The 57,583-nt window shown below is 68.7% G+C and carries 46 protein-coding genes and 2 pseudogenes; 16 read left to right on the top strand and 32 right to left on the bottom strand.

The features are described from left to right. Window positions 1-313: 313 nt before the first annotated feature. The 3 genes from AB0H86_RS42080 to thyX all read right to left on the bottom strand — a co-directional run bounded on the left by AB0H86_RS42080 (window position 314) and on the right by thyX (window position 4,004). A complete protein-coding gene (locus tag AB0H86_RS42080) occupies window positions 314-1,999 on the bottom strand; it encodes a ribonuclease J (protein ID WP_362451288.1) in 1,686 nt (561 codons plus the stop codon). A gap of 153 nt (window positions 2,000-2,152) precedes the next feature. Beyond that, a complete protein-coding gene (gene dapA / locus AB0H86_RS42075; RefSeq protein ID WP_362451285.1) occupies window positions 2,153-3,052 on the bottom strand; it encodes a 4-hydroxy-tetrahydrodipicolinate synthase in 900 nt (299 codons plus the stop codon). Between the two features lie 211 nt (window positions 3,053-3,263). Continuing rightward, window positions 3,264-4,004, bottom strand: coding sequence for an FAD-dependent thymidylate synthase (gene thyX, locus AB0H86_RS42070; RefSeq protein WP_362451283.1), 741 nt, complete (start codon window positions 4,002-4,004; stop codon window positions 3,264-3,266). Window positions 4,005-4,195: 191 nt separating this feature from the next. Between thyX and AB0H86_RS42065 the strand changes: the two genes are divergently transcribed. Continuing rightward, entirely contained in the window at window positions 4,196-4,435 is a 240-nt protein-coding gene (locus AB0H86_RS42065; RefSeq protein ID WP_362451280.1) for a hypothetical protein, read from the top strand. A gap of 101 nt (window positions 4,436-4,536) precedes the next feature. Next, window positions 4,537-5,091: a hypothetical protein gene (locus tag AB0H86_RS42060; protein ID WP_362451279.1), complete on the top strand. Its 555-nt coding sequence runs from the start codon at window positions 4,537-4,539 to the stop codon at window positions 5,089-5,091. 65 nt (window positions 5,092-5,156) lie between these two features. Here the strand turns inward: AB0H86_RS42060 and AB0H86_RS42055 are convergent, their stop codons facing one another. The 5 genes from AB0H86_RS42055 to rpsO form a co-directional block, all read right to left on the bottom strand. Continuing rightward, entirely contained in the window at window positions 5,157-5,609 is a 453-nt protein-coding gene (locus AB0H86_RS42055; RefSeq protein WP_362451276.1) for a hypothetical protein, read from the bottom strand. 13 nt (window positions 5,610-5,622) lie between these two features. Beyond that, window positions 5,623-6,375, bottom strand: a complete 753-nt coding sequence (gene dapB, locus AB0H86_RS42050; RefSeq protein ID WP_362451274.1) for a 4-hydroxy-tetrahydrodipicolinate reductase — start codon at window positions 6,373-6,375, stop codon at window positions 5,623-5,625. A 56-nt stretch (window positions 6,376-6,431) separates the two neighbouring features. Continuing rightward, complete coding sequence (locus AB0H86_RS42045) at window positions 6,432-7,811, bottom strand: pitrilysin family protein (protein WP_362451272.1); 1,380 nt, start codon at window positions 7,809-7,811, stop codon at window positions 6,432-6,434. Beyond that, the gene (locus AB0H86_RS42040) at window positions 7,808-10,045 is read right to left on the bottom strand and encodes a polyribonucleotide nucleotidyltransferase (RefSeq protein ID WP_362451270.1); all 2,238 of its coding nucleotides are present in this window, start codon (window positions 10,043-10,045) and stop codon (window positions 7,808-7,810) included. The genes AB0H86_RS42045 and AB0H86_RS42040 overlap by 4 nt, the downstream gene beginning before the upstream one ends. 379 nt (window positions 10,046-10,424) lie before the next feature. Beyond that, window positions 10,425-10,712 carry a 30S ribosomal protein S15 gene (gene rpsO / locus AB0H86_RS42035; RefSeq protein WP_003993372.1) on the bottom strand — a complete coding sequence of 96 codons (288 nt, stop codon included), beginning with the start codon at window positions 10,710-10,712 and terminating at the stop codon, window positions 10,425-10,427. Between the two features lie 268 nt (window positions 10,713-10,980). On the opposite strand from rpsO, the gene AB0H86_RS42030 reads away from it, so the two are divergent. Continuing rightward, a complete protein-coding gene (locus tag AB0H86_RS42030; protein ID WP_362451268.1) occupies window positions 10,981-11,271 on the top strand; it encodes a DUF397 domain-containing protein in 291 nt (96 codons plus the stop codon). Window positions 11,272-11,359: 88 nt separating this feature from the next. Here AB0H86_RS42030 and eccD read toward each other — a convergent pair whose 3' ends face one another. Further along, window positions 11,360-12,868: a type VII secretion integral membrane protein EccD gene (gene eccD, locus AB0H86_RS42025; protein WP_362451295.1), complete on the bottom strand. Its 1,509-nt coding sequence runs from the start codon at window positions 12,866-12,868 to the stop codon at window positions 11,360-11,362. 336 nt (window positions 12,869-13,204) lie between these two features. On the opposite strand from eccD, the gene eccCa reads away from it, so the two are divergent. Then, window positions 13,205-17,179, top strand: a complete 3,975-nt coding sequence (eccCa, locus tag AB0H86_RS42020) for a type VII secretion protein EccCa (RefSeq protein WP_362451266.1) — start codon at window positions 13,205-13,207, stop codon at window positions 17,177-17,179. A gap of 83 nt (window positions 17,180-17,262) precedes the next feature. Beyond that, window positions 17,263-18,282, top strand: a complete 1,020-nt coding sequence (locus AB0H86_RS42015) for a hypothetical protein (RefSeq protein ID WP_362451264.1) — start codon at window positions 17,263-17,265, stop codon at window positions 18,280-18,282. 39 nt (window positions 18,283-18,321) lie between these two features. On the opposite strand, the gene AB0H86_RS42010 is transcribed toward AB0H86_RS42015, so the two are convergent. The 8 genes and pseudogenes from AB0H86_RS42010 to AB0H86_RS41975 form a co-directional block, all read right to left on the bottom strand. Next, window positions 18,322-19,920, bottom strand: coding sequence for a PQQ-binding-like beta-propeller repeat protein (locus tag AB0H86_RS42010; RefSeq protein ID WP_362451261.1), 1,599 nt, complete (start codon window positions 19,918-19,920; stop codon window positions 18,322-18,324). 107 nt (window positions 19,921-20,027) lie between these two features. Continuing rightward, window positions 20,028-20,573 (bottom strand): annotated as a pseudogene (locus tag AB0H86_RS42005) (serine/threonine-protein kinase); the annotation flags it as partial. A gap of 14 nt (window positions 20,574-20,587) precedes the next feature. Further along, entirely contained in the window at window positions 20,588-21,409 is an 822-nt protein-coding gene (locus AB0H86_RS42000) for a serine/threonine protein kinase (RefSeq protein ID WP_362451259.1), read from the bottom strand. Window positions 21,410-21,651: 242 nt separating this feature from the next. After that, on the bottom strand, window positions 21,652-21,951 hold the full coding sequence (locus tag AB0H86_RS41995; RefSeq protein WP_362451256.1) for a WXG100 family type VII secretion target: 300 nt from the start codon (window positions 21,949-21,951) through the stop codon (window positions 21,652-21,654). Window positions 21,952-22,025: 74 nt separating this feature from the next. Beyond that, window positions 22,026-22,376, bottom strand: a complete 351-nt coding sequence (locus tag AB0H86_RS41990; RefSeq protein WP_362451253.1) for a WXG100 family type VII secretion target — start codon at window positions 22,374-22,376, stop codon at window positions 22,026-22,028. Between the two features lie 127 nt (window positions 22,377-22,503). Further along, on the bottom strand, window positions 22,504-23,745 hold the full coding sequence (locus tag AB0H86_RS41985) for a S8 family serine peptidase (protein WP_362451251.1): 1,242 nt from the start codon (window positions 23,743-23,745) through the stop codon (window positions 22,504-22,506). Window positions 23,746-23,835: 90 nt separating this feature from the next. Further along, entirely contained in the window at window positions 23,836-25,605 is a 1,770-nt protein-coding gene (locus tag AB0H86_RS41980) for a hypothetical protein (RefSeq protein WP_362451248.1), read from the bottom strand. A 2-nt stretch (window positions 25,606-25,607) separates the two neighbouring features. Next, window positions 25,608-26,057 carry a hypothetical protein gene (locus AB0H86_RS41975; RefSeq protein ID WP_362451246.1) on the bottom strand — a complete coding sequence of 150 codons (450 nt, stop codon included), beginning with the start codon at window positions 26,055-26,057 and terminating at the stop codon, window positions 25,608-25,610. Between the two features lie 471 nt (window positions 26,058-26,528). Between AB0H86_RS41975 and AB0H86_RS41970 the strand changes: the two genes are divergently transcribed. From AB0H86_RS41970 to AB0H86_RS41955, 4 genes are all read left to right on the top strand, one after another. Further along, entirely contained in the window at window positions 26,529-27,005 is a 477-nt protein-coding gene (locus tag AB0H86_RS41970; RefSeq protein ID WP_362451244.1) for a hypothetical protein, read from the top strand. 35 nt (window positions 27,006-27,040) lie between these two features. Continuing rightward, window positions 27,041-29,254: a DUF6571 family protein gene (locus AB0H86_RS41965; protein WP_362451242.1), complete on the top strand. Its 2,214-nt coding sequence runs from the start codon at window positions 27,041-27,043 to the stop codon at window positions 29,252-29,254. A gap of 59 nt (window positions 29,255-29,313) precedes the next feature. Beyond that, window positions 29,314-30,006 (top strand): hypothetical protein, encoded by a 693-nt coding sequence (locus AB0H86_RS41960; protein WP_362451239.1) that lies wholly within the window; start codon window positions 29,314-29,316, stop codon window positions 30,004-30,006. A gap of 415 nt (window positions 30,007-30,421) precedes the next feature. Next, entirely contained in the window at window positions 30,422-30,553 is a 132-nt protein-coding gene (locus AB0H86_RS41955) for a hypothetical protein (RefSeq protein ID WP_362451237.1), read from the top strand. Between the two features lie 479 nt (window positions 30,554-31,032). On the opposite strand, the gene AB0H86_RS41950 is transcribed toward AB0H86_RS41955, so the two are convergent. From AB0H86_RS41950 to AB0H86_RS41935, 4 genes are all read right to left on the bottom strand, one after another. Continuing rightward, window positions 31,033-31,545, bottom strand: coding sequence for a hypothetical protein (locus AB0H86_RS41950; protein WP_362451235.1), 513 nt, complete (start codon window positions 31,543-31,545; stop codon window positions 31,033-31,035). 63 nt (window positions 31,546-31,608) lie between these two features. Then, the gene (locus AB0H86_RS41945; RefSeq protein WP_362451233.1) at window positions 31,609-32,106 is read right to left on the bottom strand and encodes a hypothetical protein; all 498 of its coding nucleotides are present in this window, start codon (window positions 32,104-32,106) and stop codon (window positions 31,609-31,611) included. A gap of 44 nt (window positions 32,107-32,150) precedes the next feature. Continuing rightward, a complete protein-coding gene (locus AB0H86_RS41940) occupies window positions 32,151-33,485 on the bottom strand; it encodes a hypothetical protein (protein WP_362451231.1) in 1,335 nt (444 codons plus the stop codon). Window positions 33,486-33,497: 12 nt separating this feature from the next. Next, window positions 33,498-33,968, bottom strand: coding sequence for a hypothetical protein (locus AB0H86_RS41935; RefSeq protein WP_362451228.1), 471 nt, complete (start codon window positions 33,966-33,968; stop codon window positions 33,498-33,500). A gap of 274 nt (window positions 33,969-34,242) precedes the next feature. Between AB0H86_RS41935 and AB0H86_RS41930 the strand changes: the two are divergent. Then, window positions 34,243-35,237: pseudogene (locus AB0H86_RS41930) on the top strand (transposase); the annotation flags it as partial. Here AB0H86_RS41930 and AB0H86_RS41925 read toward each other — a convergent pair. Beyond that, window positions 35,230-35,700 carry a hypothetical protein gene (locus AB0H86_RS41925; protein ID WP_362451226.1) on the bottom strand — a complete coding sequence of 157 codons (471 nt, stop codon included), beginning with the start codon at window positions 35,698-35,700 and terminating at the stop codon, window positions 35,230-35,232. The pseudogene AB0H86_RS41930 and the gene AB0H86_RS41925 sit on opposite strands and share 8 nt — an antisense overlap. 654 nt (window positions 35,701-36,354) lie before the next feature. Between AB0H86_RS41925 and AB0H86_RS41920 the strand changes: the two genes are divergently transcribed. Together AB0H86_RS41920 and AB0H86_RS41915 are read left to right on the top strand one after the other, a co-directional pair. Beyond that, window positions 36,355-36,708 carry a DUF4333 domain-containing protein gene (locus AB0H86_RS41920; protein WP_362451223.1) on the top strand — a complete coding sequence of 118 codons (354 nt, stop codon included), beginning with the start codon at window positions 36,355-36,357 and terminating at the stop codon, window positions 36,706-36,708. Window positions 36,709-37,464: 756 nt separating this feature from the next. Then, the gene (locus tag AB0H86_RS41915; RefSeq protein ID WP_362451221.1) at window positions 37,465-38,181 is read left to right on the top strand and encodes a hypothetical protein; all 717 of its coding nucleotides are present in this window, start codon (window positions 37,465-37,467) and stop codon (window positions 38,179-38,181) included. A gap of 135 nt (window positions 38,182-38,316) precedes the next feature. On the opposite strand, the gene AB0H86_RS41910 is transcribed toward AB0H86_RS41915, so the two are convergent. Genes AB0H86_RS41910 through AB0H86_RS41900 form a run of 3 tightly spaced genes read right to left on the bottom strand, consistent with a single transcriptional unit; the run spans window position 38,317 to window position 40,486 of the window. Then, entirely contained in the window at window positions 38,317-38,832 is a 516-nt protein-coding gene (locus AB0H86_RS41910) for a hypothetical protein (protein ID WP_362451219.1), read from the bottom strand. 35 nt (window positions 38,833-38,867) lie between these two features. Beyond that, a complete protein-coding gene (locus tag AB0H86_RS41905; protein ID WP_362451217.1) occupies window positions 38,868-40,157 on the bottom strand; it encodes a putative T7SS-secreted protein in 1,290 nt (429 codons plus the stop codon). 26 nt (window positions 40,158-40,183) lie between these two features. Further along, the gene (locus tag AB0H86_RS41900; RefSeq protein WP_362451215.1) at window positions 40,184-40,486 is read right to left on the bottom strand and encodes a hypothetical protein; all 303 of its coding nucleotides are present in this window, start codon (window positions 40,484-40,486) and stop codon (window positions 40,184-40,186) included. A gap of 341 nt (window positions 40,487-40,827) precedes the next feature. On the opposite strand from AB0H86_RS41900, the gene AB0H86_RS41895 reads away from it, so the two are divergent. Further along, complete coding sequence (locus tag AB0H86_RS41895; protein ID WP_362451212.1) at window positions 40,828-41,181, top strand: DUF4333 domain-containing protein; 354 nt, start codon at window positions 40,828-40,830, stop codon at window positions 41,179-41,181. Window positions 41,182-41,327: 146 nt separating this feature from the next. Here AB0H86_RS41895 and AB0H86_RS41890 read toward each other — a convergent pair whose 3' ends face one another. From AB0H86_RS41890 to eccB, 3 genes are all read right to left on the bottom strand, one after another. Beyond that, complete coding sequence (locus AB0H86_RS41890; RefSeq protein WP_362451210.1) at window positions 41,328-41,945, bottom strand: hypothetical protein; 618 nt, start codon at window positions 41,943-41,945, stop codon at window positions 41,328-41,330. A 202-nt stretch (window positions 41,946-42,147) separates the two neighbouring features. Further along, on the bottom strand, window positions 42,148-43,329 hold the full coding sequence (mycP, locus tag AB0H86_RS41885) for a type VII secretion-associated serine protease mycosin (RefSeq protein ID WP_362451294.1): 1,182 nt from the start codon (window positions 43,327-43,329) through the stop codon (window positions 42,148-42,150). Between the two features lie 100 nt (window positions 43,330-43,429). After that, window positions 43,430-44,956, bottom strand: a complete 1,527-nt coding sequence (gene eccB / locus AB0H86_RS41880; protein ID WP_362451208.1) for a type VII secretion protein EccB — start codon at window positions 44,954-44,956, stop codon at window positions 43,430-43,432. 204 nt (window positions 44,957-45,160) lie between these two features. On the opposite strand from eccB, the gene eccE reads away from it, so the two are divergent. From eccE to AB0H86_RS41865, 3 genes are all read left to right on the top strand, one after another. After that, window positions 45,161-46,552 (top strand): type VII secretion protein EccE, encoded by a 1,392-nt coding sequence (eccE, locus tag AB0H86_RS41875; RefSeq protein WP_362451206.1) that lies wholly within the window; start codon window positions 45,161-45,163, stop codon window positions 46,550-46,552. Window positions 46,553-46,557: 5 nt separating this feature from the next. Further along, window positions 46,558-47,313 (top strand): hypothetical protein, encoded by a 756-nt coding sequence (locus AB0H86_RS41870; RefSeq protein ID WP_362451292.1) that lies wholly within the window; start codon window positions 46,558-46,560, stop codon window positions 47,311-47,313. A gap of 532 nt (window positions 47,314-47,845) precedes the next feature. Then, the gene (locus AB0H86_RS41865; protein WP_362451204.1) at window positions 47,846-50,869 is read left to right on the top strand and encodes an SCO5717 family growth-regulating ATPase; all 3,024 of its coding nucleotides are present in this window, start codon (window positions 47,846-47,848) and stop codon (window positions 50,867-50,869) included. An 86-nt stretch (window positions 50,870-50,955) separates the two neighbouring features. Here the strand turns inward: AB0H86_RS41865 and AB0H86_RS41860 are convergent, their stop codons facing one another. The 4 genes from AB0H86_RS41860 to rbfA all read right to left on the bottom strand — a co-directional run bounded on the left by AB0H86_RS41860 (window position 50,956) and on the right by rbfA (window position 57,364). Further along, entirely contained in the window at window positions 50,956-51,909 is a 954-nt protein-coding gene (locus AB0H86_RS41860) for a bifunctional riboflavin kinase/FAD synthetase (RefSeq protein ID WP_362451202.1), read from the bottom strand. A 184-nt stretch (window positions 51,910-52,093) separates the two neighbouring features. Beyond that, on the bottom strand, window positions 52,094-55,579 hold the full coding sequence (locus AB0H86_RS41855) for a serine protease (protein ID WP_362451290.1): 3,486 nt from the start codon (window positions 55,577-55,579) through the stop codon (window positions 52,094-52,096). Between the two features lie 436 nt (window positions 55,580-56,015). Further along, a complete protein-coding gene (gene truB / locus AB0H86_RS41850; RefSeq protein WP_362451200.1) occupies window positions 56,016-56,921 on the bottom strand; it encodes a tRNA pseudouridine(55) synthase TruB in 906 nt (301 codons plus the stop codon). Next, window positions 56,918-57,364: a 30S ribosome-binding factor RbfA gene (gene rbfA / locus AB0H86_RS41845; protein WP_362451198.1), complete on the bottom strand. Its 447-nt coding sequence runs from the start codon at window positions 57,362-57,364 to the stop codon at window positions 56,918-56,920. The genes truB and rbfA overlap by 4 nt, the downstream gene beginning before the upstream one ends. Window positions 57,365-57,583 lie beyond the last annotated feature (219 nt).

Below are 57,583 nucleotides of genomic sequence, written 5' to 3'. Positions count from 1 at the left end.
CCCGAGAGACTCTCTCGCGGCTTTCCTCCGGGCGCTTCCCTTCGGTCTTGCGTTTCCGACTCTATCAGATCTTTTTCTCGATCCGATTTCCTCGGTGCTTTCGAGGTTCCCGCTTCCGCGTTTCCCTTTCCGGCGGTTCCGACTTTATCAGAAGTTCTGAGTCGGAATTCCCACCCACTCGGGGGCTGGTTCCGGCACATGAAGCTGCCGGGTTCCCCCTCGGGCGGAGCCGTAAACCTACTGGAGCGGGGTGCCCCGATGCAAATCGAGGCGCCCCGCTCCGGGTTCACACGGACGGTTGTCCGACGGGCCGTCAGACCTCCACCACGACCGGGAGGATCATCGGCCTGCGGCGATACGTGTCCGAGACCCACTTGCCGAGGGTCCGCCGCACCAACTGCTGGAGCTGATGGGGCTCGACCACGCCGTCCTGGGCCGAACGCTCGAGGACCTCCGTGATCCTCGGGATCACGTCGGCGAAGGCGGAGTCGTCGATACCCGAGCCGCGCGCCTGGACATGCGGGCCACCCGTGATCTTCCCGGTCGACGAGTCGATGACCATGAAGACCGAGATGATGCCCTCGTCGCCGAGGATCTTGCGGTCCTTCAAGGCCGGCTCGCCCACGTCACCGACGGAGAGGCCGTCGACGTAGACATAGCCCGCCTGGACCTTGCCGGAGATCTTCGCCTTGCCTTCGACGAGGTCGACGACCACGCCGTCCTCGGCGATGACGATCCGGTCGTGCGGGACACCGGTCAGGGCACCCAGCTCGGCGTTGGCGCGCAGGTGGCGCCATTCGCCGTGGACCGGCATCAGGTTCTTCGGTCGGCAGATGTTGTAGAAGTACAGCAGCTCGCCGGCCGACGCGTGGCCCGAGACATGGACCTTGGCGTTGCCCTTGTGGACGACGTGCGCGCCCCAGCGGGTCAGGCCGTTGATCACGCGGTAGACCGCGTTCTCGTTGCCGGGGATGAGCGACGACGCCAGGATCACGGTGTCGCCGGGGACGATGCGGATCTGGTGGTCGCGGTTGGCCATGCGGGACAGGGCCGCCATCGGCTCGCCCTGGGAGCCCGTGCAGACCAGGACCACCTCGTGGTCGGGCAGGTCGTCGAGCGTCTTGACGTCCACCACCAGGCCCGGCGGGACCTTCAGGTAACCCAGGTCGCGGGCGATACCCATGTTGCGGACCATCGAGCGGCCCACGAAGGCGACCCGACGGCCGTACTCGTGCGCGGTGTCCAGGATCTGCTGGATGCGGTGGATGTGGCTGGCGAAGCTGGCCACGATGATCCGCTTGCGGGCGTTCGCGAAGACCGTGCGCAGGACGTTGGAGATGTCCCGCTCGGGCGCCACAAAACCGGGGACCTCGGCGTTCGTGGAGTCGGAGAGAAGGAGGTCGATGCCTTCCTTGCTCAGACGTGCGAACGCGTGCAGATCCGTGAGACGGCCGTCCAGCGGGAGCTGGTCCATCTTGAAGTCGCCCGTGTGGACCACCATGCCCGCCGGCGTGCGGATGGCTACGGCGAGGGCGTCCGGGATCGAGTGGTTGACGGCGATGAACTCGCAGTCGAAGGGGCCGATGCGCTCACGGTGTCCCTCCGTCACCTCGAGGGTGTACGGGCGGATCCGGTGCTCCTGGAGCTTGGCCTCGATGAAAGCCAGGGTCAGCTTGGAGCCGATCAGCGGGATGTCCGGCTTCTCCCGGAGGAGATAGGGGACGGCACCGATGTGGTCCTCGTGGCCATGCGTGAGGACGATGCCCTCGATGTCGTCGAGGCGGTCCCGGATGGACGAGAAGTCCGGCAGGATCAGGTCGATTCCGGGCTGCTCCTCCTCGGGGAAGAGCACTCCGCAGTCGACGATCAAAAGGCGGCCTCCGTACTCGAAGACCGTCATGTTTCGGCCGATCTCACCGAGACCGCCGAGCGGGGTGACGCGCAGGCCGCTCGCGGGGAGCGGCGGGGGCGGGCCGAGTTCAGGATGCGGATGACTCAAAAGACTCTCCTCACCACACACGCCACGTACCGGTGGGCACGTGGCGCGCATGACGTTCGTGCAGAAGCAGTTGTCGTTGTGGACGCAGGCACCGGTGGCCTGCTTATTCAGTTGTGAAGTCTGGTTGCGCGCGCGGGCGCGCGAAGTCTGGTGCTAGAGCTGTACCCCGCCGGCGGCAAGATCGATCTTGAGCTGCTCGATCTCTTCGGGCGCGAGCTCGACCATGGGGGCGCGCAGCGGACCGGCGGGCAGGCCCTGGAGGGCGAGCGCGGCCTTCGTCGTCATGACGCCCTGGGTGCGGAACATGCCCGTGTAGACCGGGAGCAGCTTCTGGTGGATCTCGGTCGCCTTCTGGACGTCACCGGCCATGTACGCATCGACCAGGGCGCGCAGCTCCGGGGTGACCACGTGGCCCACGACGGAGACGAAACCGACCGCGCCCACGGAGAGCAGCGGCAGGTTCAGCATGTCGTCGCCGGAGTACCAGGCGAGGCCCGATCGCGCGATGGCCCAGCTGGCCCGGCCGAGGTCGCCCTTGGCGTCCTTGTTGGCGACGATCCGCGGGTGCTCGGCGAGGCGGACCAGTGTCTCGGTGTTGATCGGGACACCGCTGCGGCCCGGGATGTCGTACAGCATGACCGGCAGCTCGGCGGCGTCGGTGATGGCTGTGAAGTGGCGGTACAGGCCCTCCTGAGGGGGCTTGTTGTAGTACGGCGTGACGAGCAGGAGGCCGTGTGCGCCCACCTGCTCCGCCGAACGGGCCAGCTCGATGCTGTGGCGGGTGTCGTTGGTACCGACGCCGGCGACGACGTGGGCGCGGTCGCCGACGGCCTCCAGGACGGCCCGTACGAGGTCCGATTTCTCCGCATTGCTGGTGGTGGGTGACTCACCGGTGGTGCCGTTGATGATCAGGCCGTCGTTGCCTGCGTCCACCAGGTGGGTGGCGAGCCGCTGTGCGCCGTCGAGGTCGAGTGCGCCGTCCGCCGTGAAGGGCGTGACCATGGCGGTGAGGACCCGCCCGAAGGGGGTCTGCGGAGTGGAGGTCGGAGCCATGGGGAACACGCTACTCGTTGCTCAAGGTGGGGTCTGCCCTCGGGGGAGGCGACAAGTGGTGACAAATGCGGAGCCCGGCACTGCCTGCTCGGGGGTTCAAGCAGTGCCGGGTCCGTTTGATCAGGCTAGATGAACTTCTCTAAATGCCGCAATCCGGACACTTCGCGCGACTGGCCCGCACATCTGTGCCCTGCAAAGGGAATGCGGGTGGTTACGGAGCCACACGGCCGTTCGCATTGAAGGCGGCGTACGTGAGCGGCATCAGCTTGGCCCACTCCGCTTCCATCTTCTCGCCGACCATCTCGATCTCCCGCTGCGGGAAGGACGGGACCCTGGCCAGCTCGTGCTGGGTGCGCAAGCCGAGGAAGTGCATCAGCGAGCGGGCGTTACAGGTGGCGTACATCGAGGAGAACAGGCCGACAGGGAGGACCGCGCGGGCGACCTCGCGGGCGACACCGGCGGCGAGCATCTCCTGGTAGGCCTCGTACGCCTGGCGGTAGGAGTCCTCCATGGTGCGGGTGACCAGCTCCTGCTGGGCCTCGCTGCCCTCGACGAAGACGTACTTGCCCGGGCGGCCCTGCTGGACGAGCTTGCGGGACTCTCCGGGCACGTAGAAGACGGGCTGGAGCTCCCGGTAGCGGCCGGATTCCTCGTTGTACGACCACCCCACGCGGTGCCGCATGAACTCGCGGAAGACGAAGATCGGGGCACTGATGAAGAAGGTCATCGAGTTGTGCTCGAAGGGGCTGCCGTGACGGTCCCGCATCAGGTAGTTGATCAGGCCCCTGGAGCGCTCCGGGTCCTTGCCCAGCTCGTCCAGGGACTGCTCGCCGATGGTCGAGACTCGGGCGGCGAAGAGCACGTCGGAGTCGGACGCGGTGTGCTTGACCAGCTCGACGGTGACGTCGCTCCGGAAGCTGGGCTTGGGGTCGTCGGCGGGGGTGTCGGTCACGGCTCGGCGGGTCCTTCCATCACTTCTCTCGGGCGGCGCCCACTCTACGTCCCGGCACTGACATCGGGGCATTCGGTGCCGGTACGCGACAACTTCTGTGAATTCGGTGCATGCGGGCACCATTTGTGGCACCCGGACGTCTGTATGGACAGCAGTCATTCACTCGACCCCCGAAGGGAGCAGCGACTCCGATGTTCCGTCGGCGCGAACCCGTACCGTTCGCCTTCCTCGCTGAAGCCGACAGGTTCCGCAGCAATGTCACTCCCCCGCCCCGTGCGCGGGCTTCCCTCAACCAAATAGCCGGGCGCTGGCTCATGGGCCTCACGATCGTCGCCGGACTCGCGGGCTCCCTGGTCCTCGGGATACCCGCGCTGTCACAGGACCAGTCGCCCACGCAGACGCAGCAGTCACAGGCGTCCGAGGGGCACTGAGCCGGGGCTGACTCCATCCGGCCCCCAGATGTGGTGGGCGGGGACATAGGTCGATAACCTCACCGGGCACAGCCCATGTATGGATTGAGTGAGGACCAGTCGTGCCCCTGCCCTTCCTGACGGCCGACCGCGCGTTCGAGGCGGCGGAGGACGTCGCACTGCCCTTCGATGACCGCGACCGCTGGCGGCGCCCCTACCGGCCCGGCCCGTGGCGTGTGGGCGTGGCCGCGATCTCGTTGCTGCTCGCCTCGTATGTGCTGTTCGCGGCGGTCATCATCGCCCTGACCGGCTCGTTGTCCGAGGCGGCGGTGGTCTTCGGCGTCGCGGTGCTCGTCATCGCCGGTGCGCTGCGGCTGCTGCGGATGGGTGTGTGGGTGAGCGCCCGGGGACTGCGGCGGGTGGGCTTCCTCCTCACCCGCACGGTGCCCTGGGGGCAGGTCGTCGCCGTGCGGACGGTGCAGCAGCCGGTGCGCTGGCTCGGGCTGCCCCGCACTGTGCAGGGGCAGGCTCTGACCCTCGTACAGCGGGATCGTGGCGCGGCGGACCTGCCGGTGTTGCTGACCACGCACAACGCGGACTTCCTGGCGCGCCACGGCGCCTTCGACCGGGCGGCGGACTCGGTGGAGGCCTGGGCGGACGAGTACCGGCGGAGCTGACCGCCCCAGACGATCCGAAGGGCCGGTCCGCGTACACCGCGGACCGGCCCTTCGACGTACGCGGGTCAGACCTGGACCGGCCTGCCCTCGTGCAGGGCGATCGCCCGTTGCATCGCCTTGCGGGCGCGCGGGGTGTCGCGGGCGTCGTGGTAGGCGATGGCCAGGCGGAACCAGCTGCGCCAGTCGTCGGGGGCCGCCTCCGTCTCGGCCTTGCGCCGGGCGAAGACCTCGTCGGCCGAGTCACGGTCGATGCGGCCGCCGGGGGTGCGTTTCAGCTCGTCGACGGGCAGGCCGCCCTCGGTGTCGAGTTCGGCGGCGAGCTGGTTGGCCTTGCGGACGAACTGGGTGTTCTTCCAGAGGAACCACAGACCGATGACCGGCAGGATCAGCACCGCGACCCCGAAGGTCACGGTGAGGAGCGTGCCGGACTGGATGAGCATGACGCCACGGCTGCCGACCAGGACGAAGTAGAAGACCAGGGCGGCGGCCGTGACGGCGTAGGAGAGCTTCGCGCGCATGACTGTCAGGGGCTCAGTTCAGGTCCAGGAAGTTTTCCAGGCCGAAGGTGAGGCCCGGGCTGGTCACCACACGGCGGGCGCCCAGCAGGATGCCCGGCATGAAGCTGCTGTGGTGGAGCGAGTCGTGGCGGACGGTCAGGGTCTCGCCCTCGCCGCCCAGCAGGACCTCCTGGTGGGCCAGCAGGCCCCGCAGGCGGATCGCGTGCACCGGGACGCCGTCGACGTTCGCGCCGCGCGCCCCGTCCAGGGCCGTGACCGTGGCGTCCGGCGCCGCGGCGGAGCCCGCGGTGCGGCGAGCCTCGGCGATGAGCTGAGCGGTGCGCGTGGCGGTACCGGACGGGGCGTCGACCTTGTTCGGGTGGTGGAGCTCGACGACCTCGACGGACTCGAAGTACGGCGCGGCGATCTGCGCGAACTTCATGGTCAGGACCGCCCCGATGGAGAAGTTCGGCGCGATGAGCACGCCCGTCTCCGGGGACTGGGCGAGCCACCCGTTCAGCTTCGCCAGGCGCTCGTCGGTCCAGCCCGTCGTACCGACGACCGCGTGGATGCCGTGCCGTACGCAGAAGTCGAGGTTGTCCATGACGCTGGCCGGCGTGGTCAGTTCGACGGCGACCTGGGCGCCGGTCTCCGTGAGCGTCTCCAGTTTGTCGCCCCGGCCGAGGGCGGCGACCAGCTCCATGTCCTCGGCGGCCTCGACAGCCCGTACCGCCTCGGAACCGATCCGGCCCTTGGCGCCGAGGACCGCCACGCGCAGCTTGCTCATCTTCTTGCTTCCTTACCGGGGTTCCGGAGAATCGGAGGGTCGGAGGGTGGAGGTGATCAGGCGACGGCCTCGTGCAGACGGGACGCCTGCTTGTCCTTCAGCGGGCCGATGACCGACAGCGAGGGCCGCCGTCCCAGGATCTCGTGGGCGACCGAGCGGACGTCGTCCGGGGTGACCGACGCGATTTTGGCCAGCAGGTCGTCGACCGACATCTGCTCGCCCCAGCACAGTTCGCTCTTGCCGATACGGTTCATCAGCGCGCCGGTGTCCTCCAGGCCGAGGACGGTGGAGCCCTGGAGCTGCCCGATGGCGCGGCCTATCTCGTCGTCCGAGAGGCCGTGCTCGGCGACGTGGTCGAGTTCGTCGCGGCAGATCTTCAGCACGTCGTGCACCTGGCTCGGGCGGCAGCCCGCGTACACGCCGAACAGGCCGCAGTCGGCGAAGCCGGAGGTGTACGAGTACACGCTGTAGGCCAGGCCGCGCTTCTCGCGGACCTCTTGGAAGAGACGTGACGACATGCCACCGCCGAGGGCCGTGTTGAGCACGCCCAGCGCCCAGCGGCGCTCGTCCGTGCGGGCCAGGCCCGGCATGCCGAGGACGACATGGGCCTGCTCGGTCTTGCGGTCGATCAGTTCGACGCGTCCCGCGGTGCGCAGGGCGCGGCGGCCGTCGCGGGGCGCGATGGGCGCCGCGTCCGGGTTCTTGAGGGCGCCGGCCTCCTCGAAGGCGGCACGGACCTGTCGTACGACCGTGTTGTGGTCGACGTTCCCGGCGCACGCGACCACGAGGTGGGTCGGGTCGTAGTGCTTCTTGTAGAAGCGGCGGATGCGGTCGGCGGTGAGGGCGTTGACGGTGTCGACCGTGCCGAGGACCGGGCGGCCGAGGGGGTTGTCGCCGAACATGGTGTGCGCGAACAGGTCGTGCACGCAGTCGCCGGGGTCGTCCTCGGTCATGGCGATCTCTTCGAGGATCGCGCCCCGCTCGACGTTGACGTCCTCTTCGACGATCAGGGAGCCGGTCAGCATGTCGCAGACGACGTCGATGGCCAGCGGCAGGTCGGTGTCGAGCACGCGTGCGTAGTAGCACGTGTACTCCTTCGCCGTGAACGCGTTCATCTCGCCGCCGACGGCGTCGATGGCGGAGGAGATGTCCAGGGCGCTGCGCCGGGAGGTGCCCTTGAAGAGCAGGTGCTCCAGGTAGTGGGTGGCGCCGTTCAGGGCCGGCGTCTCGTCACGGGAGCCGACGTGGGCCCAGATGCCGAAGGTCGCCGAGCGGACGGAGGGCAGGGTCTCGGTGACGATGCGCAGGCCGCCCGGGAGGGTGGTCTTGCGGACGGTGCCGATGCCGGCTGTCCCCTTGATCAGGGTTTGCGTACGGGCGACGGCCCGCGCCTCCGAGGAGGTGCGGGCCGTCGCCGTGGAGTTACTCGATGTCACTTGTCGCCCGCAGCGGAGCCGCCGTCGGATGCGGCGTCCTTCTCGTCGTCGCCTTCACCCTCGATGACCGGGATAAGGGACAGCTTGCCGCGGGAGTCGATCTCGGCGATCTCGACCTGGACCTTGGAGCCCACGCCGACCACGTCCTCGACGTTCTCCACGCGCTTGCCGCCGGCCAGCTTGCGGATCTGCGAGATGTGCAGCAGGCCGTCCTTGCCCGGGAGCAGGGACACGAACGCGCCGAAGGTGGTCGTCTTCACGACCGTGCCCAGGTAACGCTCGCCGACCTCCGGCATGGTCGGGTTGGCGATGCTGTTGATCGTGGCGCGGGCGGCCTCGGCCTGCGAGCCCTGCTGGGCACCGATGTAGATGGTGCCGTCGTCCTCGATCGTGATGTCGGCGCCGGTGTCCTCCTGGATCTGGTTGATCATCTTGCCCTTCGGGCCGATGACCTCACCGATCTTGTCCACGGGGATCTTGACCGTGATGATCCGCGGGGCGTTGGGGGACATCTCGTCCGGCGTGTCGATCGCTTCCATCATCACGTCGAGGATGTGGAGACGGGCGTCACGGGCCTGCTTGAGGGCCGCGGCCAGGACGGAGGCCGGGATGCCGTCCAGCTTGGTGTCGAGCTGGAGGGCGGTCACGAACTCCTTGGTGCCGGCGACCTTGAAGTCCATGTCGCCGAAGGCGTCCTCCGCACCGAGGATGTCGGTGAGGGCGACGTAGTGCGTCTCGCCGTTGATCTCCTGGGAGATCAGGCCCATGGCGATACCGGCGACGGGGGCCTTCAGGGGCACACCGGCGTTCAGCAGCGACATGGTGGAGGCGCAGACCGAGCCCATGGACGTCGAGCCGTTGGAGCCGAGGGCCTCGGACACCTGACGGATCGCGTAGGGGAACTCCTCGCGCGTCGGCAGCACCGGCACGATGGCGCGCTCGGCGAGGGCGCCGTGGCCGATCTCGCGGCGCTTCGGGGAGCCGACGCGGCCGGTCTCGCCGACGGAGTACGGCGGGAAGTTGTAGTTGTGCATGTAGCGCTTGCGGGTCACCGGGGAGAGGGTGTCCAGCTGCTGCTCCATCCGGAGCATGTTCAGGGTGGTGACGCCCAGGATCTGGGTCTCGCCACGCTCGAACAGCGCCGAACCGTGCACGCGCGGGATGGCCTCGACCTCGGCGGCGAGCGTACGGATGTCCGTCAGCCCGCGGCCGTCGATGCGGGTCTTCTCCTTGATGACGCGCTCACGGACCAGGGACTTGGTCAGCGAGCGGTACGCGGCGGAGATCTCCTTCTCGCGGCCCTCGAACTCCGGCAGGAGCTTCTCGGCGGCCAGACCCTTGACGCGGTCCAGCTCGGCCTCGCGCTCCTGCTTGCCCGCGATGGTCAGCGCGGAGGCGAGCTCCGGGCGGACGGCGGCGGTCAGCGCCTCCAGGACGTCGTCCTGGTAGTCGAGGAAGACCGGGAACTCGCCGGTCGGCTTGGCGGCCTTCGCGGCGAGGTCGGCCTGGGCCTTGCAGAGCACCTTGATGAAGGGCTTCGCGGCGTCCAGACCGGAGGCGACGACATCCTCGGTCGGCGCCTCGGCGCCGCCCTTGACCAGCTGGATGGTCTTCTCGGTGGCCTCGGCCTCGACCATCATGATCGCGACGTCGCCGTCCTCCAGGGTGCGGCCCGCGACGACCATGTCGAAGACGGCGTCCTCGAGCTCGGTGTGCGTCGGGAACGCGACCCACTGGCCGTTGATCAGCGCGACGCGGACGCCGCCGATCGGGCCGGAGAAGGGCAGACCGGCCAGCTGCGTGGACGCGGAGGCGGCGTTGATCGCCACGACGTCGTACAGGTGGTCGGGGTTGAGTGCCATGATCGTGGCGACGACCTGGATCTCGTTGCGCAGGCCCTTCTTGAAGGACGGGCGCAGCGGGCGGTCGATCAGGCGGCAGGTGAGGATGGCGTCCTCGGAGGGACGGCCCTCACGGCGGAAGAAGCTGCCGGGGATCTTGCCGGCGGCGTACATCCGCTCCTCGACGTCCACCGTGAGGGGGAAGAAGTCGAGCTGGTCCTTGGGGTTCTTGGAGGCGGTGGTGGCCGACAGCACCATGGTGTCGTCGTCCAGGTACGCCACGGCGGAACCGGCGGCCTGCTTGGCCAGGCGGCCCGTCTCGAAGCGGATGGTGCGGGTGCCGAAGGAGCCGTTGTCGATGACGGCCTCGGCGTAGTGGGTCTCGTTCTCCACTAGCGTTTTCTCCGTTACTTGTCGTCTTTTGTCCCACACTGCCCGTGTGGCAGGGGGACGGTTACGGAGAAGCGCTCCGTCTGGTGCGGGCCGGTCTTCGATCGAAGCACCCGGGCTCTCTTCCCCCGGGGGCCACTACCGAGGACCGGCGGCGGCGAGGTGCGCTTCTCCTCGTTCGTGTGATGCCGCCCTACCCCTTCTGGGTGCGCGCCATCACACTGTGTCGTACATATTGCGTCGTGCTACCACACTACAAAGCGCGGGTGACACTCCGCACGTTTCGCACGTGCGGCAGGCTTCGCGTGGGGTGGGGCAAGCCGTGTAAAGCAAAAGGGAGCGGTCCCCATACTTTCGGGAACCGCTCCCCCCTCACGGCGTCTTACTTGGCGCCCGCCGCACCGCGGCGGATGCCGAGGCGGTCGACCAGCGCACGGAAGCGCTGGATGTCCTTCTTGGCGAGGTACTGCAGCAGCCGGCGGCGCTGACCGACCAGGATGAGCAGACCACGACGGGAGTGGTGGTCGTGCTTGTGGGTCTTGAGGTGCTCGGTCAGGTCCGAGATACGGCGCGAGAGCATCGCGACCTGGACCTCGGGGGAGCCGGTGTCGCCCTCCTTCTGGCCGAACTCGGTGATGATCTGCTTCTTCGTAGCGGCGTCGAGCGGCACGCGTACTCCTCGTAGTCTGTGAATGCCCACCGAGTGCCCCCGGTCTGTGTCTCGGGGGAGCTTCCGTTACTCGGGAGGCGGAGGCCCGCTGGGCGCGGCCTCCAGAGCGGAGCTCCGGGGGCGCGTACACAAACGGCCGTCACTCAGGGTACCAGCCACTGATGGGCGCCTTCGCCCAGGTGGTGGAAGCCCGTGGGCGGGGCGATCGGCGCCACTAGGGTGAGCCGTCGAATCGTTGGCAGGTACGTCGGGAAGGGGTCGCTGCGGCATGGCGGAGACGGCAGAGGAGACCAAGGCGCGCAAGGAGCGGGAGAGGGACGAGCTGTACGCCCTCGACATCTCCGGTGTCGAGTGGCAGAGCGCGCCGGGGACCGAGGAGCACGAGGAGCGGGTCGAGATCGCCTATCTGCCCGGCGGGGCGGTGGCGATGCGGTCCTCGCTCGACCCGGACACCGTGCTGCGGTACACGGAGGCGGAGTGGCGGGCGTTCGTACTCGGCGCGCGGGACGGGGAGTTCGACCTGGAGTCGACGCCGAACGACGGGAGCCTGCCGGCGTAGGCGTCAGATCCGGGCCGGGCCCGGTGACAGCGTGAGCCGTGTCCCTGGGAAGGGACACGGCTCTGCTCGTACCAGAGGCTCTCCGGCACTAGCTGGTCATGGCCCGGGCGCGTGCGTACACGTCGAAGACGGCCAGGGCCAGCGGGATCAGCGTGAGCAGGACGAAGCTCTCGGCGATCTCCAGGAAGCGCCCCCAGAAGGGGGTGACACCGCGTCGCGGGGTGATCAGGCCGATCGCGGTGACCAGGGCCGCTGCGGCGGCGATGGCCGCGGCGAGCCAGACGCTGCGGATGTCGAGGGCGGTGGCGTCACCGAGGAAGGCGTCGCGCAGGAAGTCCCGGGGCGGGTTCAGGGCGAGCCCGAGGCCGAGGAAGACGAGGGCGGCGAGGCCCGCGGCCAGGGTGGCGCCGACCTGCGCGGTGTAGCGGAAGAGGTGGGCACGCATCAGCATCGCCACGCCGGTGGCGAGGGCGAGCAACTCCGCCCACACGTTGTCGGAGAAGCCGAGGACGATCGAGGCGCCCACGGAGACCAGCGCGCAGCCGCCGACGAGGCCGACGAGGAGTTCGTGACCGCGGCGGGCCTGGGCCGCGACCCGCTCGACGTCGACGGGCTCCTGCGCCGCGGGCTCACCGGCGTCGTAGCCGCCGCGGGACGGGTTGGGCGGTTCGAAGCCGATGGGCAGCCGTGCGAACCGCATGGACAGGCCCGGCAGGAAGGCGAGCGCGACGACGGAGAGCGGGGCGCAGACGGCGGCCGTCTCGATGGGCCGCAGTTCCGTGAGGATCGCGATGAAGGTGGTGACCAGCCCGATCACGGAGGCAAAGACGAAGGCCACGAACGGGCCGTCGCCACCGGGCGACACCAGGGTGAGCACCACGGAGGCGACCAGGACCCCGGTGCAGGCGAGCAGGAACTGCAGCCGCCCGATGCCCTCGCCCGCGGAGAGCGGCAGCAGCCCGGAACCGGCCACGGCGACGTTCGGCAACGCGCCCAGACCGAGGGCGATCGCGGAGCCCCGGTCGTCGTACACCCGGGCGCGTACGCAGGCGATGGTGATCAGCAGGATTCCGGCGACGGCGGCGACGATGCCCTGGAGGCTGTACATGTCGTGGCGGATCTGGGAGCTCCAGGCCACGAACGCCAGCAGCGCGGGCAGGATCCCGCCGGCGACCAGGCCGGCGACCCGGGTGAGCTCGCCGTTCCACAGGGTGCGGTCGCGGGTGACAGCGGCGGCCACCGCCTCGGAGACGTCGTCGATGACGGCCGGCGGCAGCGACTCCGCGAACGGGCGCAGAGTGAGCAGCTCGCCGTCGAGGATGCGCTGGGCCGAGAAGGACCGCGAGCCGTCGAGGACGGTGCCGTCACGGCGTACGAGGTGGTAGCCGACAGGGGCGCCCTCGGCGGGGCCCTGCTGGGACAGCCGCAGGATCTCCGGGTACAGGTCGGCGACTGGTACGTCGTCCGGCAGTGCCACGTCGATGCGGCTGTCGGGCGCCACGATGGTGACTCGGCAGAAGCCGAGTCCCGTGCCCGCCCCGGAAGGGGCTTGGGTGCCCGGTCCGCCGGTCGCGCCGGCCGGCGCGGAGGCCGTCATGCTCACCTGCTGTTCCCCCTCGTCGGTGGTGGGGCGGCTCGCGGTACCGCCGTGCCCACTTCCGTCCGTAAAGATCCTGTGTAGGTTGCGTCGCGCCACCCGCGTAGCCGGGCAACGATGCCGTCGCGCCCGGGAATTGCGGGGCGGTGCTTGGTTCGAACCGTTGTGGATTGCCCGTTTTTTCCGGAACAATTCGCAACTGCTCACGCGTCTCACCGGCACCCTACCGCCCGCCGGTGTCAGTGGTTGTCAGTAGGATCACGCTGCGCGATCGACGTCCGCCCGACACGGGGCGGCGGACGAAACAACTCGGTCCGGCAAGGGAATTGGTGCGTAGTGAGCCACATCGTCGTCAAGCGCCCGCCGCGGGCACTGCCGAAGGAAGTGCCCACGAACGAGGTGATGCTCGAGGCTCCGCCGGAGCTTCCGCGCGGGCAGCAGGAGGGCGCACTGATGCAGCTCCTGCCCATGCTCGGCATGGGCGGTTCGGTGGTGTTCTTCTTCAATCCGCAGGCCCAGCCCTTCATGAAGATCATGGGCATGGTGATGGTGGCCTCCACGGTCGCCATGGGCATCGCGATGCTGGTCCGCTACCGCCGCGGCAACCAGGGGCAGTTGGCGGACATGCGACGCGACTACCTCCGTTATCTGTCGCAGACCCGGAGCCAGGCCCTGGGCACCGCCCAGGCCCAGCGCGACGCCCAGTACTACCTGAACCCTTCACCGGAGCAACTGTGGGCCCTGGTCGCCGAGGGCAGCCGGGTGTGGGAACGGCGCACCGGTGACGAGGACTTCGGGCAGGTGCGAGTGGGCCTCGGCCCGCAGGCCCTGGCCACTCCCCTGGTTCCTCCGCAGACCGCGCCGGTCGACGAGTTGGAGCCGCTGACCACCGGCGCCATGCAGCGTTTCCTCGCCACCCACAGCACCCTCGAGGACCTGCCGATGGCGGTCTCGCTGCGCGCCTTCTACCACGTGACGATCTCCGGCGAGCCCCGCACCGTACGCGGCACCGCGCGTGCCGTGGCCGCCTGCCTCGCCGCGCTGCACTCCCCCGAGGACATGGTCATCGCGGTCGCCGCCGGGCGGGAGTCGGCGCCCGAGTGGGAATGGGCGAAGTGGCTGCCGCACCTGCAGACCCAGGGTGCCTCGGACGGCGCGGGCAGCATGCGCCTGATCACGGCCGACCCGATGGAGCTGGAGGAGCGGCTCGACACCCTTCTGCAGGGCCGCCCCCGTTTCCACCCCGCCGCTCCACCGGTCTCCGATCAGCCGCACCTGGTGGTCGTGCTCGACGGTGTCTCCCTGCCGCCCACGTCCCTGCTGGCCAGTCCCGAGGGCCTGCAGGGCGTGACCGTCGTGGAGGTGGTGCCCGGTGACCTCAGCTTCGGGCGCGGGGACCTCTCGGTCATCGTGCACCCGAAGGAACTGCGCCTGGAGTCGTCGCACGGCATGGTCTACGAGGGCACGCCGGACCTTCTGTCGTACGAGGCCGCCGAGGCGCTCGCCCGGCAGCTGGCGCCGCTGCGCATGGGCACGGGCGGCGACGACGGCGAACCGCTGCTCGCCAACCTGGAGTTCACGGATCTGCTGAACCTGGGCGACGCGGCCTCGGTGGACCCGCGGCGCACCTGGCGGCCGCGTTCGCAGTCGGAGCGGCTGCGGGTGCCGATCGGTCTCGGTGAGGACGGCCGGCCCGTGATGCTCGACCTCAAGGAGGCGGCGCAGGAAGGCATGGGCCCGCACGGTCTGTGCGTCGGCGCGACCGGTTCCGGAAAGTCGGAGCTGCTGCGCACCCTGGTCCTCGGTCTGGCCGTGACCCACTCCTCCGAGACGCTGAACTTCGTCCTCGCGGACTTCAAGGGTGGTGCGACCTTCGCCGGTATGGCGCAGATGCCGCACGTGGCAGCCGTGATCACCAACCTCGCGGACGACCTGACCCTGGTGGACCGCATGGGCGACTCCATCCGCGGCGAGCTGAACCGCCGTCAGGAGATGCTCCGCGACGCGGGCAACTACGCCAACATCCACGACTACGAGAAGGCCCGCGCGGCGGGCGCCCCTCTGCAGCCGATCCCCTCCCTCGTCCTGGTCATCGACGAGTTCAGCGAACTGCTCACCGCCAAGCCGGACTTCATCGAGATGTTCGTGCAGATCGGCCGGATCGGCCGTTCGCTGGGCGTGCACCTCCTGCTGGCCTCGCAGCGCCTGGAGGAGGGCCGCCTGCGCGGCCTGGAGACCTATCTGTCGTACCGGGTCGGTCTGCGGACGTTCTCCGCGGCCGAGTCCCGCGCCGCGATCGGCGTCCCGGACGCCTACGAGCTGCCGAACGTCCCGGGCTCCGGCCTCCTCAAGTTCGGCACGGAGGAGATGGTGCGCTTCAAGGCGGCGTACGTCTCCGGCGTCTACCGCACGAGTTCGCAGCAGTCCGCCGCGCCCGGCGGACCGCTCCCGGTCGACCGCCGGCCGGTCCTGTTCACCGCGGCCGAGGTCCCGGTGCAGTACTCGGCGATCCCGCGGCAGCGCCAGGAGGAGCCGGACGAGCCGAAGGACGACGCGCTCGCCGACACCGTGCTGGATGTCATCGTGCGGCGCCTGGAGGCCCAGGGCCCGTCCGCCCACCAGGTGTGGCTGCCCCCGCTGGACAGTCCGCCGTCGCTGGACTCGCTGCTGCCCGGACTCGCTCCGGTGCAGGGCCGCGGCATGACCCAGCCCGGCTACGAGGGCGCGGGCCGGCTCGTCATCCCGGTCGGCCTCGTCGACAAGCCGTACGAGCAGCGCCGCGACCCGCTGTGGACCGACTTCGGCGGCGCGGCCGGTCACATGCAGATCCTCGGCGGTCCGCAGTCCGGCAAGTCGACCCTGCTGCGCTCGATCGTCGCCTCGTTCGCGCTCACCCACACCCCGCAGGAAGTGCAGTTCTACGGGCTGGACTTCGGTGGTGGCGGTCTGTCGGCGGTGGCCGGCCTGCCGCACGTGGGCGGTGTGGCCTCGCGCCTGGACCCCGAGAAGGTACGGCGTACGGCGGCCGAGGTGTACGGCATCCTGACCCGCCGCGAGGAGTACTTCCGCTCGGCGAACATCTCCTCGATCGCCGAGTTCCGCACCCGCCGCGCGCGGGGCGACATCTCGCTGACCGACCAGCCCTGGGGCGATGTCTTCCTGGCCATCGACGGCTGGGGCAACTTCCGTCAGGACTATGAGGCGTTGGAGCCGCTGGTCCTGGACATCGCGGCGCGCGGCCTCGGTTACGGCATCCACCTGGTCCTCACCGCCTCGCGCTCCATGGAGGTCCGCGCGAACCTCAAGGACCACCTGATGAACCGCCTGGAGCTGCGGCTCGGCGACGCGATGGACTCCGAGTTCGACCGCAAGGTCGCGGCGAACGTGCCCACGGGCGTGCCGGGACGCGGTCAGACGCCGCAGAAGCAGCACTTCATGGCGGCGGTCCCGCGCATCGACGGCCTGTCCTCCGACACGGACCTGGCGGAGGCGACACAGGCCCTGACGGCCGAGGTCGCCCGCCACTGGCAGGAGCCCGGCGCGCCCGAAGTACGCCTGCTGCCCAGGGAGTTCCCGGCGGCCCAGCTGCCCCCGGGCGACCGGTTCCCGAACCGTGGCGTCTCCTTCGGCCTCGACGAGGACAACCTCGAGCCGGTGTTCGTGGACTTCGACCAGGACCCGTTCTTCCTCGTCTTCGGCGAGAGCGAGTCCGGCAAGTCGAACCTGCTGAAGCTGCTCATCAAGCGCCTCACCGAGCGGTACGACGGCAACAACTGCAAGCTGTTCGTGGTCGACAACCGCCGTTCGCTGCTGGGTGTCACCCCGCCTTCCCACCTGGCGGAGTACATCCCCATGTCGAACAAGATGCAGCACCACATGGACGCTCTGGCCGACCTGATGCAGCGCCGCACGCCCACCGCGGACGTCACGGCGGAGCAGCTGCGCGACCGCAGCTGGTGGCGTGGCCCCACGGTCTACGTGATCGTCGACGACTACGACCTGGTGTCCACGTCGAGCGGCAACCCGCTGGCGGGCCTGACGGATCTGCTCCCGTTCGCCCGTGACGTCGGCGTCCGCTTCATCATCGCCCGCTCCACCGCGGGCGCGGGCCGCGCGGGCTACGAGACCTTCATGCAGCGCATCAAGGAGCTCGGCGCGCAGGGTGTCGTCCTCGCGGGCGACCCGGCAGAGGGCGACCTGCTGGGCAACGTGCGCCCGCGCCCGATGCCCGCGGGACGGGGCGTGTTCGTGTCCCGCAAGCGGGGCAAGCCGCTGGTCCAGGTCGGCCAGATGGGGGACGGTAACGGATGACGGTCGGCTGATGTACGGCTTCTTGGGGCTGTGGCTGCTTTGGCGGTCACGGCCCTTGGTCGTTGAGGCAAGGGGACAGGGCCATGAAGGTCGTACGACGGGTGACACTGTTCGGCGTTCTGCCGCTGGTGCTTGTTCTCGCGGCGGGTTATGGGTGGTACCAGTGGAGCGACACCGGGAAGGGATGGCGGTACGAGGACAAGTTGGCGTCGTACTGCGACGGGTTGATTCCTTATGCGGAGTCTGCCGTGTTCACCGATCTCAATACGGAGGTCGGCCTGTCCCGCGACTTGAAGCACGAGGCCGGTGACGAGAGCTTCGATTCGTGCGCGGTCGCCGATATGAGGGTGACCGTCGGGCTCGTAGCCGATGATTCCGCCAATTCTGTCGGCTTCAACATGCTCGACATGTTGCACACGGACTCGTCGGACTACCTTCCTGTTGCCCTGGGTGGCGGGTGGCAGGGCTATACGGACATGCGTAACACCGCCGTCGTGCTGCCCTGCCAGAACACGTCCGCCTCCCTTGTCGTGTCCATCGCCACGGACGAGTCCCACGAGGATGTGGCCGAAGCCCGCGCCATGGGGGAACTCGCTGCCGCGACGGCCCGGAAGGCGGCGGAACACTGGTCGTGCGAGGGGACGTTCGGGGGGCGGATCCCCAAAGTGTCCCTGCCTGCGGAGCACACGTTCCCGGACAGCGCGGCAGGCACGTGCGAAGGCGTCCCATCGCGTGCGTTGCCATTCGAATGGGTCATGGAGACCACGGGCTCGAGCAGTGCCCCGCTCGAACGGTGTGCGTTGAGCGACACCATGGACTCGGAGGTGCCTTCGTACTACTTGGACGCCTCGTTCGGTCCCTTCGCTCAGCGGCTACGGACGACGTCCGACGATCTGGACGGCATGAACGGGAACGCCGGCATCGAGGACGACATGGCGTGGGGGACCGCCTCGTGTCCCGGCACGGCGGTGAGGGCACTGTTCAGCATCGAGGCGACGCAGAACGCGGCGCCGACGAAGAGCACCCTCCTCTCGTCCCTGCGCCCCTTCGCCGAGCGGTCGGCAGCGCGGCACAGGTGTACGGATGTGGAGTTGCCTGCCTGATCGCCGTCGGTTCCGTTGGCAGGGGATGCCCTGGTCTGTTCAGAACGTTGAGAAGGTGACCACATTGCTGTCCTTCATGACGAAGACGCGATTTCCGTCGGCGGCCATGCGGAGGTAGCTGGCCGCCGGGAGTTTGTACGTCCACTTCTCCTCTCCGTCGAAAGACCGAATCGCACTGACCAGCACGGAAGGTGAACGCGAGTTGGAGTTGGCGTGGAGTGTCCAGACGGCGTTGCCCTGCAGGAGAGCTGGGCTCGCGTCATCCGCGTCGTTGTAGGCGTGCCACAGCTCGCTGCCGTCGCGCGCGTCCAGGCATCTGGTGACGTCGCCTCCATTGGCGTAGACGACGTTCGCATGGGCTTCCGGCGGGCCCCACTCTTCAGGGTCGTAGATATTGGCACTCCAGATCAGCTTCCCGTCGCTGAGCCGACGAGCGTCCAGGTTCTTGGCGTTGATGTACACGGTGTCGCCGTGGACGGCCGGGCGAACCGTGACCTCGGCGTGGTCGAGGCGGGCCCATTCCTTACGGCCGTCGCTGGTGCGCACGACGAGCACGTTGCCGTCCGATGTCGACATGACCAGCTTGCCCTGGCCGATGGCGGCCGGGTTGAGCAGTTTCTTTCGGAAGTCGGCAGGGACAGTCGCCGTCCAACGCACCTTCGCGTCCGCGCGGCGCACGCTGCGCAGCTTGTCGTCCAGCGTCACGAAGTACACCGCGTCCTTGTCCGCGGCGAGCAGCATCGCCGCCTCGGCGGCCGGACAGGTCCACTTGGGCGTGCCGGTGGAGGGGACGAAGGTGCGCAGGACTCCCCGCTTGTCGGCCCCGATGACCAGCCGGTCCGAGAGGGACAGATAGCCGCTCTTCGTTCTGATGTCGGACGCGCTCCAGCGGGTACTGCCGTCCCTGACGTCGTACGCCGCGATGCCTCCGCTTGCGGCACCGAAGACGATGACGTCTCGTACGGGCAGCAACGGGCGCGAGTAGACGTCCACCACGTCGCTCTTGCTCCAGATGATGGTCGGCTGCTTCGCACCGGTCAGGAGGTTCTCTCCCCCCTTGCTGTCCAGACTGGCCATGGGAGTGGGCACCGCGGCGGGAATGTCGAAGGGATCGCTCTTGGCCTGGCCCGAACTGCCGCCCTGGCTGCCGCGCGATCCCAGCCACCAGGCCGCCGTGCCGCCACCTCCTGCGACGACCACGCCTCCCGCGCCGAGTCCGGTGAGCAGGCGCCTTCGGGTGACGGACGGAGCCGTCTCGAGAGTGACGTGGGCGGTCAGCCGGTGTGCCGCGGTCTCCCGTTCCTTGATGGCTTCGGCGAGCGGACCGCGCCGCCACACCCGTTCGGCGCTCTTGGGCGCCGCCATGGCCTGGACGATCTGGGCAGGAACGGGACGCGTGGCCGGGTCCTTGGCGAGGCAGGGTGCGATGAGGGTGTGCATCTCGGGTGCGATGCCGGCGAGTTGGGGTTCGCCGTGTACCACGGCGTACTGCACGGCTGCGATGTGTGTTCCCTCGTACGCCCGTCTGCCGCTGACCGCGTATGCCAGAACTGCGCCCAGTGAGAACACGTCAGCGCACGGGGTGACGCGCTGTCCCAGGACCTGCTCGGGCGCGCCGTAGCCCGGGGTGACGGGCACCTGCCCGGTCGTGGTGAGGGCAAGCCCGTGTTCGGGCGCCCAGTGGCCGCGTACACCAGCACTCCGGCGAGCGCGAACACGTCGCCGACGGCGTCGTGCTCCTGCTCCGGCGACATGAAGGCCGGCGTACCGACAGCCGCACCAGTGCGGGTCAGTCGGTCGTCCCCGATGGCCCGCGCGATGCCGAAGTCGATGATCTTCGGTCCGTAGGCGGTGACGAGAATGTTGGACGGCTTGAGGTCGCGATGCACGACGTCGGACTGGTGCAATTGGCCCAGCGCCGCGCACAGGCCGGCCCCCAGCGCCCGCACGGACGGCTCCGGCAACACTCCCCCGGCCTCGACGGCCTCGTCGAGCGGGGGCCCGAGCACATACTCCGTCGCCAGCCAGGGCGTCTCCGCGAGCGGATCCGCGTCCATCACCCGAGCCCCGAACCGATCCCCGATGACCCTGGCCGCATCCACCTCGAGCCGGAAACGGGTGCGGGCGGCCAGATCGGAGGCAAGGCCTGAGTGCATGGTCTTGAGCGCGACGGTACGTCCGCCCGCTGAACGCGCCACGTAGACGGTGCCCATGCCTCCACTGCCGAGCCGGGCGATGAGCCGGTACGGGCCGAGGGCTACGGGATCCTCATGGGTGAGAGGAGTCGGCATGGGGGCTTTTCTTGTCAGTATCTGTGAGGGGGCAATGCTGCTGGGACCGGTGCCGCCTCCGGCGGGGGCCAGGCCGGATTCGCCTGGGCCTGTATCTCCACCTCCGCGGCGAGCACGGACGCCGACTGATGGACGATGGCGGCAACGATCCGAGCGGGCACCCAGCCGGGACCGAGCATTGTCTCTGCGCGCGTTGCGGGCCCGAACCCGACGGGAGGGCCCTGGCTGCCTTCGTCCGCCAACACATCGATGATCTCGGCGAGTTGGGGGCGGCTGACCGGATCCCGTGCCAGGCACCGGGAGACCAACGACCGCAGCGCCGGAGGCAGTTCTTCCCGCTCCGGCATCGTGTATCCCGTAGCGGCGTAGGCCAGGGTCGCGCCCAGTGCATATACGTCACCCAGTGGCCGAGGTTGCCCGCCGGCGGCCTGTTCGGGCGGAAGGCTGCCGGCGTCGAGCCCGGGGACGCCCTGGCGCGCGACGCCGTCCGGTCCGGCGGCACGCACAGCTCCGAAGCATGTGAGCCTGGGTCCGTCCGCGGCGAGCAGTACGGCGGACGGGCAGAGTCCCGCGTGGGTGAGCTCCTGACCGTGTATCACGGTGAGGGTCTCGGCGAGGGCGACTGCGAGCGCCCGAACCGTTGGCTCGGGCAGAGGGCCGCCGTTCACCGCGAGGGCAGTGGGGAGCGAAAGTGCGGGCAGATAGGCCCGGGTGTACCAGGCTCCCTCACCAGGACCGGCGAGTTCCACGGCCGGGAGGACCCAAGGCCCAAGAAGATAACGGGAGGCGTCGGCTTCGGCCATGAAGCGCTGTGGGTCTGCGGTCGCCAAAGGCATGCTGATCAGGACAGTGCGATCGCCGTCGGCGCTACGGGCAATGAAGCGATGCTCGGAGACGGGGGTTTGCGCGTCACGGCGTGGATCGAGCCGAGTGACGACCGCATAAGGACCGATCCGCCGCACACCTCGGCTGGCGTCTGGCGCGTACATCCTTACCCTTCGTCTCCGTGCGGGGCACGGCAGCGGGGTGGGCGCCTCCCGCGCGCGCCCACCCCGGAATTACGGCTACGGCCTTCTTCCTACTGGAAGTAGCTGGCCGCCTTCTTGTCACCCTGCATGTAGGTACCGCCCGACGTCGCGACGACGTGGCCGATTCCGGTGAGCGCCGTGTGGATGTCGTTGGCTTCCTTGTCCCACCGGTGCAGCTTCTCGTTGAAGGTGTTCTGAGCGTCGCCCTCCCAGTACTGAAGGCTGCTCACGACCAGCTTCTTGAGCTCCTGCAGGTCCTGCTCGAGCTGGCTCGCCTCGTTACCGATCTTGGTGGCCGCGACATCGAGCCCGTCATAAGTGACTTGCAGCCCATCGGCGTTGTTGGCCATACCTGTTTCCCTCGTCTCGCTGGGTGTGCGTGGTGGCTGCCGGCTGTCCGGCGAAATTCTGAACGCCGCTCGGCTCAGTAGGAGCTGAGGGAGGACGACGAGACCGTGGGAGCGCCGTCCTGGACGTCGATCTTGCTGACCGCCGCGCGCACCTCGTCTTCCTTGCTGTCCTTGATGTTGCGCGTCGAGGTCATCGCCTCGATGACATCACCGAGGATCTTGCCGATGTTCTGCAGCGACTCGTTGATCTCGTACTGCTTCTTGTCGAACGCGGCACGACCGATTCCCTGCCACTGGCCCTCGAGGCCGTCGATCACACCCTGAAGGCTGTGCACGCGCTTCGTGATGCCTTCGTACTTCTCCAGCATCTGCTTCTGGAGTTGGACTACTGCGGCATCTTCGAGCTTCTGCTTTCCGCCGGCCATGGTCACCCTTTCTGAGGCTGTTGCTGATCCCATTGTTTCGGCTCACCACTGCGCTTGCGACTTGCAACGTGAGCACGCTTTGCACGCCCCATCCGACGAGCACAGGGCTATGAACGGTTGGCGGCTGTTACCTGGCGCGGCGCGCCCGCATGACGACCACGCCGACACCACCGATCACGATGACGGCGGCGGCCGCACCGAGAGCAATCCAGAGGGTGTTGCTGTCACTGGATGCTTCTGTGGTTGATCCTGCCGCCGAGGTTCCGTCGGTGGAACCCTTTTCGGGGGCTTGTGACGGGCCTGAAGCAGAGGCAGAGGGTGCGGACGAAGTGGAAGACGAGGACGAGGATGCGGACTTTGCCAGCAGATCGCCGCCGTTCTCCTTGGCGAGCGGATCGACGTTCGCAGGCCCGGGGTTGTACTTGGATTTCGCCAGAACCACGCGGGGGCGAACAGATCCGTATCCGAGGTAGGTGCTCGGTTCATCCTCCGGCCAGTCACGGCCTGCCGTGTCGATCAGGGAACGGGTGACCTGGTTCACTGTCCAGTCAGGGTGTGCGGACCAGATCAGGGCTGCAGAGGCCGAGGCGATCGCCGCAGCCGGACTCGTACCGTCCCTGTCATCGCAGTACGAGCGGAAGTTCGCATCGCACCACCCCGGGAAGCCCTGCCCCGGCGCCGTGAGGTCCACATAGCCTCCGCTCGACGAGAACTTAGACACCGTGCCAGATTCGGCAATTGCCGACACACCAACCACGTACGGGGACGCGGCAGGATAGCTGATGGGGCCCCCATTTTCACCATTGTTACCGACCGCGGCAATCAACAACTTGCCCTTCGAAGCGGCGTAGTCGATAGCTGCCTCTTCGTCGGGGTCCGGCCCCTCCGCACCGAATGCCATGTTGATGATTTTTACATCGGTATCGGCGGCCGCTTTGATCGCGTCTACGGAATCGGGCATCTTCTGCTTCTCTGCCGCCCCACCCTTCAGACCCTCGAGTGCGAGCCGAATCGGAACAACCTTCGCCCCTGGCGCCAACCCCTGCAGGCCACCGTCTGCTCCGGTGCCTGCGATCAACTCGGCCATGGTGGTGCCATGGCCGGTGTAGTCGTCCGTTGCACCGTACGACACCGACTTGGGGACTTCATCGGTCAGGACCTGTCCCTTCAGCGACGGGGTATTCGGGTTCACGCCACTGTCGATGACAGCAACCTTCACGCCCTTCCCTGTGCTGACCTTCCACATCTTCTCGGCCTTCATCGGCGCCAAGTACCACTGCTTTGACTGCGCGTCGTATGCAGCGGCATTGGGAGCGAACCCGATGGTTGTTACCGCCAGGGCGCCAACGACCGCGCCCACAGCACGCATTCGTCTACCGCGGTGCGTGCTGTGGAACGTAGCTCGCTCGTCTCGTCGGCTGGTCCCAGACTTCATCGTGTTCCGTGTCCTCGCTCGTGCTCAGTTGACGACCGGCGGCACATCGCGCCGGGGCTTGTCGGGCAGGTGGGTCTCTTCGTCTTCGACCAGGTAGTCGGGACGCGTCGACCCCTGAGCGTTCCGCTCGTCACCGGGCTTCCCGTTCTGAGCTGGCCCGCGTACGAGGCCGGCACCGCCGCGCGTCATGCCGTTACGTTCGGCTCCGGCAGCGGAGTTACGGGCGGCAGCCCTGCCCGTGACAGCCTCGGGGGTACCCGCATTGCCCCGAGGGACCGTCGCCCGGGAACCAGGCCTCGCCGTGGACTCGGGTGCTGCTCCGAAAACGCCACGTTGGCCCGGCCGACCGGTACCGGGCCGGGAGTTGGCCGCCCCCTCGCCACCCACAACCGTGCCGCGAGGAATCTTCGACCCACCCTTCGCTGCAGCATTGCCAGCGGCAGGACGTCCCCCGACGACTCCGTTGGCCCGGCCGGCACCGGTCGTCGGCCCGCTGGTCGCACGTGGCGTCGCGCTGCCGCCGGCGCGCGGCGTACCGCCACTGATCCCTCGGCCCATCTGAGACGAACTCGATCCGGAGGTAAGCCCCTTGGCAGCAGACTGACCAGTCGACGTGGCGCGCCCCATCTGGTTCGTGGCCCCCTGCCCCGCGGTACGCCCAGAGCCCGAATTGGTCAGGCCGGGCGCCCCAGCACGGCCCTGAGCGGACGTAGGGGTACGGAGACCGCCTGTTCCGTTCAGGTTCCGGCCTGACATGCCATTGGGGACCGGGGTCCCGAAGCCGTCAGGCATGGGGGGCTGGCCGCCCATGGGAGGGGTACCTGTGACCGGCGGCATATGGCCGGTCACAGGTGCGGTCGTAGGGGGTGGCAGTGTGCCGACGCTGTCGATATTCGTACCAACAACATCATCCGGACGCGGAATGCTGCCCGTGATGTCCTTCGCGGGCGTCGGGGTATTGCTGATGTCGTGAGTGTCCGTACGGCCCGTTGACGCGACCAAGTGTTGGTGAGTCGCCGGGGTTGTTGATCCGGTCTCTTCAGAACTACCAGAGCCAGAAGGGGTCCAGTGCTGCTGCTCGGGGCGAGGTACTCCCACGCTGGGCATACTCTTGAACGTGGGAGCCTGCAAGCTCTCGAGTTCCTGTCCCGAGACCGCGTAGTACGACGCCAACCGATTCATCTGGTTGATGGCCTCTTGACGGTCTTTCTCCACCCGTACGGCTGCGGCGTACTCGTCCTTGTTCGCCGCCTTCTCGGCCTCTGTGAAGTGCTCGGGTCGCTTCCGGTTCGCCTCTGCGTCACGAGAGGGCATGGAGCCGCGCACAGACGCCAGGCCCACGGCCGCAGTGGCGAGCTGATCGCCGGCGTCTCCAGCGAACTTGCTCAGCTCCGTCGTGCTCGCCACGAGGTTCGTGCCCCAAATACGGAAGTCACTACCCGACTGTCCGACCCAACGGACCTTGTCGATGTGCCCGTTGAGCTCATCAGCCGCTTCCTTGATGGCATCGCGCGCGTCCCACAGAGCCTTGCCTGAAGACTCCAGATCCTCCGGGTCGGTCCCCTCAACGAGGTCGAGCATCTGGTTGAGACCGAGGTCCTTGCCGTCGAAGTCCGTGCTGCCCCAAACGGCCTTCTTGTTCGGGTTGGTCTCGGCAACCGTGCGCACGACGCCGTTGACGATCGTGGTGAACAGCCCGCCACCCTGCGGCAGGTGCTCGCCTGCCCTGGTGATGTCCGTGTAGGCGTTCTCTGCATTGACCCGCTGCAGGTCCGCCTCGTGCTTGTCGGTCATCGTCACAACCTCGTGGTCTTCGAGTCGTGGGTGTGCAGCCTGTCGCCCTGCGCTTGTTGGATGCCTCGAATCTCCGCCTGGATCGCCCAGAAGCGCTGGCGCTGCTCCTCTTCGAGACCGTCGAAGCCATGAGCGGCGCCTTGCACCGCGATACCGGTCGCCTCGATCTGCAGGTGCAGGGTCTTGGACAGGGATGTGAGCTCTTGGTGCACTCGCTCGTACTGCATGTAGAGACTGTGCGCCTCAGGGAAGGTCGCGGCGTCCGACACATTGCCGAGAGACGCCTTCCTGATCCCTTGAGCGCTCACCTTCGTCGGGTTGCCCGCAGATTCCCCAAGCTTTCGGAGCACTGCGTCCACCCGATTCACGAAATCAGTCAGCAGCTCACCACTGACCTCCAGGTCCGCTGCCCTGCTCGCCGACGCGCCCCCCGTGCTGTCCGGCAGCCCCACGACGCTCCCCCGTTTCCCCGTACTTCCGTCAGTCCTCATCAGATCGGGACCGACCAACCACTCACCATACGATCGCAAAGCAAGCTACGCCTCACAACGCTTTTACCACTGTAGTCAACCTGTACAACGGGGCCAACAGCGGTGTGTGTTAAGTCCGTTACGAGACCGAGGCAGGCACAGAGCTTTGCCCGATTTGCGAGTTTGCGTCAGCCGGTTGCCAGGACCCCTGGCCGTGCGGATCTCAGGGCGCTGACCAATCGTGACCACGGTCGCCGCCCACCAAACAGCCCTCTTCGTGATCTTCATCAAACTTCTACACTCGACCGATCACGACTCCGCAGCAACTCTCCTGTAGCACGAACAGGCTTGCTAGCGTGCTGCACGCTCCCGCGCAATCACCAAAAGTCGGCAGGAGCACCAGAGTTCAGCACGATCACGGGGACGAGCACGGTCACGGGGAAGGTGCCGCACATGGCATGGGAAGAGTGGGATCAGCTGAAGTCAGAGGCTGCGGAACGAGGTTCGACGCACATGCGCCTGAACCAGCTCGCGCCGGACGGCGGTGGTGGCGGAGGCGGCGGTGACCTGGTCGTGAACCAGGACGACCTGGGCGCCGTCGGGCATGAGGCTCATGGGCTGCATGGTGACCTGCACGGTCAGGCGGATGTGGCCGGCATGGGGATGGACAAGCACGGCTCCGGTAGCACGATGCAGGCGGCAACCGAGCTGTCCAGCTCGAACTTCGCCTTGGGCGACAGTCTCTCGCTGACCGTTGAGATCTGGACGAGCCAGGTGAATTCGCTGCTCGATGCCTGCGCTGCCATATCGAACCATCTCGACTTCTCGAAGAAGTTGCACGCGAACGACGATGCGGCGATCGCGGCGGCGGTCAAAGGCAGGGACGGTTCCGGCAGGTCGGTATCGGAGCTCAGCAAGTACTTCAAGTAACGGGGGCTGTTGTGTCCGGCATCACCATGACGAACTTGTCCGAGGTCAGCCTCGGGAAGCTGACAGCTTCTGTCGCCGACTGGAAGAAGATCGTCGACAACCTCAAGAAGCTCGCGGACAGGGCCGAGAAGGGCCTGCTCGCAAAGTCGGAGAGCGCCCGATGGGCCGGCGTGAACTCCGACGTGACACGCGAGTTCGTGAAAAAGACGGCCAAGGAGTTCACGGACGCACACGCCGAGGCCTCAAGCATCTACCAGGTCCTCGACGACGCCTGCACCGAACTCATAGCGCTCCAGAAGAAGTTGAACACGGCTGTTCACACGGAGGCGCCTGGGCTGGGGCTGAGAGTGAACGACGTAGGCGACGGAAAAGTGCACGTCTTCTATCCGCACGATCGCACCACCGACGACACGCACACCCAGAACGAACTCAACACGGCTCAAGAGCTCGCCGATCGCATCGCCGAGATCATCTCGCAGGCACGGGAGATCGACGACTCGGTGAGTCGGGCGCTGCGCAAGAGCCACGGCAGCGACGAGTTCAACTTCGGTCACGAGAGCTACACATCGCTCGACGACGCCCAGGAGCAACGAGCCGAGGAACTGGCCAAGAAGAGCCTGCAGCTCTACAAGGAGGGCAAGGAGCTCTCCACGGAGGAGTTGCGGGAGCTCCAGACGCTCATCAAGTACAACGCGGACGACAAGGAGTTCGCGACCGATCTCTACCGGGGCCTCGGCCAGGAGGGGTCGCTGCGGTTCCAGGCTCAGCTCTCACTCGATGGCACCGCGGAAGGCGGGGAGCAACTGCGGCTCGCCAGGAGCATCCAGGACAGCATGGGCACCGCGCTCGCCACCGCGACTCCCGGTCTCGGGGACAAGTGGACCGACGAACTCATGCGCGTCGGGCGCAGTGATCTCGATCTTCAGATGCAGGGCAACCAGGTGGTACCCAAGGGGTATCAGGTGCTTGGCACGCTGCTGAGGCACGGCGAGTACCCGAAGGGGTTCCTCGACAAGGTCGGCAAGGACATGATCGCGTACGAGCGCGAAGGCGGAGCGTGGGGGCGCCCCGACGGAAACTACGGGGGCATGAAGAACTTCGGCCTGAACGCCGACACGGAAGGCGGCCGCGGCTGGGATCCGGTCACGGGTCTCCTGGAGGCGTACGGGCACAATCCGGACGCGGCCACCAGCTTCTTTCACGCCGACGTCGCCGGCCCGGGCAAGCAGATGAGCAATCTGGACTACCTGATGGGCATGGGGGCGGACGGCAAGGGCGACGGCGCCCGGCAGTGGATCCCTGACATGACCTCCCCCATGGCAGCCAAGGACCCGGTGATCTACGGAAAGGACGCTCTGGGCCACGCCCTTGAGGCGGCGGTGTCCGGGCTTCCGTACGACCACGGCGACGTCGGCGCCCACCCCGAACACAGCGAACAGCGCCAGGACATCATGAACCAGGTCATCAACGCGGTGGCTGCTGATCCCAAGTTGGCCGACGACACGATGGGCGACAGCCTCGGGCGGATGGCCGGCGAGTACATGCCCGAGGTCAATTCCACGCTGAGCCAGTCCGACGACTTCGACGACCTCTACGGCAGTCCGACCAAGTTCACCGACCCGCTTGCCACCGCGGAGTTCCTCGACACCGTCGGCAGGAATCCGGACGGCTACGCCGAGGCCACCCTGGGGGCGGAAAACTACTCGGCCGGGGTGATGCAGGACGCCAACGCGCACCCGGAGAAGTACGCGGGAACACCGGCGGAGAACCTGAAGCACATCGCGTACAACACCGGAACGGTGGAGGGCCTCCTCTCGGGAGCTCGACACGACCAGATCGTCACCGGGGGCCAGCAGAGCGACCAGGACTACAACGATGCGCTGCAAAAGCGGGCAGACATGTTCAACACCGCTTTCGGCTCCACTGTGGGTCTGGCCACCGAGCGCGTGCCCATCGCCGGAGAGGTCATCAACGGCGTCACCGAGGTAGTCGTCGGCGAGGTGGTCGAGGGAGCGGAACGGAACACCTCTGCCGAGACTGCCCACCAGGCAGGAGAGTCCTCCTTCAACGCCCGCCAGAACGCTCTTGACCAGGCGTCGAACGGACTTCAGGTGGCCGGCACCCCGGCTGGTGTGGATCCGACGGACATGCGTCGCGACGTGACACAGCAGACGGGCGAGGGCTTCGACCACGGTAAGGAGCTTCAGCGGGAGGCCAAGGACCACTACAAGCGCAACCCTCCGAAATGACCTTGAGTTCGGCAGCAGTTGTCGAAGTTTCGTAGAGCCAGCGACCAAGCAGGGAAGACATGAGCGTCGGAAGAATGTCCGGCAGAGCGAAAGCGCTCTGCGTCGTTGTCGTACTGGCGGTCCTCGGTGCGGGCGTCTACTTCTGGTCGGCCCGCTCCGACGAGGGCACAGCGGACGCGCTCAAGGCACCGTCCAAACCGTGTTGGAACGGGACACCGAGTCAGGCCACCCTCCAGAAGCTTCTTGCGCCGGGCAACAAGCTCCTGCATCAACAGGATGATTTCCGGGTGGTCTCGGAGCACTATCCGAGCCATTGCGAATACGAAGCCCAGAGCGACGGCTCGCTGGACACCGTTCTGGACGTCGACATCGCCTGGAACGACGACACTCCTCCCACCGAGAAGCTCCCCACGGCCGACGCACAGGGGGACGAACCTCGCACACGGATGGACATGGGCGTCCTCGCGTACTACCTCAGAGCCTCGCAGGTGGTGTTCTTCGAGTGCACACCCGACCTTCCTGACGACGCACCCGCGTACATGAAGCGGGACAAGTACATCAAGGTCGATGTCCTTGCACGCCCGATGAAGGGCAGCGGCCTGTCCGCGACCGAGGCCCGCAAGGTCGGCGTGGACATCATGCTCCAGCTGGCGCGCGACGTCGCCAAGCAGGGGGGCTGCAAGAACGACACCAATCTCCCGAGTTCGGTTCCTTCGATCGGCACGGCGAATTGGCCTGGGTACGAGGGTTGACCTCTTCATGCGTTCGCGTGTCTGGTCCCTTGATTCACGCGGCGTCGGACGGGAAGTCCAACGAACTCGCCGAAGACGCAAAGGCAACCGCAAGAAGGAGGCTGACGGAGCGAATGTGACGGGTGGGAACACCACCACCAATGGTGGTAGACACCGGCGACGCCACGTTCAACGGCGCCCCTGCTCCTACGACGGACCTGGCCGGCGCAACGCAGAACGCCAGCAACCTGCGCGACCAGATCAAGGGCATCGTTACAGAAGCCACCGAAAGCGACACGACTGCCGCGCAAGCCCTGCGGCTGATCATTGACCAGGCCGAGTACGGCTTCTCAGATGTGAGCTACAGCAGTGGAGCCGAGGCCACTGAGGCCATTGCCGCTGCTGAGAAGGTCGCCTCAAGCAGGATCCGGAGGACGTGGGCAACCCCGAGCGCAACTCGCTCAACACCATCATGGCCAAGTACAGGAGCGACCCCTTGTTCGCCGAGAAGGTGGCCACAGATGTCGGCGCGAAGCGGACAATGGAGCTAAATGTCACGGACGCTTGACGGCCTGAGCTCTGGCACGAGACTCCACGCCCGTGGAGTGCGCTTGCTCTCGCGAGAATGTTCGTCGCTCGAGTCTGACCGGCTAGGCGAATGCACCTACTGCCACACCCACTTCTACTGGGTCCTGAAAGGCGTCCAGTGGGCACCCCCGACGCCGACCTGCCCATCACCTGGGCTCTGGCCAATCCCAAGATCGACAAGTAGCACGTCCTCGCCGCACTGATCGACAACGAGCCTCAACTGGCCGTCGACCTCGACTGCTTCCTCGCTTCATCCAGCTGCTGAGGCCCCTCTACCGCAACCACGACACCCCGCGCCCGGCTGAACCCCTCTTGAGGACTGGGGGCGGCGCGCGATGGGCAGGCGGGACCGATCCTGGTACTCGAAGGCACCCCAGCCTGAGCCCGTCGGCGAGGTGTCAGGGCAAACGGTGGAGGATGCCCGCACACCAAGGCGGCGAACTCAAGAGCCCTCTAACCTCACAGCTTGCCGAAGATCACTCCGCGCCAGGTCCAACCCGATTGGAGGACGGCGTCCTCCAATGGGTTGCGCAGGTCAGCACCGTTGAAGCGAAATGTCTCCGTCGCTTCTAGGCGGCCGCTCTCCCCGCGCTCGACTCTGTAGTGGCGGGAGACGGTCCTGTCGGGCCCGCGCGAGTACGATCCCGAAATCTTGAACTTCGGCGGATTCCCGACTCGGGTGACCTCCCACCCTTCCTCAAGGGCGCGCACCTCATGGTCTTCCTGGACCAGACGCATCCGAATCCGAACGGCACGCGTCAGCTGCGACTCGATGAAGATGGCCTGCCAGGCGGGCTCCGCCATACGCCACTCCGCCACCAGATCGGCGCCCTTCGCGGCGCCGTCGCGGATAACGTACGGGACATCAGGCTGGTTGAGGCCGAGCAGGGCTTTGCGCACCTCAGCGGCTGAGCGCGGCGCGACACCGTTGTCGGGGTGCTTGGTTCCGGTCAGCTTGTCGAAGAGTCCCATGAAGTCAACCTATGAGAGGTCGGGTTGTAGGTGGAAGGTTTGCCGCTTGCGCGGCAGGACGCGCTATGAAGCCGCGCGGGTGTCCGGGCGGACCGTACGCACGAAGTCCTGGAAGTCGCCCAGGACGTAAGGGCATTGAGACGCGGTGGCCGTCAGAACCAGACGGATCACCGCCCGCTTGTGCGGATCGGCGACGTCCAGCATGGATAGGTACACTTGTGACTGGACGAGGTCGCGGTGCACGCCGCTGACGACGGCCGAGACGGCCAGTGTCTGCGTGAAGCCGGGCGCATCAGCCGAGCCGATCTCATGGTGTCCGGTGACCTCGACCGACGTAGCGGCCTGGCGCAGGCGCCCCACGGACTCGTGAGCGATCTCGGACAGCGCCGTCGCGTCCGGGCGGTACTCACCGTCGATTGTAATGTTCGCAGTGAATCCGGCATCCGGCTGCAAATACCGCGCGACGAACGCGGCACCCGGCGCGCCAGCTTCATCCGGCGGTTCAGCCCGCCAGCCTTCCGGCAGTTCGAATTGGATGGGTACGGGCAGGGTCGTGGGCATCTCGGGCCATCCTTACTACGGCAGTGGATCCACGGGGGCGTGCATCAGAACAGGCTGCTGACCCCGTCGCCGACCCACCCGGCTGCATCCCCCAAGGCGTCGGCCGCCGAGCTCGCGGTGTCGGCGATCTTCCCCGGGTCAACAGTAACCTCAAGGCCCACGGCGCCACCGAGGCCGGGGGAGAGGCCCACTTCAGGCTTCCAGTGCCATGCGCCGTCGGTGTCTTTGCTGAAGTTCAGGCTTGCCTCCGCGCCAGGACCGGCCCATCCCTCGACTGTCCCGCCCACTCCAATTCCCCCGACATCCGCACCCCCGGCGAGGCCTCCCTTCGCACCCGCGAATGCCTCGCCGCCCAACTGCACGCCCTCGACACCGGCCCCCGCGTTGGCACCGGCCTTGGCGCCCGCCATACCCTCCGCCCGCCCGTACACCCCGACGGGGCCCAGGTCGGCCCGCCCCTTGGACGAGGCTTCGCCGCCCACGAAGGCGCCTGCTTCGCCCTGGATGCCCTCGTTGGTGATGCCGCCAGCCATGGAGCCCTTGGCGCCCGCATAGGCTTCGGCATCCCCGGCGAGCTTCATCGGGCCGTTGGTGAGCGAGCCCTCCGCGGTCGCGCGGCCGAGGTCGGCATGCGCCTCGGCTTCGCCGAGCTTACCGGCCCCGATATTGGGGCCGGTGGCCGATGTACCGACACCGGGGCCGGAGGCCTCGGAGTCACCTTCGGAGACCCACCCACCGGTCTTCGCAGTGCCCTTGGGGTCCGGCTTACCTGCCTTCGCCAGGTCGCCCACGGCCGAGGCGTTGAATCCGCCGAACCCAATGCCGTCCCCCGAAACATCGCTCGTCGCGCGAGCTAGCGCCCGCTTCACACTCTGGTCGGCCTCGTCGACAGCCTTGACCGCCTTGGCGATGCCGTCGGTCCACCCCTGCGCCTTCTCACGGGCGTCGACCATCAGTTGGGAGTAGTCGGGGTCGTGGTGGAGGGCATATTTCTCCTGTTCGGAGAGCTTGTCGTACCCGACGTACGTCGCCTTGCCGGAGCCGTCGACCTTGTAGTCCTTCTCCTCAGCGTCCTGGACCAGATCCTTGACCGCCTTCTGCAGGCGGGTCAGCTCGGTGTGGGCGTCCGTGAGAAGACTGGCGACGGCCAGCGCCTCCGCCTTGGCGGCTCCGAACTCGACGGCAGTGGCGGAGGCGTACTGCTGCTGCGTGCCGTAGGCGAGCCCCTGCCAATTTCCGTTGCCCAGCACGGACTGCACGTGCTTCTCGTAGTCAGTCTTCAACTCACCAAAGCGGTCGCCCATCTTCTTCCACGCTTTCGACACGTCGGCGAGCGGAGACAGATCGGCCGTCATCACATCGTGGTAGTTCAACGTCATGGCCGTTCCCCGTCACATTCCGTCGAAGCTGCTCGGGGGCCGTACGCCGGACGCCTGGGCGCCGACGGTGATGTCCTGGTTCTGGAGGAGGGTCTTCGTACCGTGTAGCCCGTTCGTCTCCTGCTGCAACCGGCCCATCAGCCGGTTCGCCTGCCCTTGCCAAACGGTCAGCGCGTCGGATACAGCCTGGTCCGAGGCCCAGGCAGAGAGCCCTTTCAGTCCGGTGTCCTGCTTTATCAGGGGGCTCGCAGGGGCTACCGAGGCGACGAAGGGCGTCCGCACCGCGCCACCGCCGTCCGCCATACGGGCGGCTGCCTGGGTATCCGGCATCATGTGCTCTTCCATGAACTTCGCTGCGCGCGCCTTGTCGCCCGGTGAGCTCGCAAGCGTCGGCTCGCCACCGTCTCCGGATCCCATGAGCAACCCCCGTTGCATACGCATTTCATCCGTGCCGTGCCTGCCGCGCGCATCACGGAAGCTCACGGTGCACACTACCGGCCACGCCCCACCCCTGACGCCCCACCCTCGGCCTGAACAAGCTCACCCACAAAAGGAGGACGTTCGATTGGACAGACAGGGAGATATAGGCGATGGGTCTTGACTCGAATTCTTGTACACGTGTCACGCGGCTGGGGCCAGGAAAGTGAGTGCTGTTCCGAAGGCACTGGGGCTGTGTTGTCCACGGCTGGAGTGGCGGCGTCAGGCGTTGTAGCGGTGGAGCCGGCGGAACAGGTGCAGGCAGGCTTCGCGCTCGTGTATCGGGGACAAGCGCCTGCCAAACACCGATCCCAAGCTCCGCGAGCTGTTCGCCAAACTCCATGCCAAGCACGGAACGGTGCTAGTCGTGGTCGACCAGTCTGCCTCGATCGGCGCCCTGCCACTCGCGGTCGCGAGGGACATGGGCTGCCCCGTCGCCTATCTGCCAGGGCTGACGATGCGGCGTATCGCCGACTTCTACGCGGGCTAGGCCAAGACCGACGCGAGGACGCGTTCATCATCGCGGACGCGGCCCGCCCGATGCCTCACACCCTGCGGGCGATCGACGGCGAGGACTAGACGATCGCCGAGCTGGAGATGATCGACGGGTTCGACGACGATCTGGCCGGCGAAGCGACCAGGGTCGTCAACCGGCTGCACGGCCTGCTGACCCAGATCCATCCCTCGCTGGAACGAGTGCTGGGGCCGCGGTTGCAGCACCCGGCCGTCCTCACCCTGCTGGAACGGTTCGGGTCACCGGCCCAGATACGCAAGGCCGGCCGGTGTCGGCTGGTCACACTGTTGCGGCCGAAAGCGCCGAGGATGGCCGAGCGGCTGGTCGAGGAGATCTTCGCCGCACTGGACGAACAGACCGTGACGGTCCCGGGGACCGAGGCGGCCACGCTGTTCGTCCCGAGCCTCGCTGCCTCGCTGACGGCCGTACTTGACCAGCGCAAGCTGCTGGCCAGGCGGATCGAGGAACTGCTCCCACCCTCTTTCCAAAGTCCTGACGTCGATGCCGGGCATCGGCGTCAGGACCGGAGCCCGCATCCTGATCGAGGTCGGCGACGGCAGCACCTTCCCCACTGCCGGCCACCACGCCGCCTACGAAGGTCTCGCCCGGGCGACCCGACCTCCCCTACTACGACAAGAAGATCGCCCAGGGCAAGCACCACACCCAGGCCCTGCTCCGCCTCGCCAGACGCTGGCCGACGTTCTCTTCGCCTCCGCGACGGAACCCTCTACGAACCTCAACTGTCGGCCGCAGTTACCTGACCTGCGGCTCTGCGAAGACAACGACATCGAAGCCGAGCACCGGATGGCCATAGTTGCCCTCTGGGTCCATCAGCACCGGTTTGCCCAGCCGCCGCCCGATCTCTCGGAGGAAGCCGCAGAACACATCCAGTCGATCCTGGCCCTGCAACTCCCGCAGGTCGACGTCGAAGTCGACTTCATCGGCGGCATGAAAACGGAAGATCGCCAGCACATCGGCAGTCGGCCAGACCCGCAGATCCGGGCACTCAGCATCCGCTGGGCGGGACAACACGTCCTCCGCCCGGGGCACCGGAAGCACCCTCTCTCCCTCGGAGTACTGGCACTTCCAGCCCTTCTCCGCAACAAGATTGAGGACCGCCTGCCAGTCCTCCACCGAAGCATTTGAGACACGCAAGTCCGGCAACGACCCCATCAAGTCCGGGTCGAAGAAGCGCTCCACGTCATCCCACAGCTGGTCGGCCATCCCGCCATGCTGCCCGGCTCGCCGACCCACCGCACCCCCGTTTCCCTTGGCCCAAGAGGTAGGAGGCACCCTCCTGGCCGAGACCAGCTCCTCAGCTTCGACGAAGAACAAGCTGATCGCTTTGTTCGAGGTCCGTTCGAAGTCGGAGGACATGCCGCCGACGCACAACCGCCTTCCCAACGTCCTCGTTCGCACGCCGGCGTCAGTGAGTGATCGAACAACGCCGCCCTGGGCGGCTCTGCCTTGGTGGCGGAGGTCCGTTCATAGTGGATCTTCGCGGCGCAGCAACTCCGGAACGCATCTGTCCAGAACGTGTCGTTGAGGATGACCACCCTCCGCCCCCGCCGCGCTTCTCGGCGGCGTATGCGAAATTGGCGAATTTGTGAGCCTGATCTTTCCCGGAGGGATTCAATGAGTATTTCCCGTCGACCCTCTTCCAAGTGAGGATCATTTGCGGGGGAAGTGCAGAGCCCGTGGAATCCCATGGCTACTCAGTTCGGGCTGATACGCACTCAGTCTCATGGCGTCCATCTGCATCTCCTGAGCGCGGCTCTGGCTCAAGCGGGGAAGCCGCTCCAGCGACATGCTCGGAGCAGCCCGGCCAAGTATGCTTCCGGCGTCATCTTGTCTTGACCACCCGGAATGGAGTTCATCATGACCATGGCCCGCTTGTCCGCAGCAACTTGGAGCCTCTCGACGGTTGCCGTCGGCGTGCTGCTCGTCGGCTGCTCGGCCTCGGTCAACGTCGGAACGTCCACGCCGAAAATGTCTTCGGGCAAGCTGGCCACGCTCCTCGCCGAACGGCTCGCAGCCACAACGGGCCAGCCAAAGCCGGACATCACCTGCCCCGAGGACCTCGCCGGGAAGGTCGGCACCACCACCCGTTGCACGCTCACAGCGAAGGACGGCAGCACCTTGGGCGTGACGGTCAAGGTGACCTCTGTTGAGGGAGACCAGATCAACTTCGACTACAAGGCCGACGACACAGCTTCCCCGGCCCCGAACTGAGAACTGAGCCCTCCTTCGCGCTGATACTGCCGCCATCGCCGTCGGCGCTGACTTCGTTCGGACATACCGAGACGCGGAGGTACGTCGCGCCGGCCGCGCACGCTAAGGGGACACACGGGGCGAGTTCCGCATCCGGCCCGTAAAGGTGTGCAGGCCGTCATCGAAGCCGGAGTACTCACCATCCCGTTCCGCAGTAGCCCTATGCGCAACGACCCAGCCCACCCTCCCAGCTGGCGACGTAGGCGGCGACGGGCTCCAGTCGGCCGGCAGTGAGTCGGTGTAGTTGCCCCGGCTTCGCCGTCCCAGCGCCGGGCGTGGCACACGCTGAGCAGGCAGGACTGTTGGATGTCGCCGGTCGCAGCCAGGTGCCTCGCGGGTGTGTCGAGACCTTGGCCACCATCCAGTCGCATTTCTCGACGCCCCGGCTCGGTTCGTGGACGCGGATGGCGTCGTCGCCCCCTCGTCGACCGGACCGCCGTCCGCGTCGTGTCCCCGGTAGGTGTTGATCACTTGGGTGGTTGGCTTCAGGGGCTCCCACCTGACCACCGAACCCGCGCCGACGAAGGCCGGGAAGGACAGCGACCCGTAGCCTCCGGGCACGTGGGATCCGGCACATCCCAGCAGTGTTACGCGGCGTTCCGCCCTCCGCCAATTGAGAGCATTGCAGACGAAACGCCCGACTGGGCAGCGACCGGAGCCCGCTGGCGAATCAGGGTCGGTTCACGGCGTCACCAACATCCGCCATAGTCTTTGGCCATGGAGCTACTGGTAGGAATTCTGGTGAAGGGGCTGCTCTTCGCTTTCATTGCGGGCATGTTCGCTCTCGTCTTCGTGATGTCCAGACGTGGACGCAAGCAGGAGACGCAAGTCAGGGACGAGTATGCGCAGCTTCCCCGAATGGCTCCGGAACGTGGCTGGACCTACACGCCGAGCGCACAGGGGCAGATCGATCAGTATTGCGGCGTAGGCCCCTTCCCCCGCTCCGGCGAGAATCTGCGCGCCTTCCACTACACCACGGGGGAGTTCCGGGGCCGGTCCTTCAAGTTCTTCGAGTACCGGTACAACAACCCCATGTCAGGCGGCGAAGTCGCGGAGCGCAAGCAGCTCATCGTCGAATCGGTCTTCGTTGTCACGGCGCCGGGGTCGGGACCGAAGGTGGAGATTTACCAGCCGGGCCGGCTGGACGGTCTGATGGACCGCAGGAGCAAGATGGAGCTCGGCGTACCGGAGTTCGATCAGGAATTCTGTATCGCCACCAGGGACGAGGCCGCCGTTCGGGACGTTCTGAGTGGTGACCTGGTGCCCTTCCTGCTGTCGGACCCGCGAGCCAAGGATTCCCCGATTTCGTTGCGTGGCGATGAGATGTTGACGTGGTACACCGGCACATTGTCTCCACAGGCTGTCGACGAGCGGTTGAACTACCTGTCCGATGTGCTGGAGCGGATTCCGGCACAGGCTTGGACTGCCGCCTGAGCAAGCCCGTAGCAAGCCCGTAGAAAGTCCATGGCAAGCAGAGTGCCCCTTTCCCGGCACCAAAGGTTCACCGGGGCAAGGGGCACTCTGTCGTCCAGGAGTCCCTCAGGCAGAGTCCTTCAGGGGAAGAGTCCCTCAGGCAGGACTTTCGTCGGCCGGGCGCACCGTCCGGAGGAACTCCTTGAAGTCCCCGATCACATCGTCGAGTTGGGTCGGCTTCGCGGTGAGGACGAGTTCGATGACGGCGCGCTTCGCCGAATTCTTGACGTCCTCCATGCCGAGGTACACCTGACTCTGGAGCAGCTCCAGAGGTTCTCCCCTCAGGGTGGTGGAGAGGCGGAGGTTCTGGACCACGCCGGGTGCGTCCGTCAGGCCGGGGATGTCCGGGGTGCCGATTTCGGACTTCTTGACGACCTCTACGGTCCCTGCCTCGCCCAGCCGCTGCACCGACTCGGCGGCGATATCCCACATGGTGGCGTTGTCGTTCCGCATCCGCCCGGCGACGGTGAGGTTCGCCGTGAATCCCTCGTCGATGGAGGCGGGATGGAGCGCGACGAACGCGGCACCGGGTGCTCCCACCTCGTCCGGCGGCGCTGCCTGCCAACCGTCCGGCAGCGAGAACGAGATCTTGACCGGCAGTGTGGTAGCCATCGTGAATCCACTTCCTTGATGAGCGTCAGCTCAGACTAGAACCAACTGCCGACGGTGTTGTCCCAGCCATCGCCCACCGCGTCGGCTGCGTCACCGACCGAGTCGACCATCTTTCCGGGATCGACGGTGACGTCGAAAGAGACCTTGCCGCCGACGCCCAGGCCGACTCCGACATCGCCGCCGATGGTGAATTTGCCGTCCTTCATGCCCAGGTCGGCGCTGCCGGAAGCACCCACGCCCGCCCATGCCTCGCCGCTGACACCGGCACCGACGCCGGCGACGTCACCCGAGACGGACCCGGTGGCTTTGGCTCCGGCGAACGCCTCCGCTCCTGCGTGCAGTCCGTCCTTGCCGGCGCCGACGTTGGCTGAGGCGTCGGCACCCGCGAAGGCCTTCGCCTCGACCTGGGCCGCGGCGACGCCGTATTCCGCGCTGCCCTTCGCCGAAGCCTGAGCCAGATACGCGGTCCCCGACGCGCCGGCCTGCAACCGTCCGTTGGCTACGCTCGCGGCGACCGATCCGTCCACTCCGAGTGCGGAAACGCCCGCACTGCCCTTCAGCGTGGCGCCGCCCACCTCACCCTCTTTGGAGACACCCGCCGACCAGGCACTGGCGCCGCCGGTCCACTCGGCGAGCTTGACGGTCGTGTTGGTCTTGCTGCCAGGCGCGGCCGGATCTCCCTCGCCTGTCTGCGGCGGCTTGTCCTTGATGAACCAGTTGCCGTTTTCGTCCTTGCCCCACTCTTTGTCCTGGCGCCAGCGGCCTTCCTCGCCGCCCAACCACTTCTGCCGCTCCGCCATCCACCGGGTCTGGTTGGTCTTGCCGGCCCCGTGATCGGCGACCCACTTCTGGGTGTCGACATACTGCCGGGCGTCGACAAGCCAGCCAGGACTGTCGGAGGCGCCGCCCGCGAGGTTGTCGAGCTTCTTGGCCAATGCCTTGGCCTCGGGGTCCAACTGCGCGTGTGCGGCCTTCAGTGTCGCTTCCGCCGCGTCGTGATCCCCGGACTTCCACTGTTCGATCGCTGTCGTGGCCTGCTGCTGTGCCCAGCCCAGAGTGGAGGAATACGAGGAGACCGCCGTGGCCGCCCCGGACATCGCGTCGGCGGCGAGATACCAGTTGGTCTTCTCTTTGGACAGCGTGGGCCAGAACACGTCACTGGCCTTACCGGTCCATCCGGAAATCTTCAGGTCGCGCAGACCGTCGCCGACTTTGTCGAACTTGCCCGACCAACTGTTGAGGGTGGTGGTGAGCTCGCCCAGTTTCTTGGTGTCGCCCGGGATGAGCTCCTTGGGGTCGGTCGTCGACCCCAACGCGGCTGCCATGGATGAAGATTCCCCGTCTCTAAAAACTAACCCAAGTCCGACTTGACCGAATTCACCGCGTCACGAATGGCTTCGTCCGTCTCCGTGAAGTCGCCGTTGGCGGAGTTCAGCCCTTCCGCCAGAGTCGCCGCACAGTCGGCGAGGAGCCCGGCCCCCAGTTCCCACGTGGCACAGAACGCCGTCAACGCGTCGGCCGCCGACTGCTCCCCGAGTGAAGGGGCCTGCCCGGCCGGATCCTTCAGGTCTACTTTCTCGACCGATGTGAGACATTCCAGAATGCCCGAAGCGCCCTTCTTGAGGACCCCCGGACCTACTCCGAGATCGCCCACAGCGAGACCCCCCTTTTTCTTTTGACTCAGCCTGTACAGGCGCGCGTTGGCTGAAAGCCCCCTCACGCTAACACCAAGATCACGCTGAAAGTCGCGCTCTCACCGCCCCCTCACGACTCCTGCCACTCAGCTACGCCAGTTCGGGACAACGCACGCAGCGACGAAGAGATATCCGACCTCACTGCGGAACAACTGGTGAAGATATTTGGCGGACGAAATGAAGGGACCATGGAGCTCTACGGGTTTCATACCGGGGAGCCCATCCGGCAATACCCCGGGGGCAGTTATGCCACGTATGCTTCTGGCGTCTTCTTTACTTGATCACCAGGAATGGAGCCCCCATGACCAAGGCCCGCTTGTCCGCAGCAACGTGGAGCCTCTCGGCGGTAGCCGTCGGCGTTCTGCTCGTCGGCTGCTCGGCCTCGGTCAACGCCGACAAGTCCGAGCCGAAGGTCTCAAAGGACAAGCTGGCCACCACGGTCGCCGAGAAACTCGCCGCCACGACGGGCCAGCCGAAGCCGGACATCACCTGCCCCGAGGACCTCGCCGGGAAGGTCGGCACCAGCACCCGTTGCACGCTCACAGCGAAGGACGGCAGCACCCTGGGCGTGACGGTGAAAGTGTCCTCCGTCGACGGAGACAACATCAACTTCGACATCAAGGCCGACGACGCACCGTCCCCGGCCGCGAACTGACACCTGAGCGCGCCACTGACTGCGACGCCGACGCCGACCCCGACCCCGACCCCGAACTCGACTACCAGGGCGTCGGCGGTACGTACGCCATCACGGCGTCACCGGAGCAGAACAGTCACGCGCCTGCGCGGACCGCGCGGCGGAGGTCAGCACTCTCCCGCCTGACTGGACACCGCGTACGTGTACTTCGGCATCGTCACCGCCGCCTGGTCACCCGGTAGGCCCGGTGCGACCGTCTCGACGTTTCCCGAATGCGTGCGCGTGACGTGTACGCAGTAGCTCTTGCTCGCCCCGTCGGCCGTGATGCGGTAGGAGGCCCGGCCGGACAGGGTCGGGCCGGTGAGCTCGGCGTCCGCGCCGAACTGGGGAGCGTCGCCGCCGCCGTGTTCGACGATCTCGTCCTCGATCGTCGTGGCGTATTCATCGCCGTCGAACTCGATGGTCGCGTCCTCGTTCGGGTCGCCGTAGTCGAAGCTGCCGTCCAAGGCGCCCGTGGCCCCGTTCACCGCGCTGGTCAGCTCGCTGTCGTCCCACGACGCGTCGTCGGAGACCCCGAAGCCCTGGACCGCCATGTAGACGCAGACGCCGGCCAGGGCGACGAAGGTGACGCGGGCGACGGTGAACGCGGAGTCGGGCACTTCCTCGGCCGACGGATTGACGGCGGCCCGCCAGGCGCGCACCCGCTGCGACTTGACGCAGGCCATGCCGAGGAATACGGCGGCCAGCACCAGCCCCAGCACGTTCAGCTTGGTCAGCGCGTCCACCCGCCGCCCTCCAGCCACTCGCGCCGGCTCAGCATGCCCCGCAGCGCCACCGCCGTCATACCTGTCCCCGCAGCGCCACCGCCGTCATGCCTGCCCCCGCAGCGCCACCGCCGTCATGCCTGCCCCCGCAGCGCCACCACCGTCGTGCCCGTGGCCCTCGAGCCGCTGCCCGTCGTGCCTGTGGCCCCCGAGCCGCTGCCCGTCATACCCGCACCCGCCGCCGCCGGGCGTCCCTCACCGCCACCGCCGTACCGCCCAGCCCGGCCACCACGACCAGGCCGCCCACGACGACGTACGTCGCCAGGCGCGTGTTGCGTTCCTCGGCCGTCTCGCCGAAGTGCAGCGGTGTGATGGACGGGGCCTCGGCCCTGACGCCGCCGCCCTCCGGCTTGGGGGACTGGACGGGATGCTCCGGGTCCACGTCCGTCAGGGCCTTGACGGGGTCGATGACGCCCCAGCCGACGTTGCGGTCGTTGGCGGGGATCGAGCGTTCCGCCGTCTGTTCGATCTGGGCGACGACCTCCTGGGCCGTCCACGTGGGGTACTTGGACTTGAGGAGCGCGGCCACGCCCGCGACGTACGGCGCCGAGAAGCTCGTACCGTTGTCGGAGCAGTGACCGCCGCCGGGAACTGTGGAGATCATGTCGACACCGGGGGCGGCGACTCCCACGAAATCTCCCGACTGGGAGAAGGAGGCTCGCTCGTTGTTGCGGTCGGAGGCCGCGACCGCGAGAACGCCCTTGTACGACGCCGGGTAGGTGATCTGGACCTTGCCGCCCAGGCCGTCGTTGCCCGCGGAGGCGACGACCACGACGTTCTGGCCGAGGGCGTAGTTGACGGCGTCCTCCAGGCGCGAGGTGGGCTTCACGGCGTTGGCCGTGTCCTGGGAGATGTTGATGACGTCGGCGCCTTTGGTGACCGCCTGGCGGATCGCGTCCGCCAGGGTGAGGGCCGTTCCGTCGCCCTCCGCGTTGTTCTGCTTGATGGGGATGATCGTGGCGTCGGGCGCGAGGCCCACGAAGCCGGTCCCCTTCAGCGGGCGGGCCGCGATGATGCCGGCCACGCGTGTGCCGTGGCCCACCGTGTCGGTGGTGCCCTGGCTGTTGCCGCGTTCGATCTTCTCGCCCTTGGAGTTCTTCGAGGGCAGGAGGTTCGCGCCCTTGGACGCCTCGACGGCCTGCGTGAGCTGCCGGTTCTTGACGTCCACGCCGGTATCGATCACGGCCACCTGGACGTTCTTACCCCTGGACTGCGCCCAGAGTTCGTCAAGGTTGACGCGTTGCAGCGCCCAGGGGCGGCCCATGTACGGCTTCGACGGGAACGTGCACTGGTCGTCCGCGCGGGCGGCGGTCGCGGGCAGGGCGACCACCGAGACACTTGCCATGACCGTGGTGGCGGCGGCCAGTGCCGCCGCGCTCCTGCCCCGCCCGCGGATCGCCGACGTCCTTGCGTTCAGCATCGCTTCGTTCTCCTCCGCCCCGCCTCTACGAGCCCTGCGGCAGCCGTGCGGCCGCCTCCGACAGGCGCGGGCCCGTCGGCAGGAACGTCGACCACTCCGCGGGGACGGGCGAGGGCGTCACCTTCTCGTAGCCGAGCCGGGTCTGCGCGATCTTGGCTTCCTGGAGCTCCTCCTGGCGCTGCTTGGCGGAGGTGCCGACGCCCTGGTCGTCCGTGGCGCTGTCGCTGTTGGACTGCAGGGCGTAACGCAGGCCCGTGTCGGTGACCAGGAAGACGCCGCCCGCGCTGGTCTCCGTGCCCTTGAACTGGCGGTAGAGCTGGCCGGAACCGGCGGTGACATAGCCGCTGGAGGAGCCGGTGGGCAGCTCGGCGGGGAAGTCGGTGCCCACCCAGGCGGACAGGGTCGTCTTGCCCTTGCCGCCGACCGACAGCAGGACGTTGCAGACGGTGTTGCGGCCCGAGGTGGCGCTGCCACCGTCGTTCACGGTCTGTGGCTTGAACGTCGGCCAGGTGTTCTTCGCCGTCTCGAAGGGCGTGCTTTCGACGACCGCGCCGGGGCTCACCTGCTGCGCTTCACCGGCCTGCCCGACGGCGACGAGGTCGCCGCTGTTGAGCAGCAGCGTGGCGACGAACTCGGAGATCTCGGCCACCCGGCCGGGCAGCACCACGTAGTACTGCATCCGCGAGCCGTTGAGGGCCTTGATGACCTCGCCGACCTTGTCGTACTGCTCGGGGAGTCCGGAGGCGTTCGCCGTCGCGCCCGCGGTGCCCTCGATCGACGGGATGGAGATCGGGTCGCCCTTGCGCAGGGTGGCGAGCCACTCCTGGGACACCCGCTGCGGGGCGCGGCCCTGGGTGTCGAGGGCCTTCAGCAGCTCGGTGTCGCCGGTGTTCTCGATCTGGTACGACATGCCCTTCGCGTCGACCACGTACCGGGTCTTCTCGTCCGGGCCGACGACGTACATCAGGTCGCCGCCGGTGAGCTTGTCGGGCCCCTCCGTCTTGCCGAACTCCTTCTTGGCGAAGACGAACGCGGCTTTCTGGATGGCGCGGCCGCCCTCACCGGGACGTTCGCAGACCGCCCAGCGCTTGGCTGTCTCGGCCTCGTCGGCGGAGGGCAGACGGTCGGGGGCGTACGGGATGCCGATCGTGGCGCCGTGCGGCGGCTTGCCGCTGTCCAGGATCTTCTCGTCGACGGTGATGACATCGGCCTTGCCGGGGTCCAGCAGGAGCTTGGCCGAGGCCATGTTGAGGACCGGATGCAGCTGCTTCTGCTTGCCCGTCTTCAGCACCACGTACCGGGTGGTCGAATCGCTCGCGACGATGACGTGCTCTTCGGGGTCGTTCCAGCCCTTGGGCGCGGTCGGACTGAACATGCCGATGCCGCCGAACACCGCGAGGATCACCACGCCGACGATGGTGCCCGGCAACAGCGCCTTCAGCGGCTTGGGTGCGCCTTCCTCCGAGCCCGTCGGAGAGGGTTGGAGGAAGGATGCGAGCGTACGGCGCTTCGCGAAGGTGTAGGCGTTGAGTTCATCCCGCCGTGATGCCATCTGTGTCCGCTCTCTCCCCGTGCGGAGCCATGGGGGACCTGTGAAGGTTCTACCCCGTCCTCTGTTGCCTCTGATGCCTGGGCTGTCAGAGCCGCCCCCTACTATGCCTGTTGCGTGACCGTGCTGGTGGCACGGGTAGGGTGCTCAGGCCTGGAAGGGGCCGAAGGGCAAGGGTTTTAGGGAGAGTTCGGGGGTTTTGCAGTGATGGCTTCCGCAACGCGGGCCCGGTCGCGATCGCAATCGGGGTCGAGATCGGGTCGCGCGCGCCGGTCGGGTTCCGCCGGCTCGTCCTCGCCCCAGCCCCCCACGACACGATCGGGCGCGGCCTCCGCGGCCTCCGCCCCGTATCGCGGGTCCGTCGCTCCGCACCTCAAGTCACGCTCGGGGCGCGGCGGTTCGTTCACGGTGCAGCGGCTGGTCATGCTGGAGCTGGCGGCGGCGCTCGTCGCGGTCGGGTGGCTCATCGGCACGGTCGCGCTGGTGCCGGCCGGCGTGGTCGCCACGGTCCTCGTGGTGCTCGCTCTCGTACGACGCCGTGGGCTCTCCCTGCCCGAGTGGATGGGCACCCTGCTGGCGCTGCGGGCCCGCACCCGCAAGGCCGCGAACACACCTCTGCCGCCGGGCACCGACTCCGGTCTGGCGCCGGCCGTGGAGTGCGACCCGAACTTGAGGACGTACAGCCACAGTCGTGGCGACGACCGCGATCAGCGGCGACCGGTGGGCATGGTGGGCGACGGGGGATTCCTCACCGCGCTGCTCCAGGTGGAGTCGGACGCCGGTGCCCTGCGCGCGGAGCGCAGTCGCCGGCCGCTGCCCGTCGCGCTCGTGCAGGACGCCCTCGACGTCGACGGGATCCTCCTGGAGTCGGCGCAGATCGTGGTGCACACCCAGCCGGCGCCCGCGCTGCATCTACCCCAGCAGTCCGTCGTGGTGAGCAACTACGCCCCGCTGCAGGCCCAGACAGGCTCTCCCGCGGTGCGCATCACGTGGATCGCGCTGAAGCTGGACCCCGAGCTGTGCCCGGAGGCGGTGGCCGCGCGCGGGGGTGGTCTGCTGGGCGCGCAGAAGTGTCTGGTGCGGTCGGCGGAGCATCTGGCCAGCCGGCTGGCCGGTGCCGGGTTCCTCGCGAACATCCTCACGGAGGAGGAGCTGACGGCCGCGATCGCCACCTCCGCGTGCGCCAACCCGATGGTGACCGCGCAGGCCGCCCAGGCGGGGCGGGGCGAGGTGCCGCAGCGGCGGACCGAGGAGACCAGCCGCAGCTGGCGCTGCGACAACCGGCGGCACACCACGTACTGGGTGCGGCGCTGGCCTCAACTTGGCGATTCCGGTACGTCGTTGGCGCAGTTGGTGGCGCAGCTCACGGCCGTTCCCGCGCTGGCGACGACCTTCAGCCTGACCCTCGCCCGGGGGGACCGGAAGGATGTGTCCGTCGCCGGTCACCTCCGTATCACCGGCCGCAGCAACCAGGAACTGACGGACGCGCGACGCGATCTGGAGCGGGCGGCGCGGCAGGTGCGGACCGGGCTCTCCCGGCTGGACCGTGAACAACTCCCCGGCGTTCTCGCCACCCTGCCGCTCGGAGGTGCCCGCTGATGGCCATGACGACGTCGACGCAGTCGTCCTCGTCCGAGGGCGGGCCCGCGTTCAGGGAGCGGCTGCGTACCGGGTTCGGGCTGATCGGCCCCCGGCATCCGCGGCACACGCTGCCCGTGGAGCAGATGAGCGCGCTCACCCTGCCCCTCGGGGACGACGGTGTGGTCGCGGGCGTGAACGCCGAGGGGCAGCCCGCGGTGCTCGGCGTCAACCGGCCCACGCCGTACGACATTCTCCTCATCGGTGGTCTGTGGACGGCCCAGGTGCTGGCGCTGCGTGCGGCGGCGACGGGTGCCCGCGTGGCCGTGGAGACGGGCCGGCCGCAGGCCTGGATGCCGATGGTGCACGCCATGGGCGGCGGGCAGAACGGCCTGGCCGTGTACGACGTCGGCCGCGTGCCCCCGCAGGGTGCGTCGGCCGGCACCCCCGTACTGGTGGTGCGGGACTGCGGTATGCGCCCGCCGCGCGGACGCGTGGTGTCGGCACCCTGGCAGTCCGTGCTCACGCTGCTTCCGTATCTGAGTCCGGTCGCGCCGCGCCTGCTGCGCCAGGCGCGTCTGGTCGGCGTGCAGCGGGTGTCGCCGGACGAGGCCGCGGAGATCGGGCGGGTGATAGGGCTGCCGCGCCCCGAGATCGAGTCGTTGCCCACCCTGCAGGACGGTCTCACCCTGTGGTGCACGGAGCGGGACCGGCAGTACGTGCTGACACAGGCGACGGATGCCGAGACCGGGCTGCTGGGCATGGCCCGCCGCATGGACTGACGTGCCGTGTGGGCTGACTTGACCGTGTGGGCTGGCTTGACCGTGTGGACCGCAAGAGCTGAATTGAATGGACCGAGCTGACTGGGGCGACTCTTCGGGACGAGCCCGTCGGGACGGGAGCTGACGGCTCCTCGGGGCGGGGCGCAATGCGCCTCAGAGCCGGCCGCGATGCCTCTCGGGGCGGGCCGCGATGCTCCTCAGGTCGGGCTGCCAGGCCCAACGCACGGGGTGCGCTTCAGGCCGTGGTGTCATGTCCCATGAGTACACATCCGGCCGGACTGCCATGTCCAACTTGATGTGTTCTCACAGGCATTGGGACACTTTGCGGAAGCCCGTCGGGTGGGCGGGCCTGCCGGGCGCGCGGTTTTGATGATTAGGCTGGGGCAGAGCACGTCGCGAGTACCCGCGAGCGGGCGATGCGGGCTCTGCGACGACAGGCCCGGGGCCCGAAGGGGGATGGCCCGGCGAATCGGACGACAGTAACGGTCGCCCCAGCACGGCATGAGGGTGCTCGACCACACCAGGAGGAACTGTGAACAGCGATCGGGACGGGATCCGCGGGGGCTGGGACACACCCGACGACGACCAGACCGACGCGGAGTCCGCCATCGAGATGACGGGCGAGTTCACGATCGACTACGCCCCGCCGGCCTGGTACACGCAGAACGCCTCGGGCGCGTCGAACCCTGCTCCCCAAGCTCCGCCGCCCCCCGCACCACCGGCCCCGACGGCCGGCCCCGCCATGCCTCCCCCGCCGGTCGGGCCCCCCGTGGACGTACCGAACCCGCCGCCCGGCGGCCCATTCCAGCCCGCCTGGACGCCCACGCCGACGCCCGCACCCGTGGCGCCCGAGGAGGAAGCCGAAGACGGCGACCTCGTCAGCGGCGCGACGATGCGGATCTCGGCCTCCTCGCTGAAGCGTGAGATCGCGGAGCACAACGCGACGGGGAACACCGACGCCCAGGCCGGGGGGCACCCCACGGGCACCGACCCGACGGGCGCGCACTCCGCTGCCGAAGAGCCCGAGTCCGGCGTCGGTGACACCGAGGCCGGTTCCGAGCCTGTCGCGGGCGAGTCCGGCACGGAAGGCACGGCCGCTCCTGTCGCTCCTGTGGGTGGCATCGCGGCTCCCGCGGAGGAACCTGCCGCCGACGGCCGACAGGGGACCGACGACGGAAACGCGCCGTCCCCCACGGACCCGACGGATGCGCCGGAAGAGCCCGAGAGCACCGACTCGGCCGACTCGTCCGCCGAGGCTCCGGACTCCCCCGCACCGGAGGCCGCCGCGGACGACAACGGCGCCCAGAGCACCGAGCCGCCCGCCGACACCTACGACGCCGCTCAGGACACCGCACAGCCCGCAGGCCTCGCCGCTCCCGCACCGGACGCCCCGGCCGCCTGGGCTCCCCCGCCGGCACCGCAGAGCGGTGTCCCGCCGCTGCCCCCGTCCTACCAGCCCGCGGCACCGGCCCCGGCAGCGCAGTGGCCCGCACAGCCCCAGCCGGAGGCTCAGCCCGCCCCGCAACCCGACCCGGCCCAGGCTCAGCCGGGCGGATACGGCTTCCCGCAGCAGCCGCAACAACAGCCGCCCCAGCAGCAGCCGTTCCAGCCGCAGGCCCCGCAGCCCGCGCCCGCCGCCTGGAACGCCCCCGCGGCACAGCCCGCCCCGCAGGCGCCGCCGGGCTACGGCTTTCCGCAGCCCGGCAGTGACAACGCCCCGGCGCCCGCGGCACCCCAGCCCACCCCTCCGGCTCCCCCGCAGGGCGGCTACGGCTTCCCCCAGGCCCCTGCTCCGGCGCCGAACACCCAGGGCGGCCAAGGCGGTTACGGTTTCCCGCAACCCCCTGCCCCCGCGCCGAACACCCAGGGCGGCTACGGCTTCCCCCAGCCCCCCGCGCAACCGCCGGCCGGCCCGCAGCCGTCGGGGTACGGCTTCCCGCAACCCCCCGCCCAGGCCGCGCCGAACCCGCCCAACTCGCCCGCCCAGCCAGGCGGATACGGCTTCCCGCAGCAGCCCGCACAGCCTGGCCAGCCGGGCCGGCCCCAGCCGAACGCGGCGCAGCCCGGGCAGCCGGGTCAGCCGGGCCAGCCACAACCCGGCCCCCAAGGTCAGCAACCGCAGGGTCAGCAGCCCCAGCCGCCCGTAGACCCCCGCACCGGTGCCGCCTGGCCGCAGCCGATCCAGCACGACCAGCGGCAGCCGACCCATGCCGGTGCCGCGCCGCTCGGTTACACCGCGGCCGTGGAGCTTTCCTCGGACCGACTGCTCAACAGCAAGCGGCAGAAGGCGAAGAGCAGCCGTCCGGCGGCCGGTGGCGGCAGCCGCTTCAAGCTGGGCGGGAAGAAGGAAGAGGCCGAGCGGCAGCGGAAGTTGAACCTCATCCGCACCCCGGTGCTGTCCTGCTACCGGATCGCCGTGATCAGCCTCAAGGGTGGCGTCGGCAAGACCACGACCACCACCGCACTGGGCTCGACCCTCGCGACCGAGCGACAGGACAAGATCCTCGCGATCGACGCCAACCCGGACGCCGGTACGCTCGGCCGCCGGGTGCGCCGGGAGACCGGGGCCACCATCCGTGACCTCGTCCAGGCGATCCCGTACCTCAACTCGTACATGGACATCCGGCGGTTCACCTCCCAGTCCCCCTCCGGTCTGGAGATCATCGCCAACGACGTCGACCCTGCCGTGTCGACCACGTTCAACGACGAGGACTACCGGCGCGCGATCGACGTGCTGGGCAAGCAGTACCCGGTCATCCTGACCGACTCCGGCACCGGCCTGCTCTACAGCGCCATGCGCGGTGTGCTGGACCTCGCCGACCAGCTGATCATCATCTCGACGCCGTCCGTGGACGGCGCGAGCAGCGCGAGTACGACACTGGACTGGCTCTCCGCGCACGGGTACGCCGACCTGGTCTCCCGGTCCCTCACCGTCATCTCCGGTGTTCGCGAGACCGGCAAGATGATCAAGGTCGAAGACATCGTGTCGCACTTCGAAACGCGGTGCCGTGGCGTGATCGTGGTCCCGTTCGACGAGCACCTCGCCGCCGGCGCCGAGGTCGACCTCGACATGATGCGGCCGAAGGTGCGGGAGGCGTACTTCAACCTCGCCGCGATGGTCGCCGAGGACTTGGTACGGCATCAGCAGGCGCACGGTCTGTGGACGAACGACGGCAACCCGCCGCCGGTGGCCGCGCCGCCGATGCCGGGTCACCAGGGACAGCCGTACCCGGGACAGCCGGTTCCAGGCCAGCAGTACCCCGGTCAGCCGGGCCCGTACCCGCAGCAGCCGCCGCATCCGCAGCCCGGCCAGCCTGGTCAACCGGGACCGGGGCAGTTCGCGCCAGGCCAGCCTTACCCCCAGCCGGGCCAGCCGGGACACCCGGGTTACCCGGGACAGCCGCCCGCCCACCCCGGGCAGCCCGCCCAGCCAGGCCCGTACCCGCAGTCCGGCCCCCAGCCCTACCCCCCGCAGCAGGGACAGCCCGGTCAGTCGTACGGCTATCCGCCGCCGGACGGGCAGACCCCGCCCCCTCCCCCGCCGCCACAGCGGTAGGCCTCACGGCATGAACGAAGGGCGGCCGGTGCCCGAGGCACCGGCCGCCCTTCGACGCCGTAAACAGAAACGGAGGCGGAGACCTCCTACTCGGCCGCCGCCCCCGCCACCAGCTCCCGGCAGCGCTTGACGTCCTCGGCCATCTGCTCCAGCAGCGCGTCCAGCGTGTCGAACTTGGCCTGCCCGCGTACGAAGGCCAGGAAGTCGACGGCGACGTGCAGCCCGTACAGGTCGAGGCCGACGCGGTCGATGGCGTACGCCTCCACCGTGCGCTCGGTGCCGTCGAACTGCGGGTTCGTGCCGACGGAGATCGCCGCCGGCATCGCCTCGCCGTTCACGTGCAGCCAGCCCGCGTAGACGCCGTCGGCGGGGATCGCGGTGTGCGGGAGAGTCTCGACGTTCGCGGTCGGGAAACCGAGTTCGCGGCCACGCTGCGCGCCGCGGACGACCACGCCCTCCACCCGGTGCGGGCGGCCCAGGATCTCCGCGGCACCCTCGACGTCGCCCTCGGCGACCAGGCGCCGGGTCAGGGTCGAGGAGAAGGGTTCGCCGCCGCCGGCCTCGCCGCGGACGTACAGATCGACGATGTCGACCTCGAAGTCATAGACCTTGCCCTGCCCGGCGAGGAACTCCACGTTCCCCGCGGCCTTGTGGCCGAAGCGGAAGTTGGGGCCCTCGACGACCGCCTTCGCGCGCAGCTTGTCGACCAGGACCTTGACGACGAACTCGGCGGGCGAGAGTTTCGAGAACTCCGTCGTGAAAGGGAGGACCAGAACGGCGTCCACGCCGAGGTCCGCCATGAGTTCGGCGCGGCGGTGGTGCGGGGCCAGCAGCGGCGGATGGCTTCCCGGGCGGACGACCTCGCTGGGGTGCGGGTCGAAGGTGACGACGACGGAGGGAACGCCCAGCTCACGGGCGCGTTCCACGGTATGCCGGATGATCAGCTGGTGTCCGCCGTGAACTCCGTCGTAGGACCCGATGGTGACGACGCTGCGTCCCCAGTCCTGAGGGATGTCCTCCAAGCCACGCCAGCGCTGCACTGTGACCGCTCCTCGTCGCATCCTCGCCGAACCTGTGTCCGTCGCTCTGCCTCTTACGCAGGTCTAAGGGTGCCATGCCGCGTGCCTCGGCTCCGCATCGGCATCGGAGCTGTGACCCTGCGCACCGACACCAGCCACGCGGGCACTCCCACATCAGCCCGTCACGCCTACACCCGCGCACCCGTCACGCCGGCACCCGCACACCGGCCAGGTTCTCGATCGCCCGGCGGGCACCGGGCCCCACCACCGCCGCCCACTCCTGCGGGGCGTCCGTCAGCCAACCGGTCAGCAGCGCGGCGAATCCGGGAACGCGCCGCCCCAGGTCGACGAGGCTTCGGTCGAGGCAGGTCGCTCCCTTCGGGGTGCGGAGCAGAAGGAGACCGGTGCGGTGGACCAGGCCGCGGGCGACCAGCGGGTCGTCGTCGGAGGCAGCCGCGTGCAGCACGGCGATCAGGACGGACGGGTCGTGTTCCTGGGTCAGGAGGAGTTCGAGGAGCTCCTGGCGAAGGGGGCGGGAGTCAGGCGTACCGGACGCGGCGAGTACGCCCGCGAGCGCCACCCGCACCTGCATGGGGCCGCCGTCCAGAAGACCGGTGACCAGCGGGAGGAGGACCGCGCGGGCGGCGGGCCCGTGGTCCAGGCGCCGGTCGACGTACCCGGCCAGGTACACGACGGTCTCCGGGCGCCGCTTCACCGCCTCCCGCAGCAGGGCGGCGACCCGGCGGGCCAGGGCGGGCGTGGTGACGTCGGCGAGGGTGCGCAGTGCTTGGCCTGCGTCCGGGCGGCACAGCCGCGCGCGGAAGGCGTCGAGGACCGGGTCGGGGTGGGTCGCGAGGGCGGGGACGAGGGCGCTCGGCGGGAGCTGCGGGTCGCCGGCCGCGAAGTGCCCGAGTGCCTGCGGGAGATGGCGGGCGCGGGTGCGCGGGTCCCGGACCAGCAGGGCGAGCGCACCGCCGTGCGGCGTGCCGTCGTCGGGGCGGGCGAGCAGGGCGAGGGCGGCGTGGCGCAGCAGTTCACGGTTGGCCTCGGTACGTACGTGCGGGGCGACCCGCAGCCCGTACGTCGCCGCCGCGACCCGCCGTGCGGGCCGCTCGTCGCGGGCCCACCGGTCGACGGCCCGGCAGATCGCCGACGGCTCGTCCTCCGCCAGGACGGCGAGCAGTTCATCGGCCCGTCCGTGCGCGCGGGCCACGAGCAGCTCCGTGAGGTCGTCCGACGCGCGGTGCCGGTGGGTGTGCAGCAGGGCCTGTGCGGCCTTCGCGACGGTCGCGTCCGGGGTGGCGGGCAGCGGCCGTTCGTCGTCGAACCAGCCGATGAGGTGGGTCTGTACGACGGTGGGGTCCGCGGTGAGCAGCCGGGCGACGGCGTCGAGGAACCGTGGTCCGGCCTCGTGCGGAGGGCCGTCGGCCAGGACGAGACGGCGCAGGAGGTCCAGGCGGGTGTCCTGCGGGAGCGGCAGGGCGGTCCAGAAGTCGGGCCCGAGGTCCGCGGGCAGCGGCCGTTCCTGTCGCCGCCGGCTCACGAGCCGGTCGGTGAGCAGGCGCAGGACGGGCGTGTACGGGGTGGCGTCGGGGACGCGTCGTAGGACCTCGGCGAGAAGCCGGGCGGCCCACCAGGAGTACGGGTCGGCGTCGAGCGCGTGGGTCAACTCCTCCAGCCGGCTGGAGAGTTGGGGGGCGCCGTGCTGGCGGGCGAGGAGCAGCAGGGCCTGGACGACGGGTCCGATGCGGTGGTGCGGTACGGGCGCCCCGGGTGCGGTGCCTGGCGGGTCGGGACGGCGGCGGTGGACCAGGGCGCGCAGGGCCTCGTCCAGGTCGAGGTGCGTGCCCTGGAGCCAGTCGGCGAGTTCCTCGTGTGCGAAGCGGTAGCCGGTACCGGCGGGGACGAGGAGGCCCTCGGTGAGGACGGCGGACGCCCAGCCGGTGCCGCCGCCGAGCCGCGCGGGGGCCTGGCCCCACGGGAACACCGCCTCGAACGACTCCCGGTCCAGTTCGCCCTGGCCGGGGCCGAGGCTGCGGCGGGCGGCCTCGTGGACCTGTCCGGAGATCTTGGCGGCGAGCCGGCGCACGGCGGCACCGCGCAGTCCGCGTTCGGCGGCCAGGCGGACGGCGACGCGGAGGCACATGAGGTCGAGATACGCCGTGAACACGTCGTCTCTGTCGACGGGGGCGTGTGCGTGCGCGTGGTCGTGGGCCGGTGCCTGGGGCGCGTCGGGGAGGGCGGCGTGGATCTCCGAGAGGAGCCGGAGGGTGAGGGGGTGGCGGGCGTCGGGATCCGCGAGGGCGTTCTCGGGGACGCGGTAGCGCGCGCGTGCTTGGCGGGCCTCCTCCTCGCGGAGGTCTCCCAGGCGCACGCGGGGAGGGACGAGCCGCGGCGTGGCCCCGCCCCCGCGACCGCTTCGGTCGTTGCCGTCCCTGGGCGAAGTCCCGCCCCCGCGGGCCCGGCCCCCGCCGTCCTGGCCCCCGCCGCCCCGTCCCTGGCCGTCCCTCGGGTCGTACAGCATCTCCGCCGGGAACCGCGCCCCCGCTTCCTCCCAGTACTCTCCCCGGCACGCCACCAACAGCCGTGCGCCCGTCTCCCGCAGCCACTCCGCCGTGCCGGCGGTCCACTCGGCAAGGCGGTGGGCCAGCACCGCCGGCATTTCCTCGGGTCCGTCGAGGAGGAGCAGAAGGGGGCGCCCGGCGGTGTGCGAGAGGCGGGCGAGGCGGCCCGGGGTGAGGTCGCCGAGATCGGCGGCGAGGCCGGACCGCGATGCCGCGACGATCCGGGCGGCCCGGGTCAGCGCACGGCGCACGGCGTCCTCGACCGAGAGGTCCCCGTCCTCGAGGTCGGCCCCGCGCAGCCACAGTGTGGGGGCCGGTTCCGCACCCTGGTGGCGCCGGGCGGCCAGGGCCGCGAGTTCCGTCGTACGCCCGCTCCCGGGATCGCCGACGAGCCCGAGGACCGCGGCCGGCCCCTGGACGAACGCGGCGAACTCCGCCGCCGTGGCGGCCCGTTCGACGGCCTGCGCGATCGGCTGCGGCCCGTCCTGCTCCACGGAGGCGGCCGTCAGTTCCAGTACGCCCGCGAGGTTGAGGTCGGTGCCGTAGGCGGGGACGGTGGTCGCGTTCTCGGTGAGCAGGGCGGTGAGGGGGCCGTCGGGGGCCGGACGCAGCGGGACCGCGAAGCCGACGTCCCGGTGGCCGCTCTGCAGGGCCGTGCCGAGGACACCGATCACCGCGCCGGTCGCGGCGTCGAGCACCGGGCCACCGGTGGCTCCACCGCCCGGCCGCAACGCGTCCCGCCCCGCCGTGCCGATCGCCAACTCCAGTGCGTCGTCGAGGAGATGGCAGCGGTCCGTGGCCGTGTACGTCACACCGGCCGCTCCCAGGACCCGTGCCTCGCGCCAGCACCCGGCCGGGATCCGCACATACGCGCCGGTCTCGACCCGGTCCCGCACGGTCACGGGAAGCGGGTCCAGGCCGAGGCCCTCGGTGCGTACGAGGGCCAGATCCAGCTCGGGCAGCGGGGTCACCGCGTCGGCGGTCACGACGCAACTGCGGTCCCCTGCGGCGTACAGCACGAGCCGGGGCAGGCCGTCGACGGTCTCGTGGCTGGTGACGACCGTGCCGTGGTGGTCGGCAGGGAAGCCGGTGCCGCGAAGGCGCCCGGCGAGGTCGTGGATGCGCACGAGCGCCTCGTCGCAGCCGCCGCGCGCGTGCCGGGAGCGGTCCGCCGGTCGGGATGCGTGTGCGGTGTCGTCGGTCCGGGGCGGCCGTGCTGTGTCGTCGGTGCGGGGCGGCCTTGCTGTGTCGTCGGCGTCCCCGGCCCACGGGCTCCGTCCCACCATGCTCGACCCTCCCCGCCGTACGCGTGTGCGTGTCTTCCGTACGCACGCACGTGCCTGTTTTCGACGGTAGGCGGGAGGTGATCAACGGGACAGATGCCGTGGCGAACGCGCCCCCTTCCGCTCCCCCGGTTCACTCCGAGCGCCTGCCCGGACGGGTGAATGGACGGGGGCAGCTGGATACACCCTAGGGGTGGGGGAACCGAGGGGGACCGTGGAGCGGCGTCAGTGACGACCCCGTGATCGCCGCTCCACGGGCGGAGAAAAGACCGTGCGCACGTCAGCCGAAGACGGCCAGGCTCTTGGCCTTGCCCTTCTGCTCCTCGACGAGGGCGAGGAAGACCCCCTCGGGGTCGAAGACGGCCACGGCGCCCCGGCCCGCGTACTCGTCGGGCATGTCGAGCCGCACGCCGTTCATCAGCAGCCGGGCACGCCGGGCGTCCACGTCCCAGCGCGGGAACGCGGCCACGGCGGCCTCGGCGATCGGCATCACCGTCAGCTCCTGCTGGAGCTGGTCGAGGGTCCGGGCGGAGTCCAGCTTGTACGGACCCACGCGGGTCCTGCGCAGCGCTGTGAGGTGACCGCCGACGCCGAGGTCGGCGCCGAGATCGCGGGCCAGGGCCCGGATGTACGTGCCGGACGAGCAGACCACCGACACCACCAGGTCGAGGACCGGGGTGCCGTCCTCGGCGACGGCGTCGCGGACGTCGTACACCGCGAAGGACGAGACGGTGACCGGCCGGGCGGGGATGTCGAACTCCTCGCCCTCACGCGCCCGCTTGTAGGAGCGAACGCCGTCGATCTTGATGGCGCTGACCTTGGACGGCACCTGCATGATGGCGCCGCTCAGCTTGGCGATCCCCGCGTCGACGGCCTCGCGGGTGACCTTCGAGGCGTCGACCGACCTCGTGATCTCGCCCTCGGCGTCGTCGGTGAGGGTGGTCTGTCCCAGGCGGATGGTGCCCAGGTACTCCTTCTCGGTGAGCGCGAGATGCCCCAGCAGCTTGGTCGCCCTCTCGATGCCGAGCACGAGCACGCCGGTCGCCATCGGGTCGAGCGTGCCGGCATGCCCGACGCGCCGCGTCCTCGCGATCCCGCGCATCTTGGCGACGACGTCGTGCGAAGTGAAGCCCGACGGCTTGTCGACGATGACAAGGCCATCGGGCGTCTGGATCTTCTCGGTCATTCGGCGGTGTCGTCCTCGTCTTCACCCGGCTTCTTGTACGGGTCCGCCTCACCGGCGTAGTTGGCGCCGGCGGAGACCTCGCGCACCTTCTCGTCGGACTGGCGCGCCCTGTCGAGAAGGTCCTCGATGGTCTTGGCGGTGTCGGGCAGCGCGTCCGCCACGAAGGTCAGCGTCGGCGTGAACTTCACGCCCGCCGCGGCGCCCACCGCGGAGCGGAGCACGCCCTTGGCGCTCTCCAGTCCGGCGGCCGCGGCCGCCCGCTCCTCGTCGTCGCCGTACACCGTGTAGAAGACGGTCGCCTCCCGCAGGTCACCCGTGACCCGGGTGTCCGTGATGGTGACGTGCGAGCCGAGCCGCGGGTCCTTGATCCCGCGCTGCAGCTTCTGGGCCACCACCTCTCGGATGAGGTCCGCCAGCCTCTTAGCCCGCGCGTTGTCGGCCACTGGTCGTCTCCCGTTCTTCCTGTTCCACGTACAAAAAATCTGGTCGACCGAAAAAAATCTAGTCGTCGTCGCCGTGCAGGCGCCGTCTCACCGACAGCAGCTCCACCTCGGTGGGGGGGGGGGGCCGCCCCCCCCCCCCCGCCCCCCCCCCGGCGCGGGGCCCCCCCCCCCCCCCCCCCCCCCCCCGCGCGCGCCCCCCCCCCCCCCCCCCGCGGACAG

The sequence above is a fragment of the Streptomyces sp. NPDC050997 genome (assembly GCF_040660135.1).
Taxonomy (GTDB): domain Bacteria; phylum Actinomycetota; class Actinomycetes; order Streptomycetales; family Streptomycetaceae; genus Streptomyces.
This window is presented reverse-complemented; position numbering and strand designations above follow the sequence as displayed.

Coding starts and splice junctions, on each gene's coding strand:
- dapA (WP_362451285.1), bottom strand. CDS start 3,052: ATGGCTCCGACCTCCACTCCGCAGACCCCCTTCGGGCGGGTCCTCACC.
- AB0H86_RS42065 (WP_362451280.1), top strand. CDS start 4,196: ATGTTCCGTCGGCGCGAACCCGTACCGTTCGCCTTCCTCGCTGAAGCC.
- AB0H86_RS42055 (WP_362451276.1), bottom strand. CDS start 5,609: ATGCGCGCGAAGCTCTCCTACGCCGTCACGGCCGCCGCCCTGGTCTTC.
- dapB (WP_362451274.1), bottom strand. CDS start 6,375: ATGAGCAAGCTGCGCGTGGCGGTCCTCGGCGCCAAGGGCCGGATCGGT.
- AB0H86_RS42030 (WP_362451268.1), top strand. CDS start 10,981: ATGGCGGAGACGGCAGAGGAGACCAAGGCGCGCAAGGAGCGGGAGAGG.
- eccD (WP_362451295.1), bottom strand. CDS start 12,868: ATGACGGCCTCCGCGCCGGCCGGCGCGACCGGCGGACCGGGCACCCAA.
- AB0H86_RS42015 (WP_362451264.1), top strand. CDS start 17,263: ATGAAGGTCGTACGACGGGTGACACTGTTCGGCGTTCTGCCGCTGGTG.
- AB0H86_RS42000 (WP_362451259.1), bottom strand. CDS start 21,409: ATGCCTTTGGCGACCGCAGACCCACAGCGCTTCATGGCCGAAGCCGAC.
- AB0H86_RS41995 (WP_362451256.1), bottom strand. CDS start 21,951: ATGGCCAACAACGCCGATGGGCTGCAAGTCACTTATGACGGGCTCGAT.
- AB0H86_RS41990 (WP_362451253.1), bottom strand. CDS start 22,376: ATGGCCGGCGGAAAGCAGAAGCTCGAAGATGCCGCAGTAGTCCAACTC.
- AB0H86_RS41985 (WP_362451251.1), bottom strand. CDS start 23,745: ATGCGTGCTGTGGGCGCGGTCGTTGGCGCCCTGGCGGTAACAACCATC.
- AB0H86_RS41980 (WP_362451248.1), bottom strand. CDS start 25,605: ATGACCGACAAGCACGAGGCGGACCTGCAGCGGGTCAATGCAGAGAAC.
- AB0H86_RS41970 (WP_362451244.1), top strand. CDS start 26,529: ATGGCATGGGAAGAGTGGGATCAGCTGAAGTCAGAGGCTGCGGAACGA.
- AB0H86_RS41960 (WP_362451239.1), top strand. CDS start 29,314: ATGAGCGTCGGAAGAATGTCCGGCAGAGCGAAAGCGCTCTGCGTCGTT.
- AB0H86_RS41950 (WP_362451235.1), bottom strand. CDS start 31,545: ATGGGACTCTTCGACAAGCTGACCGGAACCAAGCACCCCGACAACGGT.
- AB0H86_RS41945 (WP_362451233.1), bottom strand. CDS start 32,106: ATGCCCACGACCCTGCCCGTACCCATCCAATTCGAACTGCCGGAAGGC.
- AB0H86_RS41940 (WP_362451231.1), bottom strand. CDS start 33,485: ATGACGTTGAACTACCACGATGTGATGACGGCCGATCTGTCTCCGCTC.
- AB0H86_RS41925 (WP_362451226.1), bottom strand. CDS start 35,700: ATGGCCGACCAGCTGTGGGATGACGTGGAGCGCTTCTTCGACCCGGAC.
- AB0H86_RS41920 (WP_362451223.1), top strand. CDS start 36,355: ATGACCATGGCCCGCTTGTCCGCAGCAACTTGGAGCCTCTCGACGGTT.
- AB0H86_RS41915 (WP_362451221.1), top strand. CDS start 37,465: ATGGAGCTACTGGTAGGAATTCTGGTGAAGGGGCTGCTCTTCGCTTTC.
- AB0H86_RS41910 (WP_362451219.1), bottom strand. CDS start 38,832: ATGGCTACCACACTGCCGGTCAAGATCTCGTTCTCGCTGCCGGACGGT.
- AB0H86_RS41905 (WP_362451217.1), bottom strand. CDS start 40,157: ATGGCAGCCGCGTTGGGGTCGACGACCGACCCCAAGGAGCTCATCCCG.
- AB0H86_RS41895 (WP_362451212.1), top strand. CDS start 40,828: ATGACCAAGGCCCGCTTGTCCGCAGCAACGTGGAGCCTCTCGGCGGTA.
- mycP (WP_362451294.1), bottom strand. CDS start 43,329: ATGGCAAGTGTCTCGGTGGTCGCCCTGCCCGCGACCGCCGCCCGCGCG.
- eccB (WP_362451208.1), bottom strand. CDS start 44,956: ATGGCATCACGGCGGGATGAACTCAACGCCTACACCTTCGCGAAGCGC.
- eccE (WP_362451206.1), top strand. CDS start 45,161: ATGGCTTCCGCAACGCGGGCCCGGTCGCGATCGCAATCGGGGTCGAGA.
- AB0H86_RS41870 (WP_362451292.1), top strand. CDS start 46,558: ATGACGACGTCGACGCAGTCGTCCTCGTCCGAGGGCGGGCCCGCGTTC.
- truB (WP_362451200.1), bottom strand. CDS start 56,921: ATGACCGAGAAGATCCAGACGCCCGATGGCCTTGTCATCGTCGACAAG.